Here is a 57,054-nt window from a genome sequence, read left to right as displayed (position 1 = left end):
CGCGCGGCGCGGCGGCGCATGGGGATGGTCTTCCAGCACGTCAACCTGCTCGACTCGCGGACCGTCGCGGCGAACGTCGCCTTCCCGCTCGAGGTCGCCGGCACGCCCCGGGCGGAGCGCTCCGGCCGCGTCCGCGAGCTGCTCGAGCTCGTCGGCCTGGGGGACAAGGCCGGTGCCTACCCTGCTCAGCTGTCCGGCGGTCAGCGTCAGCGCGTCGGCATCGCCCGGGCCCTGGCGACCGAGCCCGCCGTCCTGCTCTGCGACGAGCCGACGTCGGCGCTCGACTCCGCGACGACCCGGCAGACGCTCGGTCTCATCCGCGACCTGCGCGACCGGCTGGGCATCACCGTCGTGATCATCACGCACGAGATGGCCGTGGTTCGCGAGATCTGCGACTCGGTCACGCTGCTCGAGCACGGCCGGGTCGTGCAGGACGGGTCGCTCGCGGAGGTCGTGACGGACCACGGCTCGCGCCTCGCCCGTGAGCTGATCCCGGTCCCCGACCTGCCCCTCGGCCCGAGCAGGGCGCTCGTCGAGGTGACGTACGCGACCGACGAGGTCTCGACGCACGACGCGCTCGCGGCGGTCGCCGCGCTCGGCCGGGACGTCGAGGTGGTCGCGGGCACGATCGAGACGCTCGCCGGGCTGCGGGTCGGACGGCTGCAGCTCGAGGTGCCCGCGGCGCACGTCGACGACGTGATCGCACGCCTCACGGCCGACCGCCTCCACGCGGCCCCCACGGTCGCGGGCGACCCCACCGACCGCACGGACCCGGCCGACCCGCGCGGCGCGACGGGGGAGGTGGCCGCGTGAACGCCCTCACCTCGCTCCTCGACGACCCGGTCATCACGCAGCGCGTGCCCGAGGCGACCCTCGAGACCCTGCAGATGGTCGGGTCCTCCGCGGCGCTGACGTTCCTGCTGGGGCTCCCGCTGGGCCTCCTCCTGCACACGACGTCGCCCGGCGGCCTCGCGCCGCGCCGCGCCCTCAACGGCGTGCTCGGCGTGGTCGTCAACGTGGGGCGCTCGCTGCCCTTCATCATCCTGGCGATCGCGGTGCTGCCGTTCACGCGCGCCGTCGTCGGCACGACGCTCGGCTGGGAGGCGGCGGTCGTCCCGCTGACGCTCGGCGCGGTCCCGTTCTTCGCCCGCCTGGTCGAGACGGCCGTCCGCGAGGTCGACCCGGGGAAGGTCGAGGCAGCCCGGGTCATGGGCTCGACGCGCCGGACGGTCGTGACCCAGGTGCTCGTGCGCGAGGCGCTGCCGTCGCTGGTCTCGGGCGCGACGGTGACCGTCATCGCGCTCGTCGCGTACTCGGCCATGGCCGGCGCGATCGGTGCGGGAGGCCTGGGCTTCCTCGCGATCAGCTACGGCTACCAGCGCTTCGAGACGTCCGTGATGGTCGTGTGCGTCGTCCTGATCGTCGTCCTCGTCCAGCTCGTCCAGGTCGTCGGCGACGCCGTCGCGCGCCGGCTCGACCACCGCTGACCACCGGCGGCGGCTGCCCTCGGCGCCGCTGACCCCCGCGCTCGACCGACCACCGCTCACCGAGCGCCGCTGACCCCGTCCGGGCCGCCCGGCCCGGACGTCCGAAGAACCGCCCTCCGGGGCACCACGGAAGGAACACCCGCCATGAGAAGCACCGTCCGCGCCGCCGTCGCCGTCTCCGCCGTCGCGATGGTCATGGCGGGCTGCGCGTCCGGGGGCGACGAGCCCGCCGAGCGCGAGGCCGTCGACGGCGTCACGACGCTGACCGTCGGCGCGAGCCCCGTCCCGCACGCCGAGATCCTCCAGTTCGTCGACGACGAGCTCGCGCAGGACGCGGGCTTGGACCTCGAGATCGTCGAGTTCGACGACTACGTCCTGCCGAACACCGCGCTCGCCGAGGGCGAGCTCGACGCGAACTTCTTCCAGCACCTGCCGTACCTCGAGGCGCAGGTCGAGTCGCAGGGCTTCGAGTTCACGCCGTTCGAGGGCGTGCACATCGAGCCGTACGGCCTGTACGCGAGCTCGGTCACCTCGGTCGAGGACATCCCGGACGGCGCGACCATCGGGATCACCAACGACCCGGGCAACCAGCCGCGCGCGCTCGAGCTCCTCGTCGACGCGGGCCTCATCACGCTGGCCGACACCGACGGTGACCCGACGCTGCTCGACGTCGACCAGAACCCCAAGGGCCTCGAGCTCGTCGAGACGGCCCCCGAGCAGCTCGTCCGGTCGCTGGAGGACGTCGACGCGGCCGTCATCAACGGCAACTACGCGCTCGAGGCCGGGCTGAACCCGGCCGAGGACTCGATCCACCTCGAGTCGGGTGAGGACAACCCGTTCGCGAACCTGCTCGTCGTGCGCACCGAGGACGCAGAGGACCCGTCGCTCGTCGCGCTCGACGAGCTCCTCCACTCCGACGAGGTCCGCGCCTTCATCGAGGAGCGCTGGGCCGCGGGGGAGATCATCGCCGCCTTCTGAGCGCCGGGCCCGTCCCGGGCCGGCACCGAGGGGCGTCGTCGCGCACGCGGCGACGCCCCTCGGCGTGTCCGCCGGACTCCGGGCGTCCACCATCCGGGCGCCACGCCCGACGACGACTCCACCGTTCGTGGTGTCCACGCAGAGGTAAACGTTGTACGCCATCGCGAGGGGCCGGAGGTGCTTGCCAGGACCCGGATGCAAGCGCTTGCATGGCCCCTGTCGGCCCCGCGGAGGCCGTCATCGGGTCTCCCTCAGGGCCCGGAGACCCTCCGCGGCGCGCGGTGGGTGGGGCGACGGCTCGCGGTGCGGGGTCAAGGCCTTTCGAGCCGGGCGATCATGCCGATAGGTTTTCTGAAAGTTGCAAGCGGGAACACCACCCGTGGTGCCGACGTTCAGCAGGACAGGACTGGCCCGGACGGAGCGCCGGACCACCGAGCGACAGAGTGCAGGTATGGACACGATCGTGAACCCCGAGATCGTCCCGGCGTCGTACGTGGACGCCCACCAGACGGTGCAGGTCCTCGACCCCGAGACGCGGGCCGCCGTGCTCTCCGTGGTCACCACGCACGACGCCCCGGCCCTGCCGGTGGTGTGCGCGCCCGGCGTCGACGCCCCCGACCTCGTCGGTGAGCTCTGGACGCTCGACGGCACGCACCTCGGTCCGGCGTCGGGCGTCGGTCCCGACCTCGGCTACTACCGCCTCGTCGCGCCCGACGGCGAGCGTCGCCTCGTCATCAGCGCCCCCGAGCGGTTCACGCAGCCCGAGCGCGGCTGGGGCTGGGCCGTCCAGCTGTACGCGGCCCGGTCGCGCGACTCGTGGGGCATCGGCGACTTCGGCGACCTCGCGACCATCGCGCGGTCGGCCGCCCACGCCGGCGCGTCGTCGGTCCTCATCTCGCCGGTCCACGCGGCCGCGCCCGTGCCTGCGCAGCAGTCGTCCCCGTACTCGCCCGCGTCGCGGCAGTGGCTCCAGCTGCTCCACATCGCGATCGACGACGTGCCCGGGGCCGCGGACGTCGACCTCGGCGACCTCGCCGCGCGCGGGCGCGCCCTCAACGGCGAGCGCCGGATCTACCGGGACTCGGTCTGGGAGCTCAAGCTCGCGGCGCTCGAGCGCATCTGGGCGGCGACCAAGGACCGCCTGCCCGTCGAGCACGACGTCTTCGTCGCCGAGGGCGGCGAGGACCTGCGCCGGTTCGCGCTCTGGTCCGCGCTCGCCGAGCGCTTCGGCTCGGCGCACTGGCGCGGCTGGCCCGAGCGGTACCACCGCCCCGAGGACGCCGAGTCGTTCGCCGTCGAGAACGCCGACCGGGTCGCCTTCTTCATGTGGGCCCAGTGGGTCGCGGACGTGCAGTTCGGCGCCGCGTGCACCGCGGGTGCCACGATCGTCGCGGACATCGCCGTGGGCTTCGACTCGTCGTCGGCCGACGCATGGGCCAACCAGGACCTCGTCTCGTTCGACTACGAGGTCGGCTGCCCCCCGGACCGGCACAACCTCGACGGGCAGAAGTGGGGCCTGCCGTCGATCAACCCGACCGCGCTGGTCGGGGCGGACTTCAAGCCGTTCATCGGCATGGTGCGCTCGGCGCTGCGGCACGCCGGGGCGCTCCGCATCGACCACGTCATGCAGCTCTGGCGCCTGTACTGGGTGCCGCTGGGCGGGCACGCCGCAGGCGGCGTCTACGTGCACTACCCGACCGAGGCGCTGCTCGCGATCCTCCGCCTGGAGGCCAGCCGCACGGGCGCCTGGGTCGTGGGCGAGGACATGGGGACGGTCGCCGAGGGCGTCCGCGAGACCATGGCGGAGTACGGCATGCTCGGCTACCGCGCCGCGCTCCGGCTGCCCGTCGACCAGTTCCCCGAGGCCGTCATGGGTGCGTCGTCGACGCACGACCAGGCGACCGTGGCCGGGACGCTCACCGGGTCCGACAACGAGGACCTGCGGCGCATCGGCAAGTCCGCGAACTTCGAGCAGCTCGAGGGTGTCCGCCGCGAGCTCGCGGGCGTGGCCGGTGTCGACCTCGACCAGCCGATCGGCCGCGCCGAGATCGAGCGAGCCGTCGTCGCGCAGTACACGCGTCTGTCGCAGTGCCGTGCGCGCGTGGTGCTGGCGTCGCTCGACGACGCGGGTGCCGTGGCCGAGCGGCCGAACATGCCCGGCACGGTCACGCAGTGGCCCAACTGGTGCCTGAGCCTCCCGCGGCCCGTCGAGGACATCCTCGCCGAGCCGCTCGCCGTCCGCCTCGCCGAGGTCCTGGACGCGCGGAGGCACTGAGTCCCCTTCTCCGGCCGACGCCCCGGTCACCTGCGCCACGCAGGTGACCGGGGCGTCGTCGTGTGCCGTCGGTCGTCGGCCGGTGGCGTCTGACGGCGGTCCGCAGCCGTCGGCCGGGTGGCGGGCGCGCGGCCGACGGGCGGGCGGGCGCGGCCGCGCGCGGTTAGCGTCGGTCGTCGGACGGGGGAGGTGCCATGCACGACCACCACGACCACCACGACCAGCGAGCCGGCCGGGACCACGCCCCGCGCGTCGTCGTCGTGACGGGGGCGTCGAGCGGGATCGGCCGGGCGACCGCGCACGCGTTCGCCGAGCGCGGCGACACGGTCGTCCTGGCGGCGCGCAGCGCGGGCACGCTCGAGGACGTCGCGCGCGAGTGCGTCGAGCGCGGCGGTCGGGTGACCGTCGTGCCGACCGACGTCACGGACGCCGGGGCGGTCACGGCGCTGGTCCGCAGGGCCGTCGCCGACCACGGGCGTGTGGACGTCTGGGTCAACGCCGCGGCGGTGTGGAGCTACGGACGGTTCGAGGACACCCCGGACGAGGTGTTCCGCCGGGTGCTGGACACGACGCTGCTCGGCCAGGTGCACGCCGCGCGCGCCGTCCTGCCGGTCCTGCGCGCGCAGGGCCGCGGCGTGATCGTGAACGTCGCGTCGGTCTACGGGCTGGTGTCGGCCCCCTACGTGAGCGCCTACGTCGCCGCGAAGTGGGGGCTCGTCGGCTTCACGGAGGTCCTGCGGCACGAGCTCCGTGACCTCCCGGACGTCCACGTGTGCGCCGTCCTGCCCGGGACGGTCGACACACCCATCTACCGCCACGCCGCGAACGTGGTCGGTCGGCGGATCCGGCCACTGCCGCCGGTCGTCGCGCCCGAGCGCGTCGCGGCCGCCGTCGTCCGTGTCGCCGGACGGCCACGCGCGCGGACCGTGGTGGGGCGCGCCCAGCACGTCGCCGTCTGGGTGCACGCGCTGACGCCTGGGCTCTACGAGCGCGTCGCGGGCCCGCTCGTCGACCGGCTGACGCTGCTCGACGAGCCGGTGGCCCCCACGACGGGGACCGTCGAGCGTCCCGACCCGGGCTCGAACGCGGTCCGGGACGGTTGGCGGTCGCGCGACGCGGCGCGTGTCGGGGCCGGGCTCGCGGTCGTCGGCGGTGCGGTCGCCGGGGCCGCCGCTGTCGTGCTGCGGCGCGTCGTGGACCGCCGGGGCTGACGTACCCGCTGCCGGCGCGTCCCGGGGCGCGTCGCTGTGACCCGTCGCGGTCGACGTCCCCGCGCCTCCCACCCGCGTCGCCGCGCGCCGTGTCGATCTTCTCCGGTTGCGGAGGGAGCGGCGCGGACGTCCAATCGAGGCGTTCGCACCCCCCCGGACGTGAGGAGCTCGTGATGGACACCGAACAGGTCGTGTGGGTCGTCGTCGCCGTGGTCGTCGTGGCGCTCCTCGTGGGGCTCGCCCTGTGGTTCGCACGTCGTCGGTCGGGCGCGGCCGACGAGCGGCGCAGGCACGAGGCGGAGGAGCTGCGGCGCAAGGCCGAGGCCGACCGCATCGAGGTCCAGCAGCGCGAGGCCGAGGCGGCTCGCATCGACGCCGAGGCCCGCATGGCCCAGGCCGACGCCGACGCCCGTGCGGCCGAGGCGGCGCGGCTCCAGGCCGAGGCCCGGCAGCGCGCCGACGAGCTGAGCGGGCCGCGCGCCGACGTCGAGGAGCGGCTGCGCCATGCCGACCGGATCGACCCCGACGTCGCCGACGACGGGCGCACCGACCGGCACGCGCCTCGTGCCGCGGCCGACGACGCGGGTGACCGCCAGGACGGTCGCCGGACCGTCGTGGACGACGGGCATCCGGTCGCCGGAGACGTGCCCGACGGGCGCGCCGCGCACCGATCGGAGCGCCCGCCGGCCTGATCTGGACGTCCTCCTGACCGGCCCTTGACCTGCGCTTTGACACCGGCCGAGGGCTGGCCGGATCTTTGCCGTCAGGTGTGACGAAGGTCCTCTCGACGGGCCGCGCGGGCGGCCGATGGTAGTGGCATGAGCACGGTGACCCCCTGCCCCGCCCCCCTTCCCGCCGACGACGAGGACGACCTCCTCCACCCCTTCTGGGACTGACGCCGACGCACGCCGCGGCACCAGGGCCGACCCGACGGGTCGGCCCTGTCGCTGTCCGCCGTCGTCGCGCGCCCTGCGGCCCCGTCCGCTCACCCGCCCGGGATGGGCGACACTGGGACGTGCCCGCTGCCGTGCCGACGACGACGCACCTCGTGCGGACGCCGCGTCGGTGCGCGACCGCCGACCCAGGAGCCCGACCGTGAACCAGCCGCGCATGAACGTCGAGTCGTTCAACCTCGACCACCGGACAGTCGTCGCGCCGTACGTGCGCCTCGCCGACCGCAAGGTGCTGCCGGCCGGTGACGTCATCAGCAAGTACGACGTGCGCTTCACGCAGCCCAACACCGCGCACCTCGAGATGCCCGCGGTCCACTCGCTCGAGCACATGGTGGCCGAGCACTCGCGGAACCACACCGACCGCGTCATCGACTTCTCGCCCATGGGCTGCCAGACCGGCTTCTACCTCATCCTCGAGGGCGACTGGGAGTACGGCGACGTGCTGGACCTCGTCCGTGCGACGCTCGAGGACGTCGCCGCCGCCGGCGAGGTCCCCGCCGCGAACGAGACCCAGTGCGGGTGGGGTGCGAACCACAGCCTCGCGGACGCGCAGGCCGCGGCGCGCGCGTTCCTCGCCGCACGCGACGAGTGGAGCACCGTCACGGCTCCGGCGGCCCCGTGACCGTCGTCGTCCTGGTCGCGATGGCGGACGAGGCGGCGCCGTTCGTCGACCGTGCCGACCGCGTGGGCGCCCCGGTGCGCGTCGGGCGGGCACTGCACCGCGACCTCGTCCTCGGCGGGCGGCCGGTCCGGCTCGTCGAGACGGGCATCGGGCTCGTCAACGCCGCGGGCGCGCTGACCGGGGCCCTGCTCGGCGAGCGTCCGGAGGCGGTCGTGAGCGCGGGCACCGCGGGTGGTCTCGCCGCCGAGGTCCGCGTCGGTGACGTCGTCGTCGGCGTGCGCTACCGCTACTGGGGCGCGGACGCGCGAGCGTTCGGCTACGAGCTGGGGCAGGTGCCCGGCATGCCTGCCGCCTACGACGGCGACGCGCGGCTCGTCGAGCACGCGCTCGGCGCCGACGCGGGGCACGTCGTGCGGACGGGGACCATGCTCTCGGGTGACTCGTTCATCCACGCGGGTCTGGTCGACGAGGTGCGCGGCACGTTCCCGGACGCGCTCTCGACCGACATGGAGTCGACAGCGCTCGCCCACACGTGCTTCGCCCACGAGGTGCCGTTCGTGTCGGTGCGGGGCGTCTCCGACCTGTGCGGGCCCGTCGCGGGCGAGGACTTCCTCACCCACGTCGACGACGCGGCCGAGCGCTCGGCCGCCGTCGTGCTCGCGATGCTCGCGCGCTGAGGACCACCCAGGACCGACCGCCCGAGACCACTCAGGACCTCCGGTCCCCGACCGATCGGACCCCGTGCGTACCGACCGACGCGCCGCGCTCGCGGCGGCCCTCTCCCTCCTCGCGACGACCCTGACCGCGGCGACGGCCGTCGGCACCGAGCCGGACGGTGTCGTGCGCACCGTCACCGGCGAGGTCCAGCGCCTCGTCGTGGACACCTTCGACGGCTCGGACGTCGAGCTCGACCTCGTCGTCGCCGGCGACGAGGTGGTCCGCGTGGGCGGCGCCGAGCTGCACGACGTGCCGGCGGGTGCCGTCGCCGAGGTGACGTTCGTCGACACGGGCGTCGAGGACGCGGTCACCGACCCCGACGGCGGTGTCGAGGCGCTCGAGGTCGCCGTCGTCGAGGAGCCTGAGGCTCCCGCCGCGATCGCCGAGGGTGCCGTCGCCGGGGCGGCCACGACCCGCACCGTGCACGTCGGCACGGGCACGTTCCCGGGCCAGTCGGCCGACGGTGTCACGCCGGCCGCGCTCGCCGGAGACGTGACGAGCCAGGTCGCCGGGTACTGGTCCGAGTCGACCGACGGTGCCGTCCTGCTCGGTCTCGGCACGCAGCGGACGTTCGGCACCTACGCGTGGAACGCGACCACGGGCTGCACGGGTGAGCAGATCCTCGCCGTGCTGCGCTGGGCCGGGGGTCAGGTCGGCGTCACCCCGGGCAACGGCGCGCACGCGATGCTCTACACGCCGCACCTCGCGGCGTGCGGGTTCGCCGGGGTCGCGCACGTCGCCGACGGCGGCATCGGCTGGATCAACGGGCCGTCGGGCTCGACGCCGCGCTGGCAGGTCTTCGCGCACGAGCTCGGCCACACGCTCAACCTCGGCCACTCGCAGTCGCGCTTCGCGTGCCCGACGGGCGCGGACGGCTCGACCGGCTGCCAGAAGGGCGACTACGGCGACGCGTACGACGTCATGGGCCTCCAGCTCGGCCAGGCCGGTCTCGTCGGTGCCGCGCACCTCGACGGGATGGGTCTGACCGGCTCGATCCGGACCGCGACGTCGTCGACCAGGGTCACGCTGCTGCCCGTCGGCGGTCGCACGGGGACCCGCTCGCTGAAGTTCACGTCCGGCACCGCGGCGTACTACGTGGAGCTGCGGTCGAAGGTCGGGCGGGACAGCGACCTCGGCTCACGGCTCGGCTGCCCCAACGGCGTCCGGTCGTGCACGGCGGGGTCGGTCGTCGAACCGGGCGTCGTCGTCCACCGGGTCGACACGCAGGAGCCGGCCCGCGACTCGTACCTGCTCCGTGCGGACCCGGGCGGCGGCTCCGCGATGGAGGTCGGGGACCGCTTCACGACCGCCGACGGCGTGTGGACCGTCACGGTCGACGCGCTGTCGACGCAGCAGGCGACGGTGAGCCTCACGAGCGCCGCGACCGAGGAGCCGACGGCCGTGGGCGCGGTGTACCGGCCCGTCTCGCCGTCGCGCGTGCTGCCCGCGACCCAGGTGGGTCCGAAGGGGACGGTCAAGGTGCGCATCCCCGGCGTGCCGGCCGGCGCGACCGCGGTCGCGCTCAACGTCACCGCGACGTCGGTGCGCCAGACGTCGTACGTCTCGACGTGCGCGGGCGGCACGAGCGTCTCGGCGTGCAGCACGACGTCGGCGCTGAACCCGAGCGCGGGCGTCGACACCGCGGCGCACACCGTCGTCGCCCTGGGCGGCGCGGCCGGCGACGAGGTCGTGCTCTACAACAACGCGGGCACCCTGCGCCTCATCGCCGACCTGCAGGGCTTCTACGTCCCCGACCCGGCCGGCGTCGGCGGGGAGCTGGTCGCGCGCACGCCGTCGCGTGCCCTGCAGCGGACCTTCGCGCCGGGGGAGAAGGTCACGCTCACGCTGCCCGACGTCCCCCAGGGCGCGACGGCGGTCGCCCTCAACGTGACGTCCACGCGGTCGTCGGCGGTCAGCTTCGTCTCGGTGTGCCCGAACGGTCAGTCGGCGACGGAGTGCCGTTCCACGTCGGTGCTCAACCCGACGCCCGGACGCGACATCGCCAACGCCGCCGTCGTGCGGCTCGGGGGCACGGAGAAGAACCAGGTCACCGTGTACAACAACCGGGGCACCGGCGTCGTGAACGTCGACGTCACGGGCTGGTTCGTCGACAGCGCGGTCGCGCCGTCGACGGCGGGTCGGTACCACCCGATCACGCCCCGGCGCGTGCTCAACCGGGTGCCCATCGGCTCCGAGCGGTCGCTCACCACGACGGTGGGCGTCGTGCCGTCGTCGGCCACCGCGATCGCCGCGACGCTGACGGCACCGGCCTCGTCGACCGCCGTCAGCTACGTCTCGGCCTGCGCGGGCGGCGTCAGCGTGTCGGTGTGCCGCACGTCGTCGGCGTTCAACCCGCGGCCCGGCGTCGACACGTCCAACGCGGCGATCGTCTCGCTCGGCGGAGCGGGCGGGCGCGACGTGCTGCTCTACAACAACCGGGGCACCACGCCGATCATCCTCGACGTGCGCGGCTACTACCGGCCCGAGGGCTGACATGACGCCGTCGGGCGGGCGCAGCGCGGGACTCCTCCCGTTCCGGCGCACGCCCGACGGCGTCGAGGTCTTCGTCGGGCACATGGGCGGACCCTTCTGGCGCGGGCGTGAGGCCGGTGCCTGGACCGTCCTCAAGGGGGAGCACGGCGACGACGAGCCGCCGCTCGCCGCCGCAGAGCGCGAGTTCGTCGAGGAGACCGGCCTCCCCGTGCCGGCCGGGCCGCGCATCCCGCTCGGGTCGGTGCGCCAACGCGCAGGCAAGACCGTGACCGCGTGGGCGGTCGAGGCCGAGCTCGACCCGCAGTCCGCCGTGAGCGGGACCTTCCCGCTCGAGTGGCCCCGCGGCTCCGGGCGGGTCGTCGAGGTCCCGGAGGTCGACCGGTACGCCTGGCTCTCGCTCACCGATGCCCGACGGCTCCTCGTCGCGGCGCAGGCCGAGCTCGTCGACCGGCTCGTGCAGGCGCTCGCCGGGTCGCACGACGACCGCTGACGACACCGGGGCACGGACGGGCGACGGCGGCGCGGCGGGGTGAGCGGGACAGGGCGGCGCGGGCACGCGCGGCGTGGGCCGGGCGGCGCGGGCATGCGCGGCGTGGCCCTGCGGGGTGCGGGTGTGCGCGGCGTGGTCCTGCGGGGTGCGGTTGTGCGCGGCGTGGTCCGACCGAGTGCGTCGTCGGACCGTCCGCGGCGTGTCACCGGCACGGGTTAGCGTCGCGACATGGAGTCCACCCGACCGACCGCCCGTCAGACCGCCGACCGATGGGTCGACACCCTCGCCGACCTGGACCCCTCGGTCGGCACGGCCCTCGGGATCCGACCCGGGGACGACCGCCTCCCGGACCTGTCGCCCGACGCGGCGGTCGCGCGGGCCGACGCCGCGCGCGCCGTCCTGGCCGAGCTCGAGGACGCCGACGTCACCGACGAGGACGACCGGCGCTGCGCCGCCCTCCTTCGGGAGCGGCTCGGTACGGCGCTCGCGCTGCACGAGGCCGGCGAGGACCTCGTGACCCTGCGCCCGATCGGGTCGCCGGTCCACGTGCTCCAGTCGATCTTCCTCATGATGCCGACCGCGTCCGACGACGACTGGGCGGTCGTCGCACGGCGCCTCGCGCGCGTGCCCGAGGCGGCGCTCTCGTACCGCCGCTCGCTCGAGTCGGGCCTGGCCACGGGGCACGTCAGCGCCGCCCGGCAGGCCCAGGCCGTGGTCGCCCAGCTCGACGCGTGGCTCGAGGGCGACGGGTGGCACGCGGGCTTCGCGGCCCAGGGGCCGGACGCCGTGCGCGTCGACCTCGACCGGGGTGCGGCGTCGGCGGCGGAAGGGATCGCCGAGCTGCGGGCATGGCTCGCGGGGACGTACCTGCCCGCGGTCGAGGGCACCCCCGACGGCGTCGGGCGCGACCGGTACCTGCTGTCGGCGCGCTCGAGCCTCGGCGCGGTCGTCGACCCGGAGGAGGCGTACGCCTGGGGGTGGGGCGAGCTCGCGCGCATCGAGGACGAGATGGCGCTCGAGGCGGAGCGGGTCCTGCCCGGTGGCGGGGTGGCCGCCGCGTTCCGGTACCTCGACGAGAACGGCCCCGCCATCGAGGGCGTCGAGGACGTGCGGGTCTGGCTGCAGGACCTCATGGACCGGACCATCGACGACCTCGACGGCACGGTCGTCGACGTGGCGACGCCGGTCCGGCGGGTCGAGGCGATGATCGCGCCCCCGGGCGCGGCGGCCGCGCCGTACTACACGAGGCCGTCGCTGGACTTCGCACGGCCCGGCCGGACCTGGCTGCCGACCCTCGGCCGGACGCGCTTCCCGACGTGGGACCTGATCAGCACCTGGTACCACGAAGGCGTCCCGGGCCACCACCTCCAGCTGGGCCAGTGGGCGTACCGAGCCGCCGAGCTCTCGCGCTTCCAGGTGAGCGTCGGCTCGGTCTCGGCGACGACCGAGGGCTGGGCGCTGTATGCGGAGCGCCTCATGGACGAGCTCGGTCGGCTGGCGGACCCGGGGACGCGTCTGGGCTACCTCGACGCGCAGCGCATGCGGGCCGTCCGCGTCGTGATCGACATCGGCATGCACCTGGGCCTGGCCATCCCCGGAGGGCAGCCGTTCCACCCGGGCGAGCGGTGGACCGCCGAGCTGGGTCACGAGTTCCTCGCGGCGCGCAGCGGGTCGCCGGCGGAGTTCGTCGCGAGCGAGGTGGTCCGCTACCTCGGCTGGCCCGGGCAGGCGATCAGCTACAAGCTCGGCGAGCGCGCCTGGCTCGCCGGTCGTGCTGCGGCCCGCGAGCGCTGCGAGGCCGAGGGCCGCCCGTTCGACCTGAGGGCCTGGCACACGGCCGCGCTCTCGCTCGGCTCGCTCGGTCTCGACGACCTCCAGCGCGAGCTCGCCGCCCTCTGACGCGCCCGTCGCGTCCGACGCGCGCCACCCGGCGGGCCGGGCGTGCACGACGCGGGCCCGGCTTGACGGCCGGGCCCGCGTCCCCGCCCACGCGTCGCGCTCAGGGTCGGGTGAGGTCCCCGGGCGGGATGTCGTCGGCGTCGACGACGGGCGTGCCCAGCTCGTCCGTCGCCGTCGTCCCGACAGGTGCGGCGCCGGTCGTCGCGCCGGTCGTCGTGGCGGTCGTGCCCGGGGGCGGCGGCGGGACGGCGATCGACGCGGCGTCGGCGGCCTCGGAGCGCTGGTCGTCGGACCCGGACCGCGCGGCGACGGCCGCCGCGACGGCAGCACCCGCGACCGCTGCACCGGCGGCGACGGCCTTGCCGGACACCCCGGCCTTGCCCGAGTCGCCACGGGAGGCGGCGGCGTCGTCGACGGTGGGCGAGCCGGCAGTACCCGGGACCTCACCGCGCCACGTGCCCGTCGCCGTGCCGCGCTCCTCGATGAAGGCCTTGAACCGCTCGAGGTCGCCCTCGGCCTGCTTCTCGACGATGCTCAGCGCGTCGCCGACCTTCTCGACGAGGCCCTCGGGCTCGTACTCGAGCGTCAGGTGCACGTGCGTGCTGCCCGGGCCGGCCGGCTCGAACCGCACCGCCCCGGCGTTGGTCGCACCCTCCGTCGCCGCCCACGCGACCTTCTGGTCCGGCACCTGCTCGAGGATCCTCGCCTGCCACTCGCGCTTGACGCCGGCGATCTCGGCGACCCAGTGGAGGCGGTCGTCGGTGAGCTGGCGCACCTCGGTGACACCGCCCATGAAGTGCGGGAACTCCTCGAACTGCGTCCACTGCCCGTAGGCGACGCTCACAGGCACGTCGACCACGACGGACTTCTCGACCTTCGTCGTCATGACCTCTCCTCACGTAGGTACGGTCACGTCAGCATGCGAGCCGGTTCCCGTGATCGCTCGTCGAGACGGCAGCCGGTGCGGTCCGTCGTCGTCCCTGGCCGGGTGGCTCGCGTGCTCAGCGTGCCGACGCGACGAGGACCACGGCGTCGAGGTCGTCGTCGCGCACGGTGCGGGGCACCAGGTCGGCTGCCCGGGCTGCCTGCTCGGCGTCCGGGACCTGGTGGGCCGCGACCTCGACGAGCACGTGACCGGGGCGGGCGAGCCAGCTGGCGGCCTCGGAGAGGACACGTCGCACGAGGCCGAGACCGTCGGGTCCGCCGTCGACGGCGGTCACCGGCTCGTGCAGGCGCGACTCCGGGGGCAGGAGTCGGACCTCGTCGGTGGGCACGTACGGGACGTTCGCGACGACGACGTCGACCCGTCCGCGCAGCTCGTGCGGCAGTCCCGCCGTGAGGTCGCCGGTCCGGGCGCGCCCGCCGACGCGCGCGAGGTTGTCCTGTGCGCACCGCACCGCTGCCGGGTCGACGTCGACGGCGTGGAGCTCGACGTCCCCGGTCCTGAGCGCGACGACCAGCCCCACGGCCCCCGTGCCGCAGCACAGGTCCACGACGACCGGGCGCGGGGCGGTCGCCGCGCGCGCGAGCCTCGTCGCCTCCTCGACCATCAGGGTCGTGCGTCGCCGGGGGACGAAGACGCCGGGCGCGACGACGACGCGCACACCAGCGAGCTCGGCCCACCCGAGCACGTGCTCGAGCGGCTCGCCGGCGACGCGGCGCGTCACGAGCGCGTCGAGGAGGTCGCCGTCGGCCTGCGCACGCAGGAGCCGGGCCTCGTCCTCGGCGAACACGCATCCCGCGGCGCGCAGACGGCGCACAACGCCGTCGTCGGCCTGCGAGGGCAGGATCCGGGTCTCGTCGTCCGCGTGCACAGGTTCGGCGGCACGCAGACGGCGCACGACGTCGTCGTCGGTTTGCGAGGGCAGGATCCGGGTCTCGTCGTCCGCGTGCACAGGTTCGGCGGCGCGCAGACGGCGCACGACGTCGTCGTCGGTTTGCGAGGGCAGGATCCGGGTCTCGTCGTCCGCGTGCACAGGTTCGGCGGCACGCAGACGGCGCGCGACGTCGTCGTCGGCCGCGTCGGAGGGCGACCCGGACGGGACCGGGGTGTCGGTCACCAGGTGGAGTCGCCCCGCAGGACCACGTCGGCACCGCCGTCGACGAACACGACCTGGCCGCACAGGTGCGTGTTCTCCTCGGAGGTGATCCACGCGAGGAGTCGCGCCGGGACCTCGGGCGTGGCGAAGCCGTGCAGGGGCATCGGCACCTGGCCCCGGAGCTTCTCGCGCTTCTCGGGCGTGGAGATCCAGTCCGCCGTCATGGGCGTCTCGACGATCCCGGGCGCGACGGCGTTGAGCGGGATCCCCGCCCCGGCCCACTCCGCCGTCGGTGCCGCGCGGCGCACCCAGCGCGCGATCGCACGCTTGGTGCTGCCGTAGATGACCCGGCCCTGGCCCGTCGCGAGGAGGTGCTCGGCGCGCGCCACGGCGCCCGGCTCGTCGTCGGCGAGGCACAGCTCGACCAGGAGGGCGTCGTGCGGGAGCAGGCTCGACATCGAGCTCGTCACGGCGGCGCGCGGTGAGGGCGACCCGGCGAGGAGCGGGCGGAGGCCCTCGAGGGTCGCGACGGCTCCGAAGACGTTGACGGTGACGTCGGCCGTGCCCTTGTTGGCGGTCCCCGCGACCGCGAGGACGGCGTCGACGTGTCCACCGGTCAGCTCGTCGACCTGCGCGACCATCGCCGCGCGTCCCTGGGTGGTGGAGAGGTCCGCGAGGACCTCGGCCTCGTGCCGGTCGACACCGACCACCCGCTCGCCCCGTGAGCGGAGCAGATCGGCGGTCGCGCGGCCGATGCCCGACGCGGCTCCGGTGACGACGGTCGTGCGCATGCTGCCCTCCGTGGTGCAGGTGCGACCGGCCGGCGCGTGCGGGCACGGGGGGTCGGACGGTCGGCCGCGACGGTGCGGCGCGGCTCACCCTACTGACGACGCGTGCGGACGACGTCGAGGACAGTGGCGAGCCGGGAGGCGAACCCGGGCGGGACGACGGGCGGGAGCTCGTCGACGGGGAACCACGCCACGTCGTCGCTCTCGTCCGAGGTCGTCGGCTGCGCCCCGTGGGCGGCGAACGCGACGTAGCCGACGTCCCAGTGCACGCGGCATCGGCCGAAGCGGTCGGACAGGGCGTGCCGGTCCAGGTCGACGGGGGCGCGCCACGGCACGTCGAGCGCGTCGACGCCGCCCTCCTCGGCCGCCTCGCGGTGGGCGGCGTCGGACACCGAGGCGTCGTCGGGCTCGAGGTGGCCACCGAGCTGCACCCAGAACCCGCCCTTGCGGTGAAGGCTCAGGAGCACGTGCGACAGGTCCGGCGTCAGGACGAAGCAGCTGGCGGTCACGTGCTCCGGCCCGCCGTCGCGCCGCAGCGCCGAGGGGCCGTTCGCAGCGAGGAACGCCAGGTACTGGTCGCGGAGGGCCACCTGGTGCCGTGCGGCCGGCGACCACGTGGCGAGCGTCGCGGTGAGGTCGGCGAGGTGGTCGGGCACCGGGCGAGGCTAGCCCGCGCCGCCGAGAGCGCGGCGCGGGGCGTCGCCCCGCGTCGCCCGCGTCGCCCCGCGTCGCCCCGCGTCGCCCCGCGTCGCCAGCGTCGCCCGCGTCGCCCCGCGGAGCCCGTGTCGCCCCGCGGAGCCCGTGCGCGTCCGCCGTCGGCGAATTCCGTGGACCCGCCGTCGGCGCGCGACGACGATGGCGCGGTGACCACACGCCCCGAGCCGACGGCGCCAGGCGCGGACGTCGACGTCGGTCCTCCACCAGGCGGGCGGGACGGGCACCGGCCGGGGTGGAAGCGGGACCTCGTCCTGTTCCTCTCGGGCCAGACGGTGTCGCTCTTCGGCTCGATGATCGTGCAGTACGCGGTCATGTGGCACCTGACCCTCGAGACGCGTTCGGGGACCGTCCTCGCGATCTCGTCGGTCGTCGGCTTCCTGCCGCAGGCCGTCGTCTCGGTGTTCGGCGGGGTCTGGGCCGACCGGCTCGACCGCAAGAAGCTCGTCATGGGCGCGGACGCCGTGATCGCGCTGACGACCCTCGCCCTCGCCGTCCTCATGCTCAACGGCTTCGACGGCCCGGACGACCTGTGGCTCATCTACGTCGCGCTCGCGATCCGTTCCGCGGGCGCGGGCATCCAGACGCCCGCCGTCGCGGCACTGGTCCCGCAGATCGTCCCGGGGGACCAGCTGCTGCGCGTCAACGGGGTCAACGCGACGATCCAGGCGGGTCTCGCGCTCCTCGCACCGGCCGCGGCCGCGGCCGTCTACGCGACGTCGTCGATCGTCGCGGTGTTCTTCATCGACGTCGTCACGGCGGCCGTCGGGATCTCGCTCCTGGCGGTGCTCACCGTCCCGCGACTGGTCCGCAGCGGGGAGCCCGTGGGCTACTTCGACGACCTCGTGGCCGGTGTCCGGTACGTGGCGCGTCACGGGTTCGTCCGGTGGTTCCTCGGGCTGTACGCGCTGGTGTTCCTGCTGATCGTGGCGCCGTCGTACCTGACGCCGCTGCTCGTGGTGCGGACGTTCGGCGACGAGGTGTGGAAGCTGACCGTGAACGAGCTCGCGTTCAGCGTCGGGATGCTGCTGGGCGGCGCCGCGATCGCCGCCGTCGGGCAGCGGCTCGGCAGCAGGATCACGCTGGTCCTCGCATCGACCGTCGCGTTCGGCGTGCTGTCCGTGCTCATGGGCGTGGCCGGTTGGATGTGGCTCTTCTTCGGGCTCATGTTCCTGCTGGGGCTCGCCGTCCCGTTCTTCTCCACCCCGTCGATGACTCTCCTGCAGGAGACCGTCGAACCGGAGATGCACGGCCGTGTCTTCGGGTTCGTCGGGATCGTCATGGCGGTCGCGATGCCGCTCGGGATGGCCGTGTTCGGGCCACTGGCCGACGTCTTCACCGTCGAGTCGATCCTGGTCGTCGCCGGACTGGCTCTCTTCGCCGTCGTCGGGCTCGCCGGCGCGCTCCCGTCGGGTCGGCGGGCGCTCGCCGACCTCACCGCTCGGCAGGACGAGCACGACGGCGCCCGCGGCAGGTAGGACGGGTGGTGCGCCGCTCGGTGCCGGTGCGCAAGTCCGAGAAGGGGCGCGGGTCCGAGAAGGGGCGCGGGTCCGAGAAGGCGCGGGTTCGAGAAGGCGCGCGGGCCCGAGAAGGGGCGCCGGTTCTAGAAGGGGCGCGGGTCCTAGAAGGGTGGAGGGTCCTCGTCGGTCGGCGGCGGGCCGCCGGGCGCGGGGGCGCGACGGGGTGTGGCGGGGCGGATCATCGCGATCCGGACCGCGGCCCCGCGCCACGAGCTCTCGGCTCCGGTCGCCTCGCGGTCGTCGCGGTCGTCGAGGGCGTCGCGGGCGTCCTGCGTCGGGCGGCGGGACGGTTGTGGGAGCGGGTGCTGCTCGAACGGGACGGGCACCGGGTCACGGGAGTACGTGACGCCGTCCGGCGTGGTCCACGTCGTGGTGCCGGTCGTCCTGTCATGGACGGGTGTCCAGCGGGCATGCGTCTTGAGCCGGTGGTGGTGGCGGCACAGTGCCGCGAGGTTCGCGGTGGTCGTCTGGTCCGCTGCCGGGCGCCGGGGGTCGAACGGGACCGTGTGGTCGAGGTCGCACCGCGGGGCCGGGACACGGCAGCCGGGGAAGGTGCACGTGACGTCGCGGTCGACGACGGCGCGCGTGACGGCAGCCGAGGGCCGGTAGGAGGACGCCGACCGGTCGACGACCTGCCCGCTGCGCGCATCGACCGCGAGGAATGTCCAGCTGGCCTCGGCCGCGATCGCTCGGGCGACCGATGCCGGCACAGGACCGTAACCGGCGAGCTCCGCGCTCGTGTCGGTATCGCCGCAGAGGGCAGCCAGCGTGACGGTCACCTGGAGGTGCGGCCGTCGGCCCTGGTGGACGGGCAGCGGTGCACCCGTGAGGTCCGTGCCCCTGTCGAGGACCGTCGTCGCGAGGTCCGTGAGGGCGTCGGCCCGCCGTGCGTCGGCCGGCCGGTCGTCGTCTGGCCCGCACGAGGTGGCGAGGGCGTCGACGGCCGTCATCACGCGCATGGCGTCCGCGGCAGGGAGCAGTGCGTTGACCCACGCCATGGCGTCCGTCGAGGGACGGAGCCAGACCCCGCGCTCCGCTCGGGCGCGCTCATGGCGGCCGGCGGCGAGGTCGGGGGCGCAGGCGAGCTCGGCGCGGCGCAACGCATCGCGGAGCTGGGGGACCGTGCGGTGCGCGGCGTCAGGCAGGACCGTCGCCTGGACGACCGCGGCCAGCTCGGCCGGGAGGTGCTCCGTGCCTCGCAGGATCGCGTCCGCCTTCGCGACCGCCACCTCTCCGCGCATCATGGCGTCGGCAACCGCTGGGGCGGCGTCGAGAGCCCAGGCCCGGTCCACGAGGACCTGTGCCGCGCGCCGCGTCACGGACATCTCGCAGCCGATCATGTCGGCGACGTACGAGTCCGGGGCGAGGCGCGGCCGCTCGCGGCGGGCGAGCTCCAGGACGACCCGGGCCTGCTGGGCGGCGACCCACGAGGCCATGCGGTCCCAGGCGGCGACGGCGCCGGTGAGACCGACCTCGTCGAGGCGGGTCGGGTCGAGCGACGTCAGCGCGTGCGCCAGGCCGGGCGAGGGCGCGGCGGCGAGGAGGTCCGCCAGGGCGTCGTCCGGTGGCGGCACGGCTCGCCGGGCGCCGGGGGGCAGCGCGCTGCCGCCACCGGCCAGCTCCGGACCTCGATCGAACATGTGTACGAATCTACCCGAAGGGTCCGACACGACACCCGTGGGACGCCGAGGCTGTGGACGGCGGTCGGGCGAAGGGCGCGTCGTGCCTGCGGCCGCAACGCGCCGGTGGCCGCACGCGCCGGCGGGCGCACGCGCCGGTGGCCGCACGCGCCGGCGGGCGCACGCGACGGCGGTCGGGCGAAGGGCGCGTCGTGCCTGCGGCCGCACGCGTCGGCGGGCGCACGCGCCGGCGGCCGCACGCGTCGGCCAGCCGTGCGCCGGTGCCCGGCGGGCGCACAGGGCTCAGGTCAGATCGGGGTCCTCGCGCTCGAGACGGAAGCGTCGGCCCGTCACCTCGACGGGCTCGATCGAGACGTACTCGGTCTTCGGCGTGGGGACCCACGGGCGGAGCGCGAGGCCTGCGGCGCTCTGCGCGGCGACCCCGGTGAGGTGACGGGCGGTGCCGCGCACGAGCACGCTCGTGGCGGTCGTCGGCCCGATCTCGTCGACCTCGAAGGCGACCGCCTTGTTGACGGTCACACCGAACAGCTTGCTCCCAGCAGCGGTCAGGAAGACGAGCCGGTGGTCGTCGACGGCGTAGTTGACGGGGACGACGTACACCTCGTGCCCCACGTGGTAGCCCAGCCGGCCGACCTCCTGCGACCGCAGGAACGACCACACCGCGTCGTCGTCGAGCACGGTCACGACGTCCTCGTCGGTCCCGGTCATGGCAGCACCTCCTCGTGTCCTCCCACGCTAGCCACGGAGGCCTCCCGCGTCCCGGGACCTGCGGTCCTGGTCCGAGGCGGTCAGGCGGTGGACGGGTCGGGCGTGAGCCGCGCCGGACCCGCCGAGGAAGCGGCTCCTACCCGGTGGGCACGTCGCGGTGGTCGGGCGAGCCGCGGCCCGCGATGCTGATCATCCAGGCGGTGCCGAAGCGGTCGGTGAGCATGCCGAACGTGTCGCCCCAGGGAGCGGCCTCGAGCGGCATGACGACCTCGCCCCCGTCCGCGAGGCGCTCCCAGTAGCCGCGGAGCTCCACCTCGTCGCCGCCCGTGATCGACAGCGAGATGCTCGATCCCGACGGCACCTCGAGCGAGTTCGGGGTGTCCGACGCCATGAGCACCATGCCCCCGGGCGTCGTGAGCATCGCGTGCATGATCTTGTCCGACTCGGCCGGGTCCTCGCTCGCCCCGAACTCGGCGAACGTGCTGAACGTGACCTCGCCGCCGAACACCGAGCGGTACAGCTCCATGGCCTCGCGCGCGCAGTCGCGGAAGCTCAGGTACGGGTTCAGGCGTGTCGTCATCGTCCCCCCAGGGTGTCGAGGGACGGGCGGCGTCCCACGAGCACCGTGCGCCGCCGGACGGCGGTCGTCAAGGCCGGGGGCGAGGCACGGGGGTGGGGCCGCCGCGCCGACGAGCGACGCGGGAGGGGGGACGACGAGGGGCGCCCGACGACGACCGGGCCGCCTTCACGACGGCGACCCCCGGGCCTCACGACGACGCCTCACGCGCCGCCGCACGACGCCGCCTCACGCGCCGCCGCACGACGCCGCCGCACGACGCCGCCGCACGACGCCGCCGCACGACGCCGCCGCACGACGCCGCCGCACGACGCCGCCGCACGACGCCGCCGCACGACACGCCTCACGCGCCGCCGCACGACGCCGCCTCACGACGCCGCCCCACGACGACGCCGTGCGCGCGTGTGCCGGCGAGGAGCGGACGGGCCGGGACGCCCTGGCAGGACCGGGCCCGGGCGGCCGTGGCACACTCCTCGGCGGACGGACGGAGGGCGCGATGGATCAGGACCGGAGGACGGGACCCGTCTTCGTCGACCCCACGGGTCGCCGCGCACGACTCACGCGACGGGTCACGGCGGGCGCGGGCCTCGGGCTCGGCGGTGGCGTCGCGCTCGCGCTCGGCGCGGTGCTCCTCCCGCTGGGTGGGCTCGACGTACCGGGCCTCGGCACCGTGCTCGCCCAGGAACCGGCCCCGCCCGCGCGAGCCGACCAGGGACCGGACGTGACTGCACCCGGACCGCAACCCGGCACGGACGACAGTCGCTCCCCGGGCGGGACGCCCGCCCGCACCACGCAGGCGGCGACCGAAGCGTTGCAGGGCCGCACGGCCGCGGTCGCACCGGCCGCCGCTGACGAGGGGGACACCGACCCGACGGTGGCACCCGACCCCGACCCCGACCCCGAGCCTGCTCCGGAGCCCGCTCCGGAGCCCGGGCCGGTCGCGGACCCGGCGCCCGAGCCCGCGCCGGACCCCGCGCCCGGCTCCGCGGCCACCGCTCCCGGCCGGTCCGACGGCACGGGCGCCCCCGCCGACCCCGGTGCTCCCGCCGACGACGCGCCGGGCCGCACCGGGGACCCGGTGACCCCGGCCCCGGCCCCGGCCGAGCCGCCGGCGCCGGCACCTGGCGCCCCGTGACCCTCTAGGCGGTCACCCCGTGAGCCCGACCGGACACGGTGCCTCCGCCGCCACCCACGCGACCCGTGAGACCCGCGCCGCCCGCCGTGCGCGTGCCGCCCGTCCGGGACGCGGCACGCGGCTGCCCGCGCCGCACTGGTGGCTGCTCGTCGTCCTGCTCCTCGTGCTCCTCCTCGCGCTCGCCGTCCAGGCGTCGGTGACGCGTGTCGGTGCGCCCGGCGGGTCGGGCGCGGAGGGGACGACGCCGTCCGCCGGCGACGCGGGGTCGCTCACCGGCAGCGGACCCGTCCTCCTCGTCGACGACGACGGCGCCCTCGTCCGCACCCGCGCCGCCGAACGGACCGTCGCGCTGACCTTCGAGGACGGCCCGGACGCTCGCACCGCTGCGGTGCTCGACGTCCTCGCTGAGCGCGACGTGCCGGCCACGTTCTTCCTCACCGGTGTCCGTGCCGCGGAGCACCCGGAGCTCACGCGCCAGATCCTCGACGCCGGCCACGAGATCGGCACGCACGGATGGTCGCACCGTCGGTGGGACGAGGCGCCGCGCGACGCGGCGCTGGGTCAGCTCGCCGTCGCCGGCGCGACGCGGGCCAGCACGGGTCTCGCACGGCCGCCCTACACGTCCACCGTCGAGGCGCTCGACGAGGCGGGCCTGTCCGCCGTGCGGGACGCGACCGCCGACGGCTACGCGGTCGTGCTCGCGGACGAGGTGGTGGACGCCCGCACGGCCCGGACCGCCGACGACGTCGTGCGCGCGCTGCGGCCCCCGGGTGAGGACGGCGTGGTGCTGCTCCTCGAGGAGGGCGGCGGCGGGTCCTCGGTGCTGCTGGACGCGCTCCCGCGCCTGATCGACGAGTACACCGCCGCAGGGTTCACCTTCGCGACCGTCTCGGACGCGGTCGGGCTCACGGGCGAGGTGAACCCGCCGGCGCCGGCGTCGACCGTCGCGCAGGGGACCGTCCTGCTCGCGGCCGTCCCGGTCTCGGCGGCGCTCGTCGGGGTCGTGGGATGGTCCGTCGTCGTCCTCGGTGGTCTCGCGGCGCTGCGGACGCTGCTCGTCGTCCTGCTCGCGCGGCGGCACGTGCGGGTGTCCGCCTCACGCGTGGCGGGGGAGCCCTGGCTGCCGCCGGTCACGGTGCTCGTCCCCGCCTACAACGAGGAGGTCGGCATCGAGGCCACCCTCCGCTCGCTCGCGAGGAGCGACCACCCCGAGCTCGAGGTCCTCGTGATCGACGACGGCTCGACCGACCGCACGGGCGAGATCGCCGAGGGCCTCGGCCTGCCGGGCGTGCGGGTCGTGCGGCAGGAGAACGGGGGCAAGGCCGAGGCGCTGCGCACGGGGACCCGTCTCGCGTCCCACGACGTGCTCGTCATGCTCGACGGCGACACCGTGTTCGAGCCGTCCACCGTCCGGCTGCTCGTCCAGCCCCTGCGCGACCCGCGCGTCGGGGCCGTCAGCGGCAACACCAAGGTGGGCAACCGACGCGGCCTGCTCGGACGCTGGCAGCACCTGGAGTACGTCAGCGGTTTCAACCTCGACCGGCGCCTGCTCGACCTGATGCGGTGCATCACGACGGTGCCCGGGGCGGCGGGTGCGTTCCGCCGTGAGGCCCTCGAGGCTGCGGGAGGCCTCAGCACCGACACGCTCGCGGAGGACACGGACCTCACGATGGCGGTCCTGCGCGCCGGCTACGAGGTCGTCCACGAGGAGCGGGCCCGCGCGTGGACCGAGGCGCCGAGCACCGTCCGCGACCTCTGGCGTCAGCGGTACCGGTGGAGCTACGGGACCCTCCAGTGCATGTGGAAGCACCGCGGCGCCGTCACGGCGGGCGGGACGAGCCGGCGCCTGGGCCTCGTCGGCATCCCGTACATGGTGGTCTTCCAGGTCCTGCTGCCGCTCGTCGCGCCCGCGATCGACGTCATCGCGCTCTACGGCGTGCTCACCGGCGACGCCGCGCGCGTCGGCGCCGTGTGGCTCGGCTTCGCGGCGGTCCAGGTCGCGACGACGGCGTACGCGCTGCGCCTCGACAGGGAGAGCCTGCGTCCGCTGTGGAGCCAGCCGCTCCAGCAGCTCTTCTACCGGCAGCTCATCTACCTCGTCGTCATCGAGTCGCTCGCCGCGGCCGTCGCGGGCGCGCGACTGCCGTGGCACAAGCTGCACCGCTCGGGCGACGTCGCCGTGCCCGCCTGAGGCCATGTCGCTGGTGGGTACCCGCGTCGGGGCCCCGTCGCGGACGTCAGCCTCGAGCGCGGGCGCCGACGGCGGCCTCGAGCGCGCGCGCCGACGTCAGCCCTGGGCGAGGCGGTCGAGCGCGAGGCCCGCGAGGACGGCGGCCGACACCGCGAGCGAGGAGTCGTCGAAGCGCGCCTGTGCCGAGTGGTTGTAGGGCGCCGTCGCGGGGTCCGCACCCGCGGGCGTGGCGCCGACGAAGAGGAACGCGCCGGGCACCTCCTGCAGCACGTAGGAGAAGTCCTCCGCGCCGGACACCGGTCGCAGCGCGGTCTCGTACCGGCCCTCGCCCAGCAGGTCGGTCACGACGCGCTCGGCGCGCGCGACCTCGGCGGCGTCGTTGACGGTCACCGGGTAGCCGCGCTCGTAGACGACGTCGGCGGTCAGGCCGTGCGCCGCCGCGACGTGCTCGGCCACGCGCGTGAGGCGCTCGGGGATCATCGCGTGCTGCTCGTGCGAGAACGTGCGGACGGTCGCGTCGATCTCCGCGACCTCGGGGATGACGTTGTCGACGGTTCCCGCGGCGATGCGCCCGACGGACACGACGACCGGGTCGTGCGCGTCGAACTGGCGCGTCACCGCGGTCTGGAGCGCGAGCACGATCTCGGCGGCGACGGTCACGGGGTCCGCGGCGAGGTGCGGCATCGAGCCGTGGCCGCCGCGCCCGCGGACGCGCACGTAGAGCTGGTCCGACGCCGCCATCTGCGTCCCCGGACGACCCGTCACGACGCCCAGCGGCACCATCGACGAGACGACGTGGACGCCGTACGCGGCGACGACGCGCTCACCCGCGGCGTCGAGCACGCCCTCCTCGATCATGGTCCGCGCGCCGTGGAAGCCCTCCTCGCCGGGCTGGAACATCAGGACCACGGACCCGGCGAGCTCGTCACGGCGCGCGGCGAGCAGGCGCGCGGCCCCCACGAGCCCTGCGACGTGCAGGTCGTGACCGCACGCGTGCATCACGCCCTCGTGGGTCGACGTGAACGCCTCGCCGCTGTCCTCGGTCACGGGCAGCGCGTCCATGTCACCGCGCAGGAGGACCGCGGGCCCGGGACGTCCGCCGCGCAGCACGGCGACGACGGAGCCCAGCACCGCGCCCGTGGACACCTCGAGCCCCAGCCCGTCGAGCGCCTCGAGGACGCGTGCCTGCGTCAAGGGCAGCTCGAGCCCGATCTCGGGGATCCGGTGCAGGTCGTGGCGCAGCGCTGCGAGCTCGGGCAGCAGCGCCTCGGCCTCGGCGAGCAGGGCGGTCGGGTTCACGGGTCCTCCGGGTGGGTCTGCGGAGTCCTCAGCGGGACGGTGTGCCCGACGGTACCGGGCGCGGAGGGTGTGCCGGACCAGGTCGCGGAGGGTGCGCCGGACGAGGTCGCGGAGGGTGCGCCGGACCAGGTCGCGCAGCGGTGGTGGGCGGACGGACGGACGGGCGCCGCCTGGGGACGGGCGGTGTCGCACGCGTGGCCTACCGTGCCGTCATGGCCGCGCGTCCCGTCCGACAGCTCCGTGTCGTCCTCAACACCGACGACCTGCCCGCCGCGCTCGCGTTCTACCGCGACGCGCTCGGCCTCACGGAGGAGGCCGCGTTCGCCGGACCCGGCGGGGCGCAGGTCACGATCCTGGATGCGGGCCGCGCGACCCTGGAGCTCGCGAACGCGGCGCAGTCGGCGTTCATCGCGGCCGTCGAGACGGGCGGTGCGGCGAGCACGCCCGTGCGCCTGGCGTTCGAGGTCGACGACTCCGCGGCCGTGACGGCGCGCCTCGGCGAGGCCGGCGCGGACGTCCTCGCCGAGCCCGTGCGGACACCGTGGTCCTCGCTCAACGCGCGGTTCCTCGGCCCCGAGGGGCTGCACGTCACGGTGTTCCAGGAGCTCGCCACGGCGCCCGACGACGACGGCGCGGACGGGCGCACGCACGACGCCGACGACGACGGCGCGGTGACGGTCGCGCACGACGGCGTGGCGACGGTTGCGCGCGACGGCGCGGCGACGGTCGCGCGCAACGAGGGGGCCACCCGCCCGACCCCCGGCGCCGGGCTCGTCGCCGTCGGCGACCCCGTGCCCGACGGTGGCGAGGCCGCGCTGCTCGCGCTCGCGGTCGAGCTCGCGAGCCGCAACGTCGCAGCGGGCGGGCAGCCGTTCGGGGCGGTCGCGGTCCGCGACGGCGTCGTCGTCGGCGTGGGGGTGAACACGGTGGACGCGACGCACGACCCGACGGCCCACGCCGAGGTCGAGGCCGTCCGCGACGCCGCCCGGCGCGCGGGCACGGGCGACCTGCGCGGCGTCGTCGTCCACTCGAGCTGCGAGCCGTGCCCGGTGTGCCGCGTCGTCGCGGCGGCCGCCGGCGTGGACGCGATCGTGTACGCCGCGAGCAAGGACGTCGTCCCGGGGGCGCTCGGCGGCGACGACGCGGCCCTGCGCGACGCGGTGACGGCGGCCCGCCCCGACCTCGTCCGCCTCGGCAGCACGACCGTCGACGTCTCCGCGCCGTTCACGGCGTGGCTCGGGCGGCGGTGACGTGGCGGTCGTCGACAACGCCGTCTACGTCGACGGCGTGCGGGTCGCCGAGCCGGCGTCGCTCGACACGACGTTCGAGTGCCTGCGCGAGCTCGGCGGCATGGCGTGGATCGGCGTCTACCGGCCCGACGAGGCCGAGGTCGGGTCGGTCGCGACGGAGTTCGGGATCCACCCCCTCGCCGTCGAGGACACGGTCCGCGCGCACCAGCGGCCCAAGCTCGAGCGCTACGGCGACGTGCTGTTCACGGTCCTGCGCCCTGCCCACTACGACGACGCCGAGGAGCGCGTCGAGTTCGGCGAGCTGCACGTCTTCACGGGCACGGACTTCGTCGTCACGGTGCGTCACCTCGACCGCCCCGACCTGCACCGCGTCCGCGAGCGGCTCGAGGGCCAGCCGGACCTCCTGCGCCTCGGTCCGGAGGCCGTGCTCTACGCCGTCATGGACGAGGTGGTGGACGGCTACGCGCCCGTCGTCGCGGGCCTGCAGAACGACGTCGACGAGGTCGAGGACCAGCTGTTCGGCGGCGACCCGGCCGTCTCGCGTCGCATCTACGAGCTGCTGCGCGAGGTCATGGCGTTCCAGCGCGCCGCGACGCCGCTGCTCGGCATGCTCGACGCGCTCGACGCCGGCTCCGGGAAGTACGGCGTCGAGGACGAGCTGCGCCGCTACCTGCGTGACGTGCGGGACCACGTGGTGCGCGTCGTCGAGCGCGTCGACGCGTTCCGCGCGCTGCTGCAGAACGCGCTCAGCCTCAACGCGACGATCGTGGCGCAGCGGCAGAACGAGGAGATGCGCACCATGACGCACGCGAGCCTGCAGCAGAACGAGGAGGTCAAGCGCATCTCGGCCTGGGCGGCCATCTTCTTCGCGCCGACCCTCGTCGGGACGGTCTACGGCATGAACTTCGAGCACATGCCCGAGCTCGGCTGGCTGCTGGGCTACCCGTTCGCGCTCGCGCTCATGGCCGGCGGGTCGTTCGCGCTGTACCGGGTGTTCCGGTCGCGCGGCTGGCTGTAGCCCCGGCGTCCGCGGCGCGGGGGACCGGCAGTGCGAGGCGCGCCTCGAGACCGCCCAGCGAGGACGAGCCGAGCAGGACGTCGCCGCCGTGCTCGCGCGCGACCTCGCGAGCGATGGCGAGCCCGAGCCCGCTCCCGCCCGCCTCGCGCTCGCGCGCCTCGTCGAGGCGGACGAAGCGTTCGAGCACGCGCTCGCGGTCGGCCTCGGGGACGCCCGCGCCGTCGTCCTCGACCACGACCTCGTGCGCGCCCGCCGTGACGACGACGCGTCCCGCGGCGTGCCGTGCGGCGTTGTCGAGCAGGTTGCGGACCACGCGCGTGAGCGCGTCGACGTCCCCGCGCACCGTCCCCGCGTCGGCGTCGCGCACCTCGAGCCGCGGCACGACGGCGCCCGGGACGGCGAAGCGCGACGCCGACACGGCCCCGCGCACGACGTCGGCGAGGTCGGCCGCGTCGGCAGGCGTGGGGCGGGCGCCGACGCGCGCGAGGAGGAGCAGGTCCTCGACGAGCGACTGGACGCGCAGGACCTCGGGCTCGAGGTCGGCCGCGAGCTCGGCGACCGGGTACGCGTCGGGGTGCGCACGCGCGACGTCGACCGTGGCGCGCACGGCCGCCAGCGGCGACCGCAGCTCGTGCGCGGCGTCGGCGACGAACCGCTGCTGGCGGGCCGCGGCGGCGTCCAGGCGGTCGAGCATCGTGTTGAGCGTGCGCGCGAGCGCGGCGAGCTCGTCGTCGCGGGGCCCGACGGGGATCGAGCCCGGTCCGCCCGCGACCGCGACCTGCTCGGCCGCACGCCGCATCTGCTCGACCGGCCGCAGCGCCCGGCCCAGCACGAGCCACACCGCGAGCGCGAGGCCCGCGGTGAGCACGGGCACGACGCCGACGAGCGCGAGGCTGAGCGCGCGCAGGAGGTCGCGGACCTCCGCGACGGGGACGGTCGCCACGACGAGGACGTCCTCGCCGTCGTGCCGTGCGCCGACGACGGCGACGCGCGCGGGCCCGTCGTACGCGCTCGCGTCGGTCGCGCCGACGACGACCTCGCCGGGGTCCCGGTCGGCGGAGCGCAGGAGGGCCTCGACCTCGGCGTCCGCGAGCACGGGCAGCGTGCGGGACGCGTTCGGCGACGACGCGACCACGCGCCCCTGCGCGTCGACGATCTGGACGACCTCTCCCGGCTCGCGGACCGGGAGCGCGTCCGGCAGGCGGTCGTCGTCGGCGAGCGCCGCGACCGTCGAGGCGCGCTCGCGGACGATGTCGTCGAGCGCGGCGACGCGGCTGCGGGACAGGACCGTCGTCAGCGACACCGCCCCGGCGGCGAGCGCGACGCACAGCAGCCCCGCGGTGATCGCGGTCAGCCGGACCCGCAGCGACCGGCGGGCAGGCGCCTCGCCGGACGGCGTCGTGGCCGGGCCCGTCGCGTCCGGCGCGGACCGGGTCACCTCAGCCACCCATGCGGTAGCCCGTGCCGCGCACGGTCACGACGGCGTCGCGCCCGAGCTTGCGACGCAGGTAGCCGACGTACACCTCGACGACGTTGAGGTCCTCGCCGGGTGCGTCCCACACGTGGTCCCGGAGCTCGACCTTGCCCACGGCGCGGTCGGCGTGCCGCATGAGGTACTCCAGGAGCGACGTCTCGCGCGCGGTCAGGTCGACGGGGGAACCCGCGCGGGTCACCTCACGCGTCGACGGGTCCAGCGTGACGTCGCCCGCGGTGAGCACCGCGGGCCGGGCGCCCGTGGGGCGGCGCACGAGGGCGCGCAGCCGCGCGACGAGCACCACGAACGAGAACGGCTTGGTGAGGTAGTCGTCGGCGCCGAGGTCGAGGCCGTCGGCGACGTCGTGCTCGCCGTCCTTCGCGCTCAGCATGAGGACCGGGGTCCACACCTCGCGGTCCCGCAGCGCCGCCAGCACGTCGTAGCCGTTGCGGCGCGGCAGCATGATGTCGAGCACGATCGCGTCGTAGTCGACGCTCGTCGCCGCCTCGAGCGCGGAGTCGCCGTCGTGCACGACGTCGACCGCGAAGCCCTCCGCCCCGAGCCCCCGTTGCAGGGCGCGCGTCAGCCCCCGTTCGTCGTCGACCACGAGCACGCGCACGGGTGCAGCATGACACCGCGCCCCGGCGCGACGCGTCCCACCACGGGGGCGGACCGGGGGGCGGCTCTCAGGGCCCTCTCAGCGGCCCCGGAGCACAGTGGCCGCATGAGCACCTCCGACGCACCCGTCCGCTCCTCCTCCCTGCGCTCGCGCGCGCCGTGGGCCGTGCCCGTCGGGGTCGCGGTCGCCGTGGCCGCCGCGTTCGGCGCCCCGCCGCTGCTGGCGGCCGCGGGCGACGCCGACCTCCCGGACGTCACCGCGGAGGAGCTGCTCGCGCGCGTCGCGGCGGCCGAGCCGGTACCCGTGACCGGCACGGTCGTGTACACCGCGCGCCTGGGCCTGCCCGAGCTCCCGGTGAGCGAGGCGACGGGTGCCGACCCGCTCGTGCTGCTCGGCGGCAGCTCGACGCTGCGCGTGTGGTCGGACGGCGGGGAGCGGTCGCGCGTGTCGCTGCTCGGGACCGCGTCGGAGTACTCCGTCGTGCACGACGGGCCCGAGGCGTGGACGTACTCGAGCGTCGACGACGAGGTCGTCCACTACACGCTCGACGCGGAGGGCCGCGCGCGCTACGACGCCGCCGCCGAGAAGGCCCGCGACGGGGTCCGGCCCGAGGTCGCCGAGGGCCTGCCGACCCCCGAGGAGCTCGCGCGGACGGCGCTGACGCGAGCAGAGGAGCACTCGACCGTCTCGGTCGACGCCCCGACGACCGTCGCCGGCCGGCCCGCGTACCAGGCGGTCGTCACGCCGCGGACGTCCGGGACGCTCGTCGACCGCGTCGTCGTCGCGGTGGACCACGAGACGTCCGCGCCGCTGCGCGTCCAGGTGTGGAGCACCCAGGACCCGGACGTCCCCGCGCTGGAGATCGGCTTCACCGACGTGTCGTTCTCCGCGCCCGACGCGGGCGTGCTCGAGTTCTCCGCACCCGCCGGTGCCGAGCAGCGCGAGGTCGTGGTCCCCACGCCGCCCGACGCCGCCGACGCCGAGCGACTCGCGCAGGAGCGGCTGTCCGACCTCGACCTGACCGAGGTCCCCGACCCCACCGAGCTCCTCCCGCCGGGCGTCACCGTCACCGGTGAGGGCTGGGACGCCGTCACCGAGGTCGCGGGCGTCGACGTCGCCGCGCTGCTCGCGGGCGACGCCGCCTCCGCGGACGAGCTGGGCGAGCGCGTCATCGGCTCCGAGCGTGCGCAGGAGCTCATCGGCGAGTTCCGCGGCGACGGCGGCGGTGAGCTCGACCTCGACGTGTCGGTGCTCTACGAGCAGCTCACGACCGAGGTGCCCGAGGGTCGCCTGCTGTCCTCGACGCTGCTCAGCGTGCTCGTGACCCCCGACGGTCGCGTGCTCGTCGGCGCCGTGCCCGCCGCGACGCTGCTCGGCCTCGCGTGAGGACCGCCCAGGCCCCCGCGGGGACCGCCGACCTCTCGGCGGCGGCCCCCGCGGGTACGGTGCGGTCCGTGGACACGCCCGACGACGCCGCGGCCGACGCGGCGGTCCGGACCGTCGGCCTGACCAAGCGGTTCCGCTCGGGGCAGGTCGCCGTCGACGGCGTCGACCTGCACGTGCCGCGCGGCGCCGTCTACGGGTTCCTCGGGCCCAACGGCTCGGGCAAGACCACGACCCTGCGCATGCTGCTCGGCCTCGTCCGGCCGACCGCGGGCAGCGCGACGCTGCTCGGCGAGCCCATACCGCACGCGGTCCGCTCGGTCCTGCCGCGCGTCGGGGTGCTCGTCGAGGGGCCCGGCTTCCAGCCGTACCTGAGCGGACGCGCCAACCTCGAGCGGCTCGACGCGTTCGACGCGTCGTCGGACCCGCGCACCGCGCGTCGGCGCGTCGACGAGGCGCTCGCCCGGGTCGGTCTGACCGCCGCCGCCGGCAAGCGGTACCGCCAGTACTCGCTGGGCATGAAGCAGCGACTGGGTCTCGCGGCGGCGCTGCTGAGGCCGCGCGACCTCCTGGTGCTCGACGAGCCCACCAACGGCCTCGACCCCCAGGGCACGCGCGAGGTCCGGGTGCTCGTGCGCGAGCTCGCGGACGCCGGCACGACCGTGCTCGTCTCGTCGCACCTGCTCAGCGAGATCGAGCAGGTGTGCTCCCACGTCGGGATCATGAGCCGCGGCCGGCTGGTGCTGCAGGGGGAGCGCAGCGCGCTCACGTCGCTGGAGGCGCCGCGCGTCGTCGTCGCGACGGTCCCGGACCAGGTGCCCGACGCCGCGCGCGCGCTCGTCCGGCTCGGGCTCACCGAGGTCGCGGCGGACGCGACCGGTGAGGTGCAGGCCGTGCTGGGCGACGTCCCGCTGCCCCGCGTCGCCGAGGTGCTGGTCGCCGACGGCGTGGCGGTGCTGGGACTCGCGGCGCGCCGGCCGAGCCTCGAGGACCTGTTCGTGACGCTCACGGGGGAGGGCTTCGATGTCGCACGCTGAGCTGGGGGTGTGGCCGCGGATGCTGCGCGCCGAGCTGCGGCTCGTGTTCGGCCGGCGGCGCAACCTCGCGCTGCTCGCCGGCCTCGCCGCCGTCCCCGTGATCCTCGGGCTCGTCGTCTTCGCGACGCAGGACTCGGCGCTCGCGGGCCAGGGTCCCGGCTTCCTCGCCCGCATCACCGGCAACGGGCTGTTCCTCGTCGTGACCGCCCTGTTCCTGTGCCTGCCGTTCCTGCTGCCCCTGACGACGGGGATCGCGTCGGGCGACGCCATCGCGGGCGAGGCCTCGGGCGGCACGCTGCGGTACCTGCTGACCCTGCCCGTGCCGCGGACGCGGCTGCTCGCGGTCAAGGCGGTCGCGACGCTCGCGTTCGTGGCGAGCGCGGTCCTCGGGATCGCCCTCGTCGCGTCGGTGACGGGTGCGGCGCTGTTCGGCGTCGGCGACCTCGCCCTGCTGTCGGGCACGACCATCCCCGCGTCCGCGGGGATGGCCCGGGTCGCGGGCGTCGTGGCGTACGTCGCGCTGTCGCTCACGGGGCTCGTGGCCGTCGGTCTGTTCTTCTCGACGCTCACGGAGGTCCCGGTCGGCGCGATGGCGGCGACCGTCGTCGTCGCGGTCGTCTCCGCGGTGCTCGACAGCCTCCCGCAGCTCGCCTCGATCCACCCCGCGCTGCTCACGCACCACTGGTTCGACTTCGCGGAGTTCCTGCGCGTCGAGGTCGACTGGGGCGTCCTCGGCCAGGGCCTCGCGGTCCAGGCCGCCTGGGTCGCGGTGTTCGGCGCGCTCGCGTGGAGCCGGTTCGTCACGGCGGACGTCACCTCCTGACGCACGGCCCGCGGCGCCGGGTGAACCGTCCGGCGGGCCACGACGTCTGACCGGGTGAGGGCGCCGCCGGGGTGCCCGCGGGAGGTGGGGCGGTGGAGGTGCACCGGGGGACCGCGCGACGTCAGGTGCTCGCCGGGGGTCTCGTGGTCGGCGCCGGTGCGGTCGTGGCCGCGTGCGCCGCGCAGGAGCCGGGTGCCGGGACGGGCGGGTCGGACGGCGGCTCCGGCGGCGGCGCGCCGGAGCAGGCGGGCGGCGCGGACGGCGGCTCGTCGGGCGAGGCGCTCGTCACGCTCGACGCCGTGCCGGTGGGCGGCGCCGTCGCGGTGACCACCGCGGCGGGCGACCCCGTCGTGGTCGCGCAGCCGGAGGCCGGGACCGCGGTGTGCTTCAGCGCGATCTGCACCCACCTCGGCTGCACCGTCGCTCCCGAGGGCGACGAGCTGCGCTGCCCGTGCCACGGATCGGTGTTCCGCGCGACGACGGGTGAGGTCGTGACCGGTCCGGCCGAGCGGCCGCTGGAGCCCGTCGCGGTCGAGGTGCGGGACGGTGCCGTCGTCGAGGCGTGACGGCGCGGACCGCCGGGCGCTACGCGGGACGGGCGCGACGCCCGCCGCGCACGCCGGTCCGCCCGCGATGCTCGGTGACGAGCGCGCCCAGCGCGAGCAGGACCGCGGCGGCCTCGGCCACCGCGGCCGCCGTCGCGAGCGGGTCGCCCCACTCGTTGCGCACGCCCGCGAGCCCGACCGTGAGCGACAGGACGTACGCGCCGAGGGTCGCCGCGCCGAACGCCATGGCGGCGAGCAGCGGCAGGGCCGAGCGCCAGACCAGCACCGCGAGCGCGACGACGAGCCCGCCGACCGCGTTGAGGAGGAACGCCGGGCCGAGGGCGCTCGTCCGGACCCCGAGGAGCCACAGGTCCAGGTGGATGACGGCGGACAGCAGCACGGCGGCGGCCGTGAGCCCGCGCGCGACGGTCGTGACGGTGCTCATGCCCGGGACGACGTGCCAGGGACCCGTCCGGTTCACGCCGCGCGGCTCGGCGACGCCCGGAGGGGCCGCGGAGCACACTGGGCACACGGACCGCGGCGTCCGGGCGGGGACGTCCCCGTGGCAGCGGCACGGGGACGGGCGCAGGTCGGGCCCGCGCGGGCACCGGCGTGGGTGCGGGCAGGGTGCGAGGGGCGGGTGACCGACCGGTGAGCGAGAGCCTGCTCGTCGCGCTGCACGACGAGCACGCGCGCGACCTGTGGTCGTACGTGCTCCGCCTCACGAACGGCGACCGGTCGCGCGCCGAGGACGTCGTGCAGGAGACGTTCCTGCGCGCGTGGCGGCACCCGGACGTGCTCGGCCGCTCCGCCGGGTCGGCGCGCGCTTGGCTGTTCACGGTCGCGCGGCGGATCGTCGTCGACGAGTGGCGGTCGGGACGGCGCCGGCACGAGGTGCTCGCGGCCGAACCACCCGAGCCGCCCGAGGCGCACGGGCGTGCGCACACGACGTCCGCCGAGGACGCGCTCGACGGCTGGGTCGTGGCCGAGGCCCTCACGCGGCTGTCGGCGCAGCACCGCCAGGTCCTCGTGCTGTGCTGGTTCGGCGGGCGCTCGGTCGCGGAGGCCGCACGCGAGCTCGGCGTCCCGCCCGGCACGGTCAAGTCGCGCACGCACTACGCGCTGCGCTCGCTGCGGCTCGTGCTCGAGGAGATGGGGGTCGAGCGGTGAACGACCGGTGGACCGACGACGTCGCCGCCTACGCGCTGGGCGCGCTGGGCGGGCGCGAGCGCGCGGGGCTCGAGGAGCACCTCGCCGTGTGCGCCCCGTGCCGCGCGGCTGCGGACGAGGCCACGTGGACCGTGCGCGCGCTCGACCGGGTGCCGCCGTCCGCGCTCGGCGGGCTGGCCGGGACGGGGCGGGAGGGTCGCCGTCGTGGCGACGGTGCGAGCATCGCCGGGCAGACGCCCGGCGACGACGACGGACCTCCGCCGACGGTCCTGCTCGCGCTGCTCGACGCCGCACGGCGTGAGCGGCGGCGGCGAGTGCGGCGGACCGCCGTCGGCCTGGGGGCGGTCGCGGCCGCCGCCGCGGCGGGGATCGGCGTGGCGACGGCGACCCTCCCCGGGCCGTGGGCCGAGCGGGGTCCCGTCGTCGAGGCGCGGGGTGAGGTCGTGCGCCTCGAACCCGTGGGCGACGTCGGCGTCGAGGGGTGGGTGCGCGTCGAGGACGTGACCTGGGGGACGCGCCTGGAGGTCACGTGCCGGTACCCCGACGGCCCGACGCCGGACGGGGACGCGGGGCCGTACGGGTCCAGGGCGGACGGCGTGGCGTCCTACGCGCTCGTGGTCCGCACCGCCGACGGGTCGACGGTCGAGGTCGCGACGTGGCGTGCGGAGGCCGGTGAGCACGTCGTCCCCGCGTCGACCGCGGTGCGCGTCGACCGGATCGTCGGGATCGAGCTGCGTTCGGGTGACGGCACGGTGCTCCTGAGCGCGCAGGTGTGACCGCGCACGCGAGAGGATGCTCGCGTGACGATCATCGACACGACCGAGAACGGGCGACGGCTCCGCTGCGCGCTGTTCGTCGACTTCGACAACGTGTACATCGGGCTGCGGCGCCTCGACCCCGTCGCGGCCGAGGCGTTCGCGACGTCGCCGGGGGACTGGCTGACCGCCCTGGAGAACGGCAGCGATGCCGACGGCGACTTCACGCGGCGGTTCCTCGTGCGCGCCTGCTACCTCAACCCCTCGACGTTCTCGCAGTTCAGGCCCAACTTCACGCGTGCGGGCTTCAGCGTCGTCGACTGCCCGTCGCTCACGCAGCAGGGCAAGAGCAGCGCTGACATCAACCTCGTGCTCGACGCCGTGGACGCGCTGAGCGCGCCGACGCGGTACGACGAGTTCGTCATCGTGTCGGCCGACGCGGACTTCACGCCGCTCGCGCTGCGCTGCCGGGCCGCCGACCGCCGCGTCACGATCATCACCGCGAGCCCCGCGGCGAGCGCGTACCGCGCGGTCGCCGACACGGTCATCACCGCGGACGAGCTGACCGAGCTCGTCCAGGCGCCGCAGCGGCTGCTCGACGAGCCGGCGCCCGTCCCGCGGGCCGCGACGGCGGGCGGGGGAGCGGCCCCCGGCGTCGCCGCGTCCGGCGGGGGTGCCGAGGCCGTCGCCGCCGGGGCGGCGGTCCCCGCCACGGCGCCCGAGACCCCGGCGCGGCAGCGCGCGCGGCGTGCCGTCCTGCGCCTCGTCCGGGCCGCGGACCGGCCCCTCAACGGCGGAGCCGTCGCGCAGGCGGCGCAGAAGGCCGAGCCGGACCTCGTCCCGGGCTGGGACGGCGCGGGCGGTTTCGCGTCGTGGCTGTCCCGCACCGTGCCCGAGGTCGCCGCGGCGTCCGGGTTCGTGTGGGACCCGAGCCGCTTCAGCGAGGCCGACCTCGCGGGACCCGGCGGCGTCGACCTGCCGCCGCTGCAGCGCCAGGTCGTCGACGTCACCGACATCCCGAACCTGCCGACCGAGCGGTACCGGGTGCTCCTGACGGCGCTGGCCGAGGACGTCGCCGCCCACCCGTTCGACCGGCCCGAGACCGTCCGACGCGTGCACGACGCGTGCCAGACGGCGGGTGAGCCGATCGGCCGGGCCTCGGTCAACAACGTCGTCGCCGGTGTGTCCTACGCGGGGCTCGACCTGGCGGCGCGGCCGTCGCTGCGCAAGGTCGCCGAGACGTGGGCCGACAACGTCGTGGGGCTGTGCCGCGGCGCGCGCATGGAGCTCTCGGGACACGACCTCGCCGCGGTCCGCTCGTGGGTGAGCGGCGGGCTGCTGCGCCGGTGACCGGACACGTGTGGGCAGATCCGGGGGAGGGCACGTGATCCGCACGCTCGCCGTCGAGGGGTACCGCTCGCTCGACGAGCTCGTGGTCGACCTCGGTCCGCTCACCGTCGTCACCGGCCCCAACGGCAGCGGCAAGACGAGCGTCTACCGGGCCCTGCGGCTGCTCGCCGACCTCGTGCGCGAGGGGGCGATCGCGTCGCTCGCGCGCGAGGGCGGCCTCCGGTCCGCGCTGCACGCGGGCGACCGCGGCGCGGGTCCGGTCGCGATGCGGCTCGGGTTCAGCGCGGACGACCTCTCCTACGCGATCGACCTCGGGCTGCCCCAGCTCGGCCCCTTCCGCCTCGACCCCGAGATCAAGGTCGAGGCCGTGTGGTCGGGTCCGGTGCTGCGGCCCGCGACGCTGGTCGCCGACCGGCACGGCCCCCGCGTGCGCACGCGCGACGACGACGGCGCCTGGCGGGTCGCGCCGTGGCGGCTCGGCGACCACGAGTCGCTCATGGGCGCGCTCGTGGAACCCTCCGACGCGCCCGAGCTGTACGCGCTCCGCGAGCAGGCGCGGCGGTGGCGCTTCTACGACCACCTGCGCACCGACGCCGACGCCGCGAGCCGCCGGCCGGGCGTCGCGACGTTCACGCCCGTGCTCGACCCGACCGGGGCGGACCTCGCCGCCGCGCTGCTGACGATCCAGCGCGTCGGCGTGGCGGCGGGTCTGGACGCCGCGGTCGACGCGGCGTTCCCCGGCTCGCGCCTGGAGGTGACCGAGGACGACGAGGGGACGTGCCGCACGTGGCTGCACCAGCGCGGGCTGCGCCGCCCGATGGGTGCCGCCGAGCTGTCGGACGGGACGCTGCGGTTCCTGCTCCTCGCGGCCGCGCTCCTGTCGCCCCGACCGCCCGCGCTGCTGGTGCTGAACGAGCCCGAGGCGAGCCTGCACCCCGCCGTCGTGCCCGCGCTCGCCGCCCTCGTCGTCGACGCGGCCGAGAGGTCGCAGGTCGTCGTGGTGACCCACTCCGAACCCCTGGTCCGCGCGTTGCGCGACGCTGCCCGGCTCGTCGAGCTCGAGCGCACCGGCGCCGCGACACGTGTCGTCGGTGGGTCGGCGGGCGAGGGACCCGACTGGGCGTGGCCGTCACGCAAGGGATGACCCCGACGTGGTGACGCGCAGGGGATGACCGCGCCGGCCGCGTGCGCGGCCCGCGGCTCAGCGGGCGCTGTTCTCGGTGCCGGTCTCGCGGTCGATCTCGACGTCGGCGTCGTCCCGGGTGTCGTCCTCGTTCCGGTCGCTCGCGGGCGGCGGAGGCGCCGTCGGCACGGTGGGGGTCGTGGGCCCGGTGGGCGTGCTGGGCGTGGTGGGGCCGGTGGGCTCGGTCGTCGTCGGCGTGGTCCGGTCCGTCTCGCGGTCCGCCTCGGCGGCGTCGTCCGCGGTGGGCTCCTGGCCGGGGCCCCCGGTCGGCGTCGGGTCGGTCGAGGCGGGCGGGTCGGTCGAGGCGGGCGGGTCGGTCGGCGTCGTGGTGTCGACCGACGCGTCGCCGGCGCCGTCGTCGCGCTGCGCGTCGTCGACCGCCGGCGCCGGGTCCGTGCCGTCGGGTGCGTCGGTGACGGCCGGCGTGTCGACCACGAGCGCGGCGTCGTCCCGTGACGGGCCGGTCCCGGTGGCACCGATCGGTCCCGAGCCGTCGCCGCGCGCGTCGCCCGCGGGGCCGTCGTCGGCGCCGACCTGTGAGGCGGCCGCGCCCCCGGTGCCCGGTGCCACCGGCGCGGGCGACGCGTCGCCGGGGCCGGCGACGGCGAGCGTGATCGCGACCGCTCCCGCGACGGCCGGCGCCGCGACCGCTGTCACGACCGTCGCCGACGCCTGCGCGATCGAGGACAACGGGGCCTGGAGCACCTGCAGGCCGGGCAGCGCCGAGAGGACCGACATGGGGCCCGCGATGCGGTGCAGCCGCACGAGACCGATCCGCAGGAACGCGCGGACGACCTCGGGGTCGAACTGCTCACCCGCGCAGCGCGCCAGCTCGGCGCGGGCCTCGGCGGCGGGCAGGGCGCGCTTGTACGGGCGGGCCGAGGTGATCGTGTCGAACGCGTCGGCCACCGCGACCACACGGGCCGCGCGGCTGATCCGCGTGCCGGCCAGGCCCGCGGGGTACCCGCCGCCGTCCCACCGCTCGTGGTGCTGGCCGATCGCGTCGAGCGCGGGCCCGAGCCACAGCGCGAGCGGTCGGGCGATCTCCATCCCCGCGGCGGGGTGCGTGGCGAGGAGCGCCCACTCCTCCTGCGTCGGCAGCGAGGGCTTGGCGATCACCGCCGCCGGGACGCTGAGCTTGCCGATGTCGTGCAGCAGCGCGGCCCATCCGAGGCGTGCGACCTCGTGCGCGGGCAGTCCCATCTCCTGCGCGGCGAGCGTCGTGTACGCCTGGACGCGCTCGCAGTGCAGGCGGGTCCCGCGGTCGTGCGCGTGCAGCGCGGTGACGAGGTCCAGGAGGACCGCGGCATGCGTCGACGCCGCCGTCGGTACGGCCGCGTCCCCCGCGGTCCGGAGCACCGCGGGGGAGTGACGGCGCATCGCGACCCGCAGGCGCGAGGGTGCCCGGTCGGCGAACACCGTGGTCAGCCGCAGGAGGGTCGCGAGCGGGAGGAGCGTGCGGGCGGCGCGCGTCAGCCCGAGAAGGAGAATCGTGACCGCCGTGATCTCGACCGCGATCCAGAGCCACGGGTCGACGCCCAGGCGCGCGGGCGGGAGCCACTGCACCGCGGCGAGCCCGGCGGCCAGCGCGACGAGGCCCGGCCCGACGACGACGACCGCGCGCAGCGTCCACGCCAGGGCAGGGCGGGGCCGCCAGACCGCGGCGGGGGCGTCCGCGTAGTTCTGGGTCGGCCCCGGCGTCCGCACCGGCATGTCGACGTGCACGCCCCCACTGTGCCGCGGACGGGGTGCCGCGACGGGCGCGACGGGCGCGCGGAGCACCAGGAGCACCCGCGCTGCCACCCGGACGGCTCAGCGTGGCGCGCGGGTCGGGTCCCGGGGAGGCTCGGTCAGCGGGCCGTCTGCTCGACGGCGTCCGCGACGACGTGCGCGAGGTCGCCCGTCGCGTCCATCACGCCGCGCTGCCGGTCGGCGCCTGTGCCGTGCGCGAGCAGCTCGTCGACAGCCGTCCCGACGAGGTCGAGGTCGCCCGAGCGCTCGAGCGCGGGGCGCACGTGCTCGACCAGCGCGGTGACCGCGACGGCCGCGGGGACGGTGCCGCCCGTGCGGGGGTGGACGAGCTCGTCCGTGAGCCCCCAGCGGCTGGCCCGGAACGACGCGAGCCGCACGAGGGCGCTCGGCACCGGCGGGGCCGGCTCGCCCGCGGCCCACGCGTCGGCGGCCGTGTCGACGAGCGCCCGGACGAGGGCCGCGACCGCCACGGCGTCGTCGACGCGCAGGCACACGTCCGGGACGCGAACCTCGACGGTCGGGTAGCGCTGGGAGAGCCGGGCGTCGAAGTAGACCATCCCGTGGTCGAGGACCACCCCCGTCGCGAGCATCGCGTCGACGCGGCGGCGGTACTCCGCCGGGGAGCCGAAGACGTCCGCGGGTCCCGTGCCCGGCCAGCGCTGCCAGACCTGGGTCCGGTACCCGGCGTACCCGCTGTCACGCCCGTCGACGAAGGGGGAGTTGGTCGCGAGAGCGGTGACGACGGGTAGCCACGGCCGCAGCCGGTCGAGCGCGGCGACGCCCTCGTCGTCCGACGCGACCCCGACGTGCACGTGGCAGCCGCCCGTCAGGTGGTCGTCGCACATGACGCCCGTCAGGTCGCGGATCCGGCGGTAGCGGGCGTCGGGCGTGAGCTGCGGGACCACCGGCAACGGTGACGTGCCGAGCGCCGCGACGTGGGCCCCCGCGGCCGCGGCCGCGTCGGCGACCTGGCGGCGCAGGTCCCGCAGGGCTGCCGCCACGTCCGCCATCGAGGTGCGCACGGGCGTCCCCGTCTCCACCTGCTGCTGCTGGAGCTCGGTCGTGATGGGCGCCGACGCCTTCGGGTCGTGCTCGGTGACGACGACGCCGGACAGGGGCACCGGCACACCCGTCCGCGGGTCGACGAGCAGGAGCTCCTCCTCGACGCCGACCGTGCGCAGGTCCGGGCGGTGACCGGGACGGCCGGACGCGCCCCCGGTCGTGCGCTCGGTCGCCGGGCCGGGTGCGCGTCCCGTGCCGGAGCCGGGCCCTCGGCCCACGGCCGGACCCGGCGCGGTGCTGACGGTGTCGGTGCTCACGGTGGACCCCTGTCGGCGGAGGGTGCCGGTCCGTCGTGGCCGGTGGCACAGCGTCACACGACCCGGTGCGCCTCGCGACCGCTCGGCGGGCACCCTGGGGCGATCATCCGCCGTCGGGGTGGCCGCCGTCGAGCCCCTTCCCCGGCCGCGCGGCCGTCACGTCGCCCGCGTCGAGGTCGAGCAGCCGGAGCCGCACCGGGACGGGGTCGCCGACCGAGAGCCGCTCGGCCGCACGGACGGCCTTCTTGACCGGCAGCACGTAGGTCCGGCGCGCCGAGTCGGGGAAGATCGACGTCCGCCAGACCGTCGTCCCGACCGCGACCTCGACGCGCAGGGAGCCGAACCCGCGCGAGAGGGCACCCGCGGTGTCGAGGATCTCGTCGGCGAGGTCCGAGGGGAGGCTCACGAACGTCCAGGTGTCGACGCGGCGCGCGTCCCAGAGCCAGAGCTCACCGGTGAAGGAGTGGTCCACGGGGCCATCGTGACGCCCACCACCGACACGCGCCGCACCGCTCGCCGCCCGCTCGCGCCGCGCCGCCACCACGGCCCCGCCGTGCAGCTGCCCGCCGCCCCACGGCCCGGCACGCGGGCCGTCACGCCCGCTCGAGGAGCACCGCGACCTCGTAGTGGCCGGTGTGGGGGAACATGTCGAGCACCCGGGCCCGCACCGGGCGCAGGGAGGGCATGGCCGCGAGGTCGCGAGCGAGCGAGACGGCGTTGCAGCTCGAGTAGACGACGTGCCGCACGGTCGACGCGTCGAGCCACGCCGCGAGCCGCTCCCCGATCCCGCGCCGCGGCGGGTTCACCACGACGAGGTCGGGGGCGTCGTCGGCGGCGAGCGCGAATGCGGTCGCGTCCTGCGCGACGAACCGCACCCGCTCCAGCCCGGCGCGCGACCGGGCCACCTCCGCGCTCTCGACCGCCTCGGCGCTGAGCTCGATCCCGACGACGTCGCGGTCGGGCGCGGCGAGGTGGAGCGCGAAGCCACCCACGCCGCAGTACAGGTCCCACACGGTCGTGGGCGCGACCTCGTCGACCCACTCCCGGGCCTGGCGGTAGAGCGCCTGCGCGACGGGCGTGTTGGTCTGGAAGAAGCTCCGGGGCCGCAGCAGGAGCTCGACGTCGCCCAGCCGCATGGGCAGGGCGGCCTGCTCGGTCAGCACGATCTCGCGCTCGCCCTCGAGCACGGCCCGGTGCTCCGGCAGCACGTTGACCGACACCACGCGCAGCGCGGGCACCTCGGCGACGAGGCCGGCGAGGTGCTTGCGGATGCGCGACACCGCCTCCGTCGAGCGCAGCACCACGCGGAGCATCAGCTCGCCGTCGGGCGACTCCGTCAGGAGCAGGTGCTTGAGCTCGCCGCGGCGCGCCGGGACGTCGTAGGGCGTGAGGTCGGCTGTCGTGACGAACCGGGCGAGAGCGGGCAGCGCGGCGCGGACCGCCGGCGTGTGCAGCCCGCACTCGCGCAGGTCGACTCCGCGACCCGTCGCGTCGAGGATGCCGACCGTCGGCTCCGCGGAGGTCCCGGCGACGACCATCTTCGCCTTGTTGCGGAAGCCCGACTCGGCGCTCGCGACCGGGGGCAGCCAGGTGATCCCCGCGTGCTCGCGCAGGAGGTGCCGGCAGTGCTGCTCCTTGCCGGTCAGCTGCTCGGCGTACGGCTGCTCGAGGTGCGTGCACGAGCGGCACGACTCGGCCTCGTAGTAGTCGCACCGCATGGCGGGGAGTGTACGAAGCCCGCCCGGGCGTGCCCGACCCCGGATCCACCCGCCCGACACGTCAGGTCCGCGGCGAACGTGCCGATGGGACCAGGGTGACCCAGTGGCGCCTCCACCTCCTGGTGGGGACCGGCCTCGTGCTGGCGTACCCGTTCCTGCCGGGCACGTCGGCCGACGTCGCGTACCTGCTGGTCGGCGTGCTGTCGGTCGCGGCCCTCGTCGTCGGGGCGCTCGCGCTCACCCCGGCGGCGCGCCCACCGTGGTACCTCCTCGCAGCCGGTCAGGCGGCGTTCGTCGCGGGCGACGCGGTGTGGACCTGGCTCGACCTCGCGGGCCTGTCGCCGTTCCCGTCGGCCGCCGACGTCCTCTACCTCGCCGGCTACCCGCTGCTCGCGGCCGGGATGCTCGTCCTGCTCCGGCGGCGCCGGCACGTCGCGGACGTCGCCGGCGTGGTCGACGGCGCCATCGTGACGCTCGCCCTCGGGCTGCTCGTGTGGGTCGTGCTGGCCGCGCCCACGCTGCGCGGCGACGGCACGCTCCTCGAGCGGGCCGTCGCGGCCGCCTACCCGGCGGGCGACGTCCTGCTCGTCGCGATCCTCGCCCAGTTCCTCCTCGGTTCCGGCGGCCGGACGGTCGCCTTCCGGCTCCTGGTCACGGGCCTGGGGCTGCTCCTGGTGGCGGACGCGGGCTTCGCCGTGGTCGAGTCCGCGTCCGGGTACGAGGGCGGGGCGTTCGACCTCCTGTGGCTCGCCTCGTACGTCGTCGTCGGCACGGCGGGGCTGCACCCGTCGGCGGCGGGCCTGGGCGTGCCCGCGACCGCCGTCGCGCCCTACTCGACCCGCCGCCTCCTCGCGCTGGGGTTCGCGGTCCTCGTGGCGCCGCTGACGCTCGTCGTGCAGCTGACGCTCGGCGTCCCGCTCGACGCGTGGGCCGTGGCCGTGGCCTCGACGGCTCTGTTCGGGCTCGTGGTCGCGCGCATGGACCTCGCGATCCGCGCGATCCGCGCGTCGTCCGAGCAGCGCGACCGGCTGCGCGAGAACCTCGCGCACCTCGCGGCGCACGACGCGCTGACCGGCCTCGCCAACCGGTCCCGGATGGTCGCCGAGATCCGGTCGGCGCTGCACCGCGCGTGCCGCTCGGGCAGCCCCGTCGGGCTCCTCTTCGTCGACCTCGACCACTTCAAGGACGTGAACGACACCTACGGGCACGCGGCTGGTGACGAGGTCCTGCGCGTGACGGCCGGACGCCTGCAGGACGTCGTCCGCGCGGGGGACACGGTGGGGCGCATCGGCGGCGACGAGTTCGTCGTCCTCGTGGAGCACCCCGAGTCCGAGGAGGGGCTCGTGGCGCTCGCGCGGCGCGTGGTCGACGCGGTCGGGGAGCCCGTCCGGGTGGGGGAGCACGCGACGACGGTCGGCGCGAGCGTCGGCGTCGCCCTCGCGCGGGACGGGTCGACCGACCCCGACCGTCTCCTGCACGAGGCCGACGCGGCCGCGTACCGCGCGAAGTCGGGCGGCCGGGGGCGCGCGGAGGTCTTCGACGAGGCGCTCAGCCGCGAGCTCGTGGAGCGCGGGCGGCTCGAGTCGGCGCTGCGCGCCGGGATCGCCGCGGGCGAGCTCGTGCTGCACTACCAGCCGATCCTCGACACGGGGTCCGGGGAGGTCGCCGGCTACGAGGCGCTCGTGCGGTGGGACCGTCCGGGGCACGGGCTGGTCGCGCCCGCGGACTTCATCCCGGTGGCCGAGCGGTCGACGCTCGTGTGCGACGTCGGGCGCTGGGTGCTGGCCGAGGCCACGGCACAGCTCGTGCGCTGGACCGCCGAGGGGCGCGGCGAGCACCTGACCGTCTCGGTGAACCTCTCCGGCCGGCACGTCGCGCAGCCCGGCGTGGTCACCGACGTCGCCGACGCGCTCGCCGCCTCGGGCCTCGCCCCGCACCGGCTCGCGCTCGAGATCACCGAGACGGTCGTCGTCGACGTGCTCGAGATCGAGGAGGCGCTGCGCGCCCTGCGCGACCTCGGCGTGCGGATCAGCATCGACGACTTCGGCACGGGCTACACGTCGATCCACCAGCTGCAGCACCTCGCCGTCGACACGCTCAAGATCGACCGGAGTCTCGTCGAGGCGACGACGCCCGGCGTGCTCGCGCTCGTGGGGCTCGTCGTGCAGGCCGCGCACGCGTTCGACCTCACGGTCGTCGCGGAGGGCGTCGAGGAGCCCGAGCAGCTCGAGCGGCTGCGGGCGCTCGGCTGCGACTCGGTGCAGGGCTTCCTCTTCGCGCGTCCCGAGCCGGCCGGGCTCGTCGCGGACGACGGCCCGCTCGAGCCGTGGGTCACCGAGCCGCGGGTCGGCTGACGTCCACGAGCCACGCGAGCGCCTCCTCGGCGCGGCTGAGGACGGAGACGTGGCCCGCGCCCGGGTCGACCCTCAGCTCCGCGGCGGGCAGCCGACCGGCCAGCCAGCGCGCGTGACCGACCGGCACCACGCGGTCGTCGTCGCCGTGCAGGAGCAGTGCGGGGACCGTCACGGCGTCCGGGCGGAACCCCCACGCGCCGACGTACGCGAGGTCGTCGTCGACCATGCCGTCGGGCACGCCGTCGGCCGACGCGCGGCCGGCGACCCCGGAGAGCCACGCCCAGTCGCCCTCGAGCGCACGGTGGTCGGCGGCGACGAACTGCGACGGGTCCCACTCGTCCTCGGTGAGCACGCGTCGCAGCTCGTCGGCTCCACGGGTCGCGGCCCGCAGCTCGGCCTCCCCCCCGGGCGCCATGCCCTCGAACCAGGCGAGCCCCTCGGCGTCGTACGGTGCGAGGCCGCTCACGGACACCGCGCCCGTGACCCGACCAGGCAGCAGCGCCGCGCACGCGAGCGCGTGCGGGCCGCCGCCCGAGTGCCCCATGACCGCGAAGCCGCCCACGCCGAGCGCGTCGGCGACGAGCGCGGCGTCGCGCGCGGCCGAGGCGACGTCGCGGCCGGGCAGGCGGCCCGAGCCCCCGTACCCCGGGCGGTCGTACGAGACCCAGCGCACGCCCAGGCGACGTGCCGCGGGGATGAGCGGGACGGGCGGCTCGCCGACGTTGGGCGTGCCGTGGTGCCACAGGACCGTGAGCCGCTCGTCGGCGTCGTCCGTCGGCCGGAAGTCGTACGCGTGGAGGATGCGGCCGTCGGCGGCGCGGACGTCGAGCTCGGTGTACATCCCCCGAGGTTAGGTCGGCCGTCCGACACCGGGGCTACCGTCCCGGCATGGACCCGATCGGGGCGTCGCCCGACACCGCCACGTGGTGGCGCGACTTCGGGAGGCTCGAGGCGAGCGGCGAGTCCCCGCTGCTCGCGCGGTGGTGCGCGGAGGTCGCACGCGACCGGCAGGTGCTGGCGCTCGTCGACCGGCTCCCGTGGCGACGACGCCAGCCCAACCTCGTGGTCGCGGCGGCTCGCCTCCTCGGCGCACCCGACGAGCCCTACCCGGCGTTCCGCGCGTGGCTCGTCGCGCACTGGCCCGCGGTCGAGGCCGTGGCGCTCGCCCGCACGACCCAGACCAACGAGGCCGGTCGGTGCGCGACGCTCCTGCCGGTCCTCGCCGAGCTCGACGGGCCGCTCGCGCTGCTCGAGGTCGGCGCCTCGGCGGGCCTGTGCCTCGTGCCCGACCGCTACGCGTACCGCTACACGACGCCGACGCGCGTCGTCGTGCTCGAGCCCGCCGTGAGCACGGTGCCCACGGTGCCCACGGTGCCCAACGTGAACACCCTGCCCACGGTGCCTCGCGTCGAGCTGCCGTGCCGGGTCGACGACGACCGGCTCGTGCCCACGCACGTGCCGCGTGTCGTGTGGCGCGCCGGGATCGACCTGTCCCCGCTCGACGTCCGGGACCCCGACGACGTCGCGTGGCTCGAGGCGCTCGTCTGGCCGGGCGCGGACGACCGCGTGCGCCGCCTGCGCGCCGCCGCCCGGGTCGTGGCCGCCGACCCCCCTACGATCGTGCGCGGGGACCTCCTGGACCGGCTCGTCCTGACCGCCGCGGCGGCGCCGCGGGACGCGACGCTCGTCGTCCTGCACACCGCGGTGCTCGCCTACGTCGACGCCGCCGTGCGCGACGCCTTCACCGCCGCGGTCCGCGACCTCGGCGCGGTGTGGGTCAGCAACGAGGGGCAGCGCGTCCTGCCGGCGGTCTCGGCCCGGCTCCCGCCCGGCGTGGACACCGGGGGGCGCTTCGTGCTCGCACGGGACGGCGTCCCCCGTGCGCTGACGCACCCGCACGGCACCGCGATGTCCGCCGTCCCCTGACGAGGGGCTCGCACGGGCGGGCGTACCGTCGGGGGATGGGGCGGGACGGACGCACGCGTCGACGTCTCCTGCGCCTGCTCGGGCGCACGCTGAACCCGTGGACGCTGCGCGCGGCGCGGGCCGGTCGGGCGTTCGCGCTGGTGCGTCACGTCGGTCGGCGCAGCGGACGGACGTACGAGACGCCGCTCGTGCTCGCGCCGGTGGCCGGGGGATTCGTCGCCGAGCTGACCTACGGGCCCCGCGTGGACTGGTACCGCAACGTCGTCGCAGCGGGGCGGTGCGTCGTCGTCGTGCGGGGTGTCGAGCACGCCGTGGTCGGCGTCGAGCCCCTCGCGGCCGACGTCGGCCGGGCGGCGTTCGGTCCCGCGGCACGGCTCGTGCTCCGGCTGCTGCGGCGCCGCGAGTTCCGGCTGCTGCGGGTCGCCGCCTGACCGGTCCGGCGCCGGGCACGGCGACGGCCGCCACCCCGGTGGGCGGCGGCCGTCGTCGGGTCGTGTCAGGCGTCTGCGACCTGGATGAGCGCGGTGTCCGCACCGGCCGCCTCGGCCGTCGCGTAGATCCAGTCGATGACCTCGGTCGTGTCCGTGCGGTAGGCGAAGTCCGTCCCGCGGCAGTACGAGTTGAGGCCGAAGGACGTCACGGCGACGACGAGGTTGGACTCGTACCCGCCGAGGAAGACCGGACCGCCCGAGTCGCCCGAGCACGTCCCGCCCTTGCCCTTGCCGTTCCCCGTGGCCTGGAGGTTGAAGCCGCCGGTGTTGGCGCTCACGAGGTTCGTGATGCGCGCGTTGGCCATGAGGCGCTCGCGGTAGGAGACGACCTCGGTGGGGCTGCTGTAGCTGAGGCCGTAGCCGCTCGCGGTGACCGTGAGGTCCTTGAGCCCGCGCTGCGTCGCGTACGGGTCGAGCGTGCCGGGCGCGGCGAGCACGGCGTACTCGTCGACGACGAGCGGCGTGTCGAGGACGACGAGCCCTGCGTCGAGCGTGTTCGGGAAGCCCTCGAAGTCCGCGAAGCCGTAGTTGAAGACCTGGCTCGCGTACGAGCAGAGCACGCCCTCGGTCCCGGCGGCGCAGGTCTCCGGGTACCCGGACACCGGGTCGTACCCGAGCTCGGCGTCGTAGCTCACGCCCGCGTCCTGCTGGAGGTACACGCGCGCCGACGTCGCGCCGTCGGTGCAGTGCCCCGCGGTCAGGAAGATCTCCGGGGTCAGGAGCGAGCCGGAGCACCGGCCCATGAACTCGCCGTTCTCGTCGTACATGACGAGCAGCCCGACGAACGGGTGCTCCTCGTCCTGCACGTAGTTGCCGGTGATCGCGCTCGCGGGTGCCGCGACGCCCAGCAGCAGCGCGAGCGCCGCTCCGAGGCCGAGCAGGGACTTCCTCATGGGGTCCTCCTCGTGGGGGATGGCCGCGGTGCGGCCGACGGTGCCAGGGACGATATGCCCGATGTGACCTGCGCAACAGTCCTGACGCGCGGATCGGTGCGGCCGTGGCCGTCGGGGCACGCCGTCGTGCGTCGGGGTGCACGGGGCCGATGACTTCCGCCGTCGGGCCGGGTCGGTCCCGGTGAGAGCACACCGGACCGGAGGAGCGACGAGATGAGCAGCGACGTGGGAGCAGGCACCGGCACCCAGGAGAGCCCGACGACGGACCCGACGACGGACCCGACGGCAGGACCCACGACGGCCGGCCCGACGGAGGGTCCGGCGACGACCCGGACCCTCGAGGTCCCGGGCGCGACGCTGACGTACGACGTCCGCGGCCCCCTGCCGACGCAGGACGGGGCACCGCCCCTCCTCATGGTCGGCCAGCCGATGGACGCGTACGGCTTCACGACGCTCGCCTCGCTCGTGCCCGAGCGCACCGTGATCACGTATGACCCGCGCGGCATCGGCCGCAGCACCCGCACCGACGGCGTCGAGAACCGGCCGGAGCAGCAGGCCGACGACCTCCACCGGCTGCTCGACGCGCTGGGCGCCGCCCCCGTCGACGTCCTCGCCAGCAGCGGGGGAGCCGTGACCGCGCTCGCCCTCGTCGCCACCCACCCCGACGACGTCGCGACGCTCGTCGCGCACGAGCCGCCGCTCCTGCAGGTGCTGCCCGACGCGGACCGGGCGCTCGCGGCCGAGCGCCGCGTGCGCGAGATCTACCACGAGCGCGGCTGGGGCGCGGGCATGGCGGCGTTCATCGCGCTCACGTCGGTGCAGGGCGAGCTGCCCGAGGGCTGGGACCCCGGGCGCGTCGACCCGGCCGCCCTCGGGCTCCCGGCCGACGACGACGGGTCGCGCGTCGACCCGCTGCTGTCGGGCGTCTCCGCGGCCGTGACGGCGTTCCGGCCGGACGTTGTCAAGCTCCGCGCGGTGCCGACGCGCGTCGTGGTGGCCGCGGGGGAGGAGAGCCGCGGCGGTCTCACGTGGCGCACGTCGGAGGCGCTCGCCGAGGCGCTGGGGCAGGAGCTCGTCGTCTTCCCGGGTGGCCACGGCGGGTTCCTCGGGCCGGAGTACGGGCAGCCGGGCCGGCCCGAGGCGTTCGCGGCGCGCCTGCGCGAGGTGCTGGCCGCCGGGTGACGGGCGCGGGACGACGGCGTGCGTCGGCGCGGCCGGATGCGGCCGGGCGGCGCGGTCGGGGTGCAGGGCTGGTCGTTCGAACACGTGTTCGAGTAGCGTCGTCCCGTGGCCCGGGGCGCGACGATCCTGCACGCCGACCTCGACGCGTTCTACGCGTCGGTCGAGCAGCTGCTGGACCCTGCGCTGCGCGGCCTTCCGGTCGCCGTCGGCGGCGGGCCGCGCGGTGGCGTGGTGCTCGCGGCGTCGTACGAGGCGAGGGCGTACGGGGTGCGGGGCGGCATGCCTGGCTGGCGGGCCGCCGCCCTCTGCCCGCGCCTGCGCTTCGTGCGCGGTCACTTCACCGAGTACCAGCGGCTCGGGGACGCCGTCATGGCGGTCCTGCGGGACGTGACCCCGCTGGTCGAGCGCATCTCGATCGACGAGGCGTTCCTCGACGTGTCGGGTGCGACGCACCTGTTCGGCCCGCCGCCGACCATCGCCGCGTCCATCCGGTCCCGGGTGCGTGCCGAGGTCGGGCTGCCCATCTCGGTGGGTGCGGCGACCACCAAGCACCTCGCGAAGATCGCGTCGCAGGTCGCCAAGCCCGACGGCGTCGTCGTGGTCGAGCCCGGGACCGAGCGTGAGTTCCTCGACCCGCTGCCCGTCGGCCTGGTCTGGGGCGTGGGGCCGGTCAACGAGCAGAAGCTCGCGGAGCGGGGGATCCGGACGATCGGCGACCTCGCCCGGACGCCGTCGTCGGCGGTCGAGCGCATCCTGGGACACGCCGTCGGGGCCCGCCTCAGCGCGATGGCGCACGACGAGGACGCCCGACGCGTGGTGACCTCGCGCCGCGCGGGATCGGTGGGCGCCCAGTCGGCGCTCGGCCGACGGCGTCCGGACGTCGAGGGCGTGCGCGCGGTCCTCGCCCACCTCGCGGACCGTGTGTCGCGACGTCTCCGTGCCGGCGACCGGGCGGGACGAACCGTGACGGTGCGTGTCCGCTTCGTCGGGATGCGGTCGGTCACGCGGGCGAGGACCCTCCCCGAGCCGATCTCCGCGACGCTCACGCTGACCGAGGTGGCCGAGCGGCTCGTCTGGTCGGCGCTCGCGGACGCGGGCCGCGACGCGGAGATCACCCTGCTGGGGATCTCGGTGTCGCACCTGACGGACCAGCGGGTCGTCCAGCTCGAGCTCGACCTGCGACCGGCGGACCCGTGGCGGCCGGGCTCCGTCCCCGGCGCGGCGCGTCGGGCCGTCGACGGGCAGGTCGACGCGATCCGCACGAGGTTCGGCACCGAGGCCGTCGGCTACCTGCCGGCGGTGCTCCGGGGCCCGGGTTCCGTGCCCGACGCCTTCCGCGAGCTCGCGGAGCACGAGCTGTGAGCCCCGCCCGGCCGCGCGTCGAGCGGGCCCGCGGGCTCAGCAGCGGGATCGCGAGGCGCCCGCGCGTGCCGTCACCGAGGCGGTGCGCCGGCGCGCAGGTCGGCCGGGTGGTGCTGGCGGCCGCTGAGCACGAGGAACGGCACGGCGGCGAGCTGGACCAGCCCGCCGACGGCGTACGACGTCCCGTAGCCGGCGAGGTCCGCGGCTCGGCCGAGGGCCGGCTGGACGACGACGCCGCCGCTGCTGGCCATGAGCGAGTCGAACGACAGCACGGTCGCGCGCTGCCGCGACGGGATGAGGTCGTTGAGGTACGCCTGACGGATCGGGGCGGTGGCGGCCTCGACCAGCCCCCACGCGACCACGAGGGCCAGCGCCACCGCGAAGCTCCTGGTGATCGCGAGCGATGCGAGCGCCACGCAGGACGCGGTCGTGGCCAGCGCGAGCGCCGTGGTGCGCCGCGCCACGAGCGCGCGGAGCCGCGCCGCGAGCAGGCCCCCCGCCATGCGGGACCCCGCGACGATCGCCGCCGCGAGCCCCGCGACCCAGTACGCGTCGTCGTCGCCGTACAGGTCGAGCAGGTACGGCTGGAGCGCGTAGAACGCGTAGATCCCGACGCCCGAGACGAGCGGTGCCGCGAGCATGAGCCACCGCACGGGCGGGTTGCCCAGCCCGTGCTCGACCGACGAGCGCAGGATGCTGCGCACCGCCTCGCGCGCCGGCACCGACCGGTCGGGAGTGAAGCCGAGGTCGTGCATCGCTACGGCGGCGACCACGGTCAGCCCGAGCAGAGCCGCGACCCGGATGAGGAACGGGAACCCGAGCGACGTCGCCTGCGCGAGCACCCCGCCGCCCACGGCGCCGACGAGCATCGCCGCGCCGCCCACCGACTGCGCGCGCCCGAAGACCGTCTCGAGCTCGCCCGCGTAGCCGGTCGCGGCCAGCGCGTCGACCAGCCAGGCCTCGGTCGCGCCCGAGAAGAACGTGAAGCCGAGCCCGAGCAGCACCGACACGACCGCCCACAGCCAGAAGGGGCCGTGCGCGACCCACAGCGCGTAGTACAGGAGCGTCGACACCGCGAGGACGACCGTCCCCAGCAGGTACGACGTGCGGCGTCCGCGCGCGTCGGCGACGACGCCCGTCGGGATCTCGAACACCACCATGCCGAGCGTGAAGAACGCGTTCGCGGCGAACGCCTCGAGGTTCGTGAGGCCCGCGTCGAGCAGGAAGAGCGTGTTGATGCCCCAGATCACCGACGTCGCGAGCATGTTGCCGGCCACGAGGACCAGGTAGGTGCGTTCGACGCGGCGGGGCGTGACGGCCACGGTCCGAGCATCGCACGGCCCGTGCGGCGGGCGTCAGAGCAGCGTGAACCCCTCGGGCAGGTGCGCGCGTCCCGTCGCCGCGAGCACGAGCGGGCCCACGCGGCCCTGCTCGACCGCGAGCTCGCCGAGCAGGCGGACGACCAGCGCCGCGGGCCCCGCGGGGGGCTCGACCGAGAGCCCGAGGGCCGCACCCAGGTCGAGGGTGTGCACGACGAGCTCGAACGTCCGCGTCGGGAGGTAGTCGGCCAGCCGGATCCCACCCGCGAGGGTCGTGACGAGCTCCGTGCCGTCGGTCTCGTCGAGGAGAGGGAGGACGCGCGCGGCGATCACCGCGACCGACCGCACGGGGTCGTCGCCCAGGGCGTGGCCGGCGTCCCGGCCGCGCCGGGCGACGGCGGGACCGACGGACATCGCGCGCGTCGCGCGGTAGTAGTCGGCGGACGACACGACGTCCGCCCGGTCCGCGGGCACGCGCAGGTACTCCTCGACGGTGAGCAGCGAGCGACTCGTGTGACCCACGAGCGCGCGCACGTCCCACTCGCCCAGGGCCGGTCGGTCCCAGCGGTCACCCACGTGCTCCGCGACGTCGAGGAACCACGCGGCCGCCTCGGCGAACGCGGCCCGGGACGACTCCCACGCGACGGTGTCGGTGCCCATGCCCGCACGGTAGCCGTGTCCGCGAGCGGACGATCGGCGTGAGCACCGTCGAGCCGGCGTCCTGGGGCCGGGGACCTCCCGGCCCCGAGCCGAGGACCTCCGGCCCTTCCGTCGGTCGCGCCGCCGGTCGACGCTGGCGGGAGGACGGAGGCGTTGCGCATGGCCGCGGACGAGGGACCGGCGCCGGGCGGCACCGAGGGATGGGTGGGGCTGCTGCGCGTCGGTGCGTGGGCGGCGCTCGCGAGCGTCGTGCTGATCGTCGTGCAGATCGGCATCTACGTCCTGTGGCCGCCGCCGACGACGACCGAGGGCTTCTACGTCCTCCTGGTGGAGCGACCGCTGCAGGGGCTGCTGGCGCTCGACCTGCTCTACGTCGTCTCCAACCTGCTCGCCTACCTGCTCTACCTCGCGCTCGGCGTCGCCCTGTGGCGCGTGAGCCGCTCGGCGGTCGTCGTCGCGCTCGCCTTCGGCGTGCTCGGCATGGCGGCGTACACGGCGTCGCCCCGCCCGGTCGAGATGCTGAGCCTCGCGCAGTCCTACGCCGACGCGGCGCCCGGCGAGCAGGTCGCGCTCCTCGCCGTCGGCGACGGCATGCTCGCGACCTGGATGGGCACGGCCTTCGACATCTACTACCTCGTCAACCTCGTCACGCTGCTCGTCCTGGCTCTGCTCATGCTCCGGTCACCGCTGTTCGGCCGTGCGACCGCCGTCTGGGGGCTCGTCGCGGCGGTGCTGATGGCGGTGCCGTCGAACTTCGGTGTCGTCGGCCTGTGGTTCGCGCTGGCGTCCCTCGTGCCGTGGTCGGTGTTCGCGCTGCTGGTGTGGCGCAGCCTCCTGGGTCTCGCCGACGCGTCAGGGGTGGGGGAGCGGTCGCTCGCGCGTGCCGCCTGACGCCGGCGGGGCGGCGTCCGCGTCGGCCGCGGCCGAGGTCGGCGGAGCCGCCTGCGCCGCGCCCGAGGGCCATGGCGGCCGGGTCGCGGGCACGCCGTCCGCTGGGGGACGCGGGAGTCCGAGGCCGCGGATCCACACGCGGTCCATCCCCCGCGCGCCCAGCACGGTCCGCATCAGCAGGATCACGCGGGCGTCGCGTCCCACGGGGGTGCGCGGCCGGGCGCGCCGGCGTGTCAGCTCCTGCTCGACGGCACGCGCGACGTCGTCGGGAGGCGCGGCCCGACGGCGCAGGTCCGCCAGGACGCGGCGCTCGCCGGCGAAGTGGCCGGCGTACAGCGACCGGAGCCCGGGTTCGAGATCCGCCTCGAGCTCGTCGAGGAGGTCGTCCATGTGCTTCCACGGGTCGGTCGCGACCACCCCGGGCTCGACGAGAGCGACCTGCACGCCGAACGGCGAGAGCTCGACCCGCAGGCAGTCGGCGACGGCCTCGACCGCGAACTTCGACGCGTTGTAGATCCCGGTGAACGGGAACGACACGCGCCCGTTCACCGACGAGATGAACACGATGCGCCCGCGGGCCCGCCGCAGCCTCGGCAGCACGGTCCGCGTGACGTCGAGGGGACCGACGAGGTTCGCGTCGAGCTGGCGGTGCACGTCGACCGGCGAGAGCGTCTCCAGGGGGCCGGCGACGCCGATGCCGACGTTGTTGACGAGCGCGTCGAGGCGGGCGGGCAGGACGGTGTCGAGCGCCGCGACGTGCCCGCGGTCGGTGACGTCGAGCTCGACGGGCGTGATCGCGCCCGACGCCTCGGCGAGCGCCTTCGCGGCCACGTCGGTCCGCACACCGGCCCAGACGCGCCAGCCGGACGCGGCCAGCCGCAGCGCGATGGCGTTGCCGATGCCGCGTCCGGCACCGGTGACGAGGACGGAGCGCGGCTCGTTCACGGGGATCACCTCTCCTGGCGGGTGCCTCGACACTCGCGCGGGTCCCCGCCCGCGGCCCGAGTAGTGCGGTACGCGGATCGCCGTCGCTAGCATCGAGACGTGCTGCGGCCGTGGCCGCTCACGGGCAGGGAGGCCGAGCTGCGCCGGATCACGGCGGCCGCCCGACCCGGTGCGGCCGGGATCCTGGTGGTGGGACCCGCGGGTGTGGGGAAGACCCGCCTCGTCCGGGAGGCGGTGTCGCGCTCGGGGACGCCCGGCGTGTGGGCGCTCGCCAGCCGAGCGACGACCACGCTCCCGCTCGGCGCGTTCGCGGGTCTCGTCGACGTGCCGACCGGTGACGCGTCGTCGTCGGTCGGCGGCGTGCTCGCGGCCCTCGCCCGACGGCGGCCTCTCGTGCTCGGGGTCGACGACGCGCACCTGCTCGACGAGCTCTCGGCCGTCGTCGTCCACCGCGCTGTGGCCCGCGGGCTGTTCCCCGTCGTCGTGACGGTTCGCGGCGGGGAGCCGGTTCCCGACCTCGTGACCGCGTTGTGGAAGGACGAGATGCTCGCGCGCCTGGACCTCGCGGCGCTCGACCTCGCGACGACCAGGACGCTCGTCGCGCGCGTGCTCGGCGGACCCGTCGAGTCCGCGTCCGCGCGTCGCCTGTGGGCCCTCACGCGCGGCAGCCCGCTCTTCCTCCGGCACCTCCTTCCCGGTGAGGTGGCTGCAGGTCGCCTCAGCCCGGCGTCGGGCATCTGGTGCTGGTCGGGCGACCCGCACCTGTCGCGCGAGCTCGCGGCGCTGATCGAGCGCGAGATCGGTGCGCTCGAGGCGGACGTGCGCGACGTCGTCGACGTCGTCACCCTCGGCGAGCCACTCGCCCTCGACGCGCTCGTGGACCTCACGGGTGCGGGCGCCACCGAGGAGGCGGAGCGGCGCGGGCTGGTCCGGACGCACCCGACGCCCACTGGCCCGGTCGTCCGGCTCGCGCACCCCCTGTACGGCGAGGTGCGCCGCGGCTCCATGGGCACGGTGCGAGCGCGGCGCCTGCGGGGCCTGCTCGCGGTGCGGCTCGACCCCGACGCGCACGCGATGCGCCGTGCCGTCCTCACGCTCGAGTCGGACCTGCCGCCCGACCCCGGGCTGTGGTTGCGGGCCGCCGAGGAGGCCATCGGGTTCCACGACCTCCCGCTCGCCGAGCGGCTCGCTCGTGCCGCGGCGACGGCCGGGGGAGCCTGGCGCGCGCGCCTCGTCCACGCGTCGGCGCTGTCCTGGCTGACCCGCGGCGAGGAGGCCGAGGCCGTCCTGCGTGGCCTCGTCGACGACGCGCCGGACGGCCCGGCCCGCGCGCGCCTCGCGGCGTACCGCGCCGGGAACCTGCTGTGGACGCTGCGTCGGGCCGACGACGCGCGGGCGGTGCTGGCCGTGGCCGCATCGGCGCCCGACGTCGGCCGCGAGCGGGTCGTGCTCGACGCGATGACCGCGGCGGTCGACGCGGCGACGGGCGACGCGGACGCCGCGCTCGCCAGGGCCCTCCCGGCCCTGCGGCACGGGGCGCCGGACGACCTCACGCGCGTCGTCCTCGCCTCCGTCGTCGCCGCCGTCGCCGCGGTGCAGGGGCGCGTCGACCTCCTCGACGAGGTGTCCGGTGGTCCGGTCCTCGCGTCCGTCGGCCACACGGTGCCCGTCTTCGGGCTGGTCGACTGGCTCGTGCTCGGGTACCGCCTCGCCGGCGCGACCGCGGACGCGGGTGAGGTCGCCCGTGGGCTCGAGGAGTCGACGGCGCAGCTGTCGGGGCCCGCGCACCTCATGGGACTCGTCCTCGCGGGGCACGCGGCGTTCGCGGGCGGGCGGGTGCGCGACGCGGAGGTCCCGCTGCGGGAGGCGTGGGCCGGGCTCGCGTCCACGCGACACGAG

At 75.9% G+C, this 57,054-nt stretch carries 51 protein-coding genes (2 of these 51 only partly in view); 31 read left to right on the top strand and 20 right to left on the bottom strand.

Annotated features, from left to right (window positions below; translation table 11 throughout):
- The 11 genes from IEV86_RS05230 to IEV86_RS05180 form a co-directional block, all read left to right on the top strand.
- Positions 1-813: the 3' portion of a methionine ABC transporter ATP-binding protein gene (locus IEV86_RS05230; RefSeq protein ID WP_081978673.1), read on the top strand. Its footprint begins 231 nt before the window's first position; 813 of the gene's 1,044 nt are visible here — the last part of the coding sequence; the start codon falls outside the window, past its left edge; it ends in the stop codon at positions 811-813.
- Positions 810-1,487, top strand: coding sequence for a methionine ABC transporter permease (locus IEV86_RS05225; RefSeq protein ID WP_043605627.1), 678 nt, complete (start codon positions 810-812; stop codon positions 1,485-1,487). Before IEV86_RS05230 ends, IEV86_RS05225 begins: the two co-directional genes overlap by 4 nt.
- Before the next feature lie 144 nt (positions 1,488-1,631).
- Positions 1,632-2,465: a MetQ/NlpA family ABC transporter substrate-binding protein gene (locus tag IEV86_RS05220; protein ID WP_043605628.1), complete on the top strand. Its 834-nt coding sequence runs from the start codon at positions 1,632-1,634 to the stop codon at positions 2,463-2,465.
- A 451-nt stretch (positions 2,466-2,916) separates the two neighbouring features.
- On the top strand, positions 2,917-4,740 hold the full coding sequence (gene malQ / locus IEV86_RS05215) for a 4-alpha-glucanotransferase (protein WP_052426135.1): 1,824 nt from the start codon (positions 2,917-2,919) through the stop codon (positions 4,738-4,740).
- 194 nt (positions 4,741-4,934) lie between these two features.
- Positions 4,935-5,951 (top strand): SDR family NAD(P)-dependent oxidoreductase, encoded by a 1,017-nt coding sequence (locus IEV86_RS05210; protein ID WP_052426136.1) that lies wholly within the window; start codon positions 4,935-4,937, stop codon positions 5,949-5,951.
- A 173-nt stretch (positions 5,952-6,124) separates the two neighbouring features.
- Entirely contained in the window at positions 6,125-6,643 is a 519-nt protein-coding gene (locus tag IEV86_RS05205) for a hypothetical protein (protein WP_043605629.1), read from the top strand.
- Between the two features lie 418 nt (positions 6,644-7,061).
- Positions 7,062-7,526, top strand: coding sequence for an S-ribosylhomocysteine lyase (locus IEV86_RS05200; RefSeq protein WP_043605651.1), 465 nt, complete (start codon positions 7,062-7,064; stop codon positions 7,524-7,526).
- Positions 7,523-8,203, top strand: a complete 681-nt coding sequence (mtnN, locus tag IEV86_RS05195) for a 5'-methylthioadenosine/S-adenosylhomocysteine nucleosidase (RefSeq protein WP_229734473.1) — start codon at positions 7,523-7,525, stop codon at positions 8,201-8,203. The genes IEV86_RS05200 and mtnN overlap by 4 nt, the downstream gene beginning before the upstream one ends.
- A gap of 64 nt (positions 8,204-8,267) precedes the next feature.
- Positions 8,268-10,736 carry a hypothetical protein gene (locus tag IEV86_RS05190; RefSeq protein WP_043605631.1) on the top strand — a complete coding sequence of 823 codons (2,469 nt, stop codon included), beginning with the start codon at positions 8,268-8,270 and terminating at the stop codon, positions 10,734-10,736.
- A gap of 1 nt (position 10,737) precedes the next feature.
- Positions 10,738-11,226 (top strand): NUDIX hydrolase, encoded by a 489-nt coding sequence (locus IEV86_RS05185; protein ID WP_043605633.1) that lies wholly within the window; start codon positions 10,738-10,740, stop codon positions 11,224-11,226.
- Between the two features lie 228 nt (positions 11,227-11,454).
- On the top strand, positions 11,455-13,125 hold the full coding sequence (locus IEV86_RS05180) for a DUF885 domain-containing protein (RefSeq protein WP_043605635.1): 1,671 nt from the start codon (positions 11,455-11,457) through the stop codon (positions 13,123-13,125).
- 100 nt (positions 13,126-13,225) lie between these two features.
- Here IEV86_RS05180 and IEV86_RS05175 read toward each other — a convergent pair whose 3' ends face one another.
- From IEV86_RS05175 to IEV86_RS05160, 4 genes are all read right to left on the bottom strand, one after another.
- Positions 13,226-14,011 carry an SRPBCC family protein gene (locus tag IEV86_RS05175; RefSeq protein WP_188484565.1) on the bottom strand — a complete coding sequence of 262 codons (786 nt, stop codon included), beginning with the start codon at positions 14,009-14,011 and terminating at the stop codon, positions 13,226-13,228.
- Between the two features lie 115 nt (positions 14,012-14,126).
- Complete coding sequence (locus tag IEV86_RS05170; protein WP_229734472.1) at positions 14,127-15,185, bottom strand: putative protein N(5)-glutamine methyltransferase; 1,059 nt, start codon at positions 15,183-15,185, stop codon at positions 14,127-14,129.
- Complete coding sequence (locus IEV86_RS05165) at positions 15,182-15,955, bottom strand: SDR family oxidoreductase (RefSeq protein WP_043610542.1); 774 nt, start codon at positions 15,953-15,955, stop codon at positions 15,182-15,184. Before IEV86_RS05165 ends, IEV86_RS05170 begins: the two co-directional genes overlap by 4 nt.
- 89 nt (positions 15,956-16,044) lie before the next feature.
- A complete protein-coding gene (locus IEV86_RS05160) occupies positions 16,045-16,608 on the bottom strand; it encodes an NUDIX hydrolase (protein WP_043610544.1) in 564 nt (187 codons plus the stop codon).
- A 207-nt stretch (positions 16,609-16,815) separates the two neighbouring features.
- On the opposite strand from IEV86_RS05160, the gene IEV86_RS05155 reads away from it, so the two are divergent.
- On the top strand, positions 16,816-18,144 hold the full coding sequence (locus tag IEV86_RS05155; protein ID WP_043610111.1) for an MFS transporter: 1,329 nt from the start codon (positions 16,816-16,818) through the stop codon (positions 18,142-18,144).
- Between the two features lie 143 nt (positions 18,145-18,287).
- On the opposite strand, the gene IEV86_RS05150 is transcribed toward IEV86_RS05155, so the two are convergent.
- The 3 genes from IEV86_RS05150 to IEV86_RS05140 all read right to left on the bottom strand — a co-directional run bounded on the left by IEV86_RS05150 (position 18,288) and on the right by IEV86_RS05140 (position 21,114).
- Complete coding sequence (locus IEV86_RS05150; RefSeq protein WP_052426555.1) at positions 18,288-19,826, bottom strand: HNH endonuclease signature motif containing protein; 1,539 nt, start codon at positions 19,824-19,826, stop codon at positions 18,288-18,290.
- Positions 19,827-20,108: 282 nt separating this feature from the next.
- Positions 20,109-20,534 carry a pyridoxamine 5'-phosphate oxidase family protein gene (locus IEV86_RS05145; RefSeq protein ID WP_043610107.1) on the bottom strand — a complete coding sequence of 142 codons (426 nt, stop codon included), beginning with the start codon at positions 20,532-20,534 and terminating at the stop codon, positions 20,109-20,111.
- A gap of 136 nt (positions 20,535-20,670) precedes the next feature.
- A complete protein-coding gene (locus IEV86_RS05140) occupies positions 20,671-21,114 on the bottom strand; it encodes a VOC family protein (RefSeq protein ID WP_043610109.1) in 444 nt (147 codons plus the stop codon).
- Positions 21,115-21,607: 493 nt separating this feature from the next.
- Between IEV86_RS05140 and IEV86_RS05135 the strand changes: the two genes are divergently transcribed.
- A complete protein-coding gene (locus tag IEV86_RS05135; protein WP_188484564.1) occupies positions 21,608-22,246 on the top strand; it encodes a hypothetical protein in 639 nt (212 codons plus the stop codon).
- A 19-nt stretch (positions 22,247-22,265) separates the two neighbouring features.
- Positions 22,266-24,437 (top strand): bifunctional polysaccharide deacetylase/glycosyltransferase family 2 protein, encoded by a 2,172-nt coding sequence (locus tag IEV86_RS05130; protein ID WP_202595199.1) that lies wholly within the window; start codon positions 22,266-22,268, stop codon positions 24,435-24,437.
- Between the two features lie 96 nt (positions 24,438-24,533).
- Here IEV86_RS05130 and IEV86_RS05125 read toward each other — a convergent pair whose 3' ends face one another.
- Positions 24,534-25,736, bottom strand: coding sequence for a M20 metallopeptidase family protein (locus IEV86_RS05125; RefSeq protein WP_188484563.1), 1,203 nt, complete (start codon positions 25,734-25,736; stop codon positions 24,534-24,536).
- A gap of 212 nt (positions 25,737-25,948) precedes the next feature.
- On the opposite strand from IEV86_RS05125, the gene IEV86_RS17840 reads away from it, so the two are divergent.
- Complete coding sequence (locus tag IEV86_RS17840; RefSeq protein ID WP_202595198.1) at positions 25,949-26,986, top strand: deaminase; 1,038 nt, start codon at positions 25,949-25,951, stop codon at positions 26,984-26,986.
- 1 nt (position 26,987) lies between these two features.
- A complete protein-coding gene (locus tag IEV86_RS05110) occupies positions 26,988-28,004 on the top strand; it encodes a magnesium and cobalt transport protein CorA (protein ID WP_043608991.1) in 1,017 nt (338 codons plus the stop codon).
- Here the strand turns inward: IEV86_RS05110 and IEV86_RS05105 are convergent.
- Positions 27,946-29,442: a sensor histidine kinase gene (locus IEV86_RS05105; RefSeq protein WP_081978890.1), complete on the bottom strand. Its 1,497-nt coding sequence runs from the start codon at positions 29,440-29,442 to the stop codon at positions 27,946-27,948. The genes IEV86_RS05110 and IEV86_RS05105 overlap by 59 nt on opposite strands.
- 1 nt (position 29,443) lies before the next feature.
- The gene (locus IEV86_RS05100) at positions 29,444-30,097 is read right to left on the bottom strand and encodes a response regulator transcription factor (RefSeq protein ID WP_043608987.1); all 654 of its coding nucleotides are present in this window, start codon (positions 30,095-30,097) and stop codon (positions 29,444-29,446) included.
- 105 nt (positions 30,098-30,202) lie between these two features.
- Here IEV86_RS05100 and IEV86_RS05095 point away from each other — a divergent pair, with 105 nt between their 5' ends.
- The 4 genes from IEV86_RS05095 (at position 30,203) to IEV86_RS05080 (ending at position 33,906) form a co-directional block, all read left to right on the top strand.
- Positions 30,203-31,483, top strand: a complete 1,281-nt coding sequence (locus IEV86_RS05095) for a hypothetical protein (protein WP_043608984.1) — start codon at positions 30,203-30,205, stop codon at positions 31,481-31,483.
- A gap of 59 nt (positions 31,484-31,542) precedes the next feature.
- On the top strand, positions 31,543-32,517 hold the full coding sequence (locus IEV86_RS05090) for an ABC transporter ATP-binding protein (RefSeq protein WP_188484584.1): 975 nt from the start codon (positions 31,543-31,545) through the stop codon (positions 32,515-32,517).
- A complete protein-coding gene (locus IEV86_RS05085) occupies positions 32,504-33,340 on the top strand; it encodes an ABC transporter permease (protein ID WP_043608982.1) in 837 nt (278 codons plus the stop codon). Before IEV86_RS05090 ends, IEV86_RS05085 begins: the two co-directional genes overlap by 14 nt.
- Positions 33,341-33,432: 92 nt before the next feature.
- On the top strand, positions 33,433-33,906 hold the full coding sequence (locus tag IEV86_RS05080) for a QcrA and Rieske domain-containing protein (protein ID WP_229734471.1): 474 nt from the start codon (positions 33,433-33,435) through the stop codon (positions 33,904-33,906).
- A gap of 19 nt (positions 33,907-33,925) precedes the next feature.
- Here IEV86_RS05080 and IEV86_RS05075 read toward each other — a convergent pair whose 3' ends face one another.
- The gene (locus tag IEV86_RS05075; protein WP_081978977.1) at positions 33,926-34,330 is read right to left on the bottom strand and encodes a hypothetical protein; all 405 of its coding nucleotides are present in this window, start codon (positions 34,328-34,330) and stop codon (positions 33,926-33,928) included.
- A gap of 206 nt (positions 34,331-34,536) precedes the next feature.
- Between IEV86_RS05075 and IEV86_RS05070 the strand changes: the two genes are divergently transcribed.
- Genes IEV86_RS05070 through IEV86_RS05055 form a run of 4 tightly spaced genes read left to right on the top strand, consistent with a single transcriptional unit; the run spans position 34,537 to position 38,304 of the window.
- Positions 34,537-35,055 carry a sigma-70 family RNA polymerase sigma factor gene (locus IEV86_RS05070; RefSeq protein WP_043610532.1) on the top strand — a complete coding sequence of 173 codons (519 nt, stop codon included), beginning with the start codon at positions 34,537-34,539 and terminating at the stop codon, positions 35,053-35,055.
- Positions 35,052-35,831, top strand: coding sequence for a zf-HC2 domain-containing protein (locus IEV86_RS05065; RefSeq protein ID WP_188484561.1), 780 nt, complete (start codon positions 35,052-35,054; stop codon positions 35,829-35,831). Before IEV86_RS05070 ends, IEV86_RS05065 begins: the two co-directional genes overlap by 4 nt.
- A gap of 24 nt (positions 35,832-35,855) precedes the next feature.
- Entirely contained in the window at positions 35,856-37,160 is a 1,305-nt protein-coding gene (locus tag IEV86_RS05060) for an NYN domain-containing protein (RefSeq protein WP_188484560.1), read from the top strand.
- Positions 37,161-37,194: 34 nt separating this feature from the next.
- Positions 37,195-38,304, top strand: a complete 1,110-nt coding sequence (locus IEV86_RS05055; protein WP_043604221.1) for an AAA family ATPase — start codon at positions 37,195-37,197, stop codon at positions 38,302-38,304.
- A 57-nt stretch (positions 38,305-38,361) separates the two neighbouring features.
- Here IEV86_RS05055 and IEV86_RS05050 read toward each other — a convergent pair whose 3' ends face one another.
- The 4 genes from IEV86_RS05050 to rlmC form a co-directional block, all read right to left on the bottom strand.
- The gene (locus tag IEV86_RS05050; RefSeq protein ID WP_152605579.1) at positions 38,362-40,068 is read right to left on the bottom strand and encodes an HD domain-containing phosphohydrolase; all 1,707 of its coding nucleotides are present in this window, start codon (positions 40,066-40,068) and stop codon (positions 38,362-38,364) included.
- Positions 40,069-40,193: 125 nt separating this feature from the next.
- Complete coding sequence (locus tag IEV86_RS05045) at positions 40,194-41,414, bottom strand: carboxylate-amine ligase (protein ID WP_229734470.1); 1,221 nt, start codon at positions 41,412-41,414, stop codon at positions 40,194-40,196.
- Between the two features lie 103 nt (positions 41,415-41,517).
- Positions 41,518-41,886 (bottom strand): DUF1905 domain-containing protein, encoded by a 369-nt coding sequence (locus IEV86_RS05040; RefSeq protein ID WP_052425993.1) that lies wholly within the window; start codon positions 41,884-41,886, stop codon positions 41,518-41,520.
- A gap of 121 nt (positions 41,887-42,007) precedes the next feature.
- Positions 42,008-43,132: a 23S rRNA (uracil(747)-C(5))-methyltransferase RlmC gene (rlmC, locus tag IEV86_RS05035; RefSeq protein WP_043604219.1), complete on the bottom strand. Its 1,125-nt coding sequence runs from the start codon at positions 43,130-43,132 to the stop codon at positions 42,008-42,010.
- A gap of 95 nt (positions 43,133-43,227) precedes the next feature.
- Here rlmC and IEV86_RS05030 point away from each other — a divergent pair, with 95 nt between their 5' ends.
- The gene (locus tag IEV86_RS05030; RefSeq protein ID WP_052425992.1) at positions 43,228-45,486 is read left to right on the top strand and encodes a putative bifunctional diguanylate cyclase/phosphodiesterase; all 2,259 of its coding nucleotides are present in this window, start codon (positions 43,228-43,230) and stop codon (positions 45,484-45,486) included.
- On the opposite strand, the gene IEV86_RS05025 is transcribed toward IEV86_RS05030, so the two are convergent.
- Positions 45,464-46,327, bottom strand: a complete 864-nt coding sequence (locus IEV86_RS05025; protein WP_043604215.1) for an alpha/beta fold hydrolase — start codon at positions 46,325-46,327, stop codon at positions 45,464-45,466. The genes IEV86_RS05030 and IEV86_RS05025 overlap by 23 nt on opposite strands.
- Before the next feature lie 47 nt (positions 46,328-46,374).
- On the opposite strand from IEV86_RS05025, the gene IEV86_RS05020 reads away from it, so the two are divergent.
- A complete protein-coding gene (locus IEV86_RS05020; protein WP_043604212.1) occupies positions 46,375-47,412 on the top strand; it encodes a DUF2332 domain-containing protein in 1,038 nt (345 codons plus the stop codon).
- Between the two features lie 35 nt (positions 47,413-47,447).
- Complete coding sequence (locus tag IEV86_RS05015) at positions 47,448-47,843, top strand: PNPOx family protein (RefSeq protein WP_043604209.1); 396 nt, start codon at positions 47,448-47,450, stop codon at positions 47,841-47,843.
- Between the two features lie 65 nt (positions 47,844-47,908).
- Here the strand turns inward: IEV86_RS05015 and IEV86_RS05010 are convergent, their stop codons facing one another.
- Positions 47,909-48,796, bottom strand: coding sequence for a trypsin-like serine protease (locus IEV86_RS05010; protein ID WP_052425991.1), 888 nt, complete (start codon positions 48,794-48,796; stop codon positions 47,909-47,911).
- Between the two features lie 213 nt (positions 48,797-49,009).
- On the opposite strand from IEV86_RS05010, the gene IEV86_RS05005 reads away from it, so the two are divergent.
- Positions 49,010-49,978, top strand: a complete 969-nt coding sequence (locus tag IEV86_RS05005; protein ID WP_081978581.1) for an alpha/beta fold hydrolase — start codon at positions 49,010-49,012, stop codon at positions 49,976-49,978.
- Positions 49,979-50,083: 105 nt separating this feature from the next.
- Positions 50,084-51,340: a DNA polymerase IV gene (dinB, locus tag IEV86_RS05000; RefSeq protein WP_043604206.1), complete on the top strand. Its 1,257-nt coding sequence runs from the start codon at positions 50,084-50,086 to the stop codon at positions 51,338-51,340.
- Positions 51,341-51,411: 71 nt separating this feature from the next.
- Here the strand turns inward: dinB and IEV86_RS04995 are convergent, their stop codons facing one another.
- Both IEV86_RS04995 and IEV86_RS04990 read right to left on the bottom strand, forming a co-directional pair.
- A complete protein-coding gene (locus IEV86_RS04995; RefSeq protein ID WP_043604203.1) occupies positions 51,412-52,662 on the bottom strand; it encodes an MFS transporter in 1,251 nt (416 codons plus the stop codon).
- A 33-nt stretch (positions 52,663-52,695) separates the two neighbouring features.
- A complete protein-coding gene (locus IEV86_RS04990; RefSeq protein ID WP_043604200.1) occupies positions 52,696-53,319 on the bottom strand; it encodes a maleylpyruvate isomerase N-terminal domain-containing protein in 624 nt (207 codons plus the stop codon).
- A gap of 159 nt (positions 53,320-53,478) precedes the next feature.
- Here IEV86_RS04990 and IEV86_RS04985 point away from each other — a divergent pair, with 159 nt between their 5' ends.
- Complete coding sequence (locus IEV86_RS04985) at positions 53,479-54,210, top strand: DUF4386 family protein (protein WP_043604197.1); 732 nt, start codon at positions 53,479-53,481, stop codon at positions 54,208-54,210.
- Here IEV86_RS04985 and IEV86_RS04980 read toward each other — a convergent pair.
- On the bottom strand, positions 54,172-55,155 hold the full coding sequence (locus tag IEV86_RS04980; RefSeq protein WP_229734469.1) for an SDR family NAD(P)-dependent oxidoreductase: 984 nt from the start codon (positions 55,153-55,155) through the stop codon (positions 54,172-54,174). The genes IEV86_RS04985 and IEV86_RS04980 overlap by 39 nt on opposite strands.
- Positions 55,156-55,254: 99 nt before the next feature.
- Between IEV86_RS04980 and IEV86_RS18170 the strand changes: the two genes are divergently transcribed.
- On the top strand, positions 55,255-57,054 hold the 5' portion of the coding sequence (locus tag IEV86_RS18170; RefSeq protein ID WP_043604194.1) for a helix-turn-helix transcriptional regulator. Its footprint extends 789 nt past the window's final position; 1,800 of the gene's 2,589 nt are visible here — the first part of the coding sequence; it begins with the start codon at positions 55,255-55,257; its stop codon lies off the right edge, out of view.

This window comes from Cellulomonas carbonis, from assembly GCF_014636275.1.
Lineage (GTDB): Bacteria > Actinomycetota > Actinomycetes > Actinomycetales > Cellulomonadaceae > Actinotalea > Actinotalea carbonis.
The sequence above is the reverse complement of the archived record's forward strand: the minus strand, read 5'-3'. Positions and strand labels throughout refer to the sequence as shown.

Excerpts from the sequence above, each read along its gene's own strand:
- IEV86_RS05220 (WP_043605628.1), top strand. The coding sequence starts at position 1,632 with ATGAGAAGCACCGTCCGCGCCGCCGTCGCCGTCTCCGCCGTCGCGATG.
- malQ (WP_052426135.1), top strand. The coding sequence starts at position 2,917 with ATGGACACGATCGTGAACCCCGAGATCGTCCCGGCGTCGTACGTGGAC.
- IEV86_RS05210 (WP_052426136.1), top strand. The coding sequence starts at position 4,935 with ATGCACGACCACCACGACCACCACGACCAGCGAGCCGGCCGGGACCAC.
- IEV86_RS05205 (WP_043605629.1), top strand. The coding sequence starts at position 6,125 with ATGGACACCGAACAGGTCGTGTGGGTCGTCGTCGCCGTGGTCGTCGTG.
- IEV86_RS05200 (WP_043605651.1), top strand. The coding sequence starts at position 7,062 with ATGAACGTCGAGTCGTTCAACCTCGACCACCGGACAGTCGTCGCGCCG.
- IEV86_RS05185 (WP_043605633.1), top strand. The coding sequence starts at position 10,738 with ATGACGCCGTCGGGCGGGCGCAGCGCGGGACTCCTCCCGTTCCGGCGC.
- IEV86_RS05180 (WP_043605635.1), top strand. The coding sequence starts at position 11,455 with ATGGAGTCCACCCGACCGACCGCCCGTCAGACCGCCGACCGATGGGTC.
- IEV86_RS05175 (WP_188484565.1), bottom strand. The coding sequence starts at position 14,011 with ATGACGACGAAGGTCGAGAAGTCCGTCGTGGTCGACGTGCCTGTGAGC.
- IEV86_RS05165 (WP_043610542.1), bottom strand. The coding sequence starts at position 15,955 with ATGCGCACGACCGTCGTCACCGGAGCCGCGTCGGGCATCGGCCGCGCG.
- IEV86_RS05150 (WP_052426555.1), bottom strand. The coding sequence starts at position 19,826 with ATGTTCGATCGAGGTCCGGAGCTGGCCGGTGGCGGCAGCGCGCTGCCC.
- IEV86_RS05145 (WP_043610107.1), bottom strand. The coding sequence starts at position 20,534 with ATGACCGGGACCGACGAGGACGTCGTGACCGTGCTCGACGACGACGCG.
- IEV86_RS05140 (WP_043610109.1), bottom strand. The coding sequence starts at position 21,114 with ATGACGACACGCCTGAACCCGTACCTGAGCTTCCGCGACTGCGCGCGC.
- IEV86_RS05135 (WP_188484564.1), top strand. The coding sequence starts at position 21,608 with ATGGATCAGGACCGGAGGACGGGACCCGTCTTCGTCGACCCCACGGGT.
- IEV86_RS17840 (WP_202595198.1), top strand. The coding sequence starts at position 25,949 with ATGGCCGCGCGTCCCGTCCGACAGCTCCGTGTCGTCCTCAACACCGAC.
- IEV86_RS05095 (WP_043608984.1), top strand. The coding sequence starts at position 30,203 with ATGAGCACCTCCGACGCACCCGTCCGCTCCTCCTCCCTGCGCTCGCGC.
- IEV86_RS05085 (WP_043608982.1), top strand. The coding sequence starts at position 32,504 with ATGTCGCACGCTGAGCTGGGGGTGTGGCCGCGGATGCTGCGCGCCGAG.
- IEV86_RS05075 (WP_081978977.1), bottom strand. The coding sequence starts at position 34,330 with ATGAGCACCGTCACGACCGTCGCGCGCGGGCTCACGGCCGCCGCCGTG.
- rlmC (WP_043604219.1), bottom strand. The coding sequence starts at position 43,132 with ATGCGGTGCGACTACTACGAGGCCGAGTCGTGCCGCTCGTGCACGCAC.
- IEV86_RS05025 (WP_043604215.1), bottom strand. The coding sequence starts at position 46,327 with ATGTACACCGAGCTCGACGTCCGCGCCGCCGACGGCCGCATCCTCCAC.
- IEV86_RS05020 (WP_043604212.1), top strand. The coding sequence starts at position 46,375 with ATGGACCCGATCGGGGCGTCGCCCGACACCGCCACGTGGTGGCGCGAC.
- IEV86_RS05015 (WP_043604209.1), top strand. The coding sequence starts at position 47,448 with ATGGGGCGGGACGGACGCACGCGTCGACGTCTCCTGCGCCTGCTCGGG.
- IEV86_RS05010 (WP_052425991.1), bottom strand. The coding sequence starts at position 48,796 with ATGAGGAAGTCCCTGCTCGGCCTCGGAGCGGCGCTCGCGCTGCTGCTG.
- IEV86_RS05005 (WP_081978581.1), top strand. The coding sequence starts at position 49,010 with ATGAGCAGCGACGTGGGAGCAGGCACCGGCACCCAGGAGAGCCCGACG.
- IEV86_RS04990 (WP_043604200.1), bottom strand. The coding sequence starts at position 53,319 with ATGGGCACCGACACCGTCGCGTGGGAGTCGTCCCGGGCCGCGTTCGCC.
- IEV86_RS04985 (WP_043604197.1), top strand. The coding sequence starts at position 53,479 with ATGGCCGCGGACGAGGGACCGGCGCCGGGCGGCACCGAGGGATGGGTG.